The following is a 56744-nucleotide window of genomic DNA, read 5'->3' as shown; positions in this document are numbered from 1 at the left end:
CATCTGGCGGTATTCAGCCGTACGCTGCTGGACGCGGCGGGCGCGTATGAGTCGAAGGAGTTTGACGGTGCGCAGGACCATGATTTGATCCTGCGCCTGACAGAAAAAGCACAGCGCATCGAGCATATCAAGAAGGTGCTCTACATCTGGCGTGCCGCGGCCGGCTCCACCGCTGCGGGCATGGAGGCCAAGCCCTACGCCGTCGCGGCGGGGGAGCGCGCCATCGACGCGCAGCTCAAGCGTCTCGGTCTGCCGGGCCACGCCATGGCCGTGCCCGACGCGCCCGGCGCATTTCAGGTGCGGTACGAGCTGACCGGCCACCCGAAAATCAGCGTACTGATCCCCAGTAAAGACCACATTGACGACCTGGACCGCTGCCTGACGAGCCTGTACAAAAACGCGGGCTACGACAATTTTGAGGTCATCGTCATCGAGAACAACTCCACCGACCCGGCAACGTTTGCCTATTACGAAACACTGCCCAGCCGCTTTGCCGACTGCCGCGTCGTCTACTACAAGGGCGCGTTCAACTTCTCGGCCATCAACAACTTTGGCGCGACGTTTGCCGAGGGCGAGCACCTGCTGCTGCTCAACAACGACATTGAGGTGTTGTCGTCCGACTTCCTGCGCGAGCTGCTCAGCTACAGCCAGCGGCCCGACGTAGGCGCGGTGGGCGCGAAGCTCTACTACCCCGATGACACGATCCAGCACGCGGGCGTGCTGATGGGCATCAACGGCAGCGCGGGCCACAGCCACAAGAGCTACCCCCGCACCGCCGTAGGTGACATGTACCGCTTGGTCACGACGCAGAATTATATGGCCGTGACGGGTGCCTGCCTGATGACAAAAGCATCGCTCTACCGCGCATTTGGCGGGCTGGACGAGGAAAAGTTTGCCGTCGCCTACAACGATGTGGATTATTGCTTAAAGCTGTGGCAGAAGGGGCTGTTGAACGTTTACACCCCGCGCGCCGAGGCCTATCACTATGAGAGCAAGAGCCGCGGTCTGGACACCTTAAGCGAGAACGCCAAGCGGTATGAGCGCGAAAAGGCGAATTTCTACGCGAAATATCAGCAGTATATCGACAATTACGACCCTTATTACAACCCCCATTTCAACAATCTGTTTGAGAATTTCGGGTTGAAGTGATGGAGCCGAAGCGAAAAATCAACCGCCTGACGGAGTATGATTACGCCCAAAGCGGCGCGTATTTCATCACAATCTGCACGCATGGACGGCAGAAGATTTTGTGGGATAGCAATACGTTCACGGAAGTCGAGGATGTAGGGGCGAGCATTGCTCGCCCGCAGCACCCGCCCGCCTTATCCGAAGCGGGAAAAATCGTAGAGCAGTGTATTTTTGAAATTCCGACCCATTATCCGCACATTTCGGTAGAGAAATATGCGGTCATGCCGAACCACGTTCATTTGTTGCTGCTAGTCCAAAACGGGCAGGGCGGGCGACCAATGGTCGCCCCTACAGTCTCTACCGTTATACAGCAGTTTAAAGGTGTAGTTTCCAAACGGCTTTCCCACCCTATCTGGCAAAAATCCTTCCATGACCATATTGTGCGCACGGAGCAAGGGTACTCGCAAATTTGGCAATACATCGATACCAACCCCCAACTTTGGCACAAAGACTGCTTTTATGAGGAGCCATCCCATGAGCCTTGAAACGAAACGCATCAAAGAACTGTTCGGCTATGCGCGGACGCTGACGAAAGAACAGGGCGTCGGCGTCATGGCCGGGCGGGCCGTCGGCTTTTTTAAGCGGCGGTTCTTCGGCAAAAAAGCGCGGTATCTGCCGTCGAAGCAAACGCTGGAGGCCCAGCGTGCCGACGCAGCCGCCCGCGCCGACGGCTGGCCGACCATCAGCATTCTGACGCCGCTGTACAACACACCGCCGCAGTTTTTGCAGCAATTCCTGGACAGCGTGCAGGCCCAGACCGCGCCGAACTGGCAGCTGGTTCTGGTGGACGCCAGCGACGGTGCCCACCCCGACGTGGGCGAGACCGTCCGCGCCCGCGCCGCGCAGGACAAGCGCATCGTCTACGCCAAAATCGAGAACAAGGGCATTGCCGCCAATACGAACGAGGCCGCGAAGCTCGCAACGGGTGAGTATCTGGCCCTTGCCGACCACGACGACATGCTCGCGCCTCATGCCGTCTATTGCATGAGCAAAGCGCTGGCCGAGAGCGGCGCGGCGTTTGCCTACAGCGACGAGGCCCTGTTTGAGAAAACGCCCGAGCACCCGCGCGTCGGCCACTTCAAGCCCGACTATGCGCCCGAGTACCTGATGGCCGTCAACTACATCTGCCATCTGGCCGTGTTCAAAAAATCGCTGTTCGACGCCGTCGGCGGTGAGCGCCCGGCCTGCGACGGCGCGCAGGATCACGACTTATTCCTGCGTCTCATCGACGAAATGCAGCGCCGTGACCCCGCAGCCAAGCCGCTGCACATCCCGCAGGTGCTGTATTACTGGCGCGTGCACGCGGCGTCCACCAGCGGCGGCACGGCGGCCAAGCCCTATGTGGAAAAGGCTGCGCAAAAGGCCGTGGCCGACCATCTGGCCGCCACAGGGCGGCAGGGCAGGGTGGAGCCGGGCAAATTCCCGGGCACCTGCCATGTGGTGTGGGACATTCCCGAGCCGCAGCCGCTCGTGTCAATTTTGATTCCCAACAAGGACCACACCGACGATTTGGAAAAATGCCTGCACAGCATCTACGCCAAAACGACTTACGAGAATTTCGAGGTCATCGTCATTGAGAACAATTCCACCGACCCGGCCACAGCGGCCTACTACAAAAATCTGCCGGAGCGGTATGACCGCGCGCGGGTCGTGACTTACAAGGGCGGCTTCAACTTCAGCCGCATCAACAATTTTGGCCGCAGGTACGCGGCGGGCAAGTACCTGCTGTTGCTCAACAATGACGTCGAGGTCATCAACGGCGACTGGCTCACCCAGATGGTGGGCGAGTGCAGCCAGCCCGGCGTCGGCCTCTGCGGGGCAATGCTCTACTATCCAGACGACACGATCCAGCACGCCGGCATCATCACGGGGCTGGGCGGCTACGCCGGGCACAGCCACAAGTACCACAAGCGCGGCGGCAGCGGGTATATGTTCCGGCTGGCCACGGTGCAGGATTTCTCCGCCGTGACAGCGGCCTGCCTGCTGGTGCGCACCGCCGTTTACGACGAGCTGCACGGCCTGGATGAGGAGTTCACGGTTGCCTACAACGATGTGGACTTCTGCCTGCGTGTGCGCGACGCGGGCTGGCGCATTGTCTGGACGCCCTACGCCGAGCTCTACCACTACGAAAGCAAGTCCCGCGGCTCCGATGAGAACGATCCCGCCAAAAAAGCACGCTTTGACGCCGAGCATGAACGTCTCTACGCCGTGCACGGGCGGGAGAATATTCTGCACGACCCCTATTACAGCCCGTCGCTGTCGCTGGATTATGAGGATTTCCGCGAGAGCGGGGATTTGCGGAATCTGAAATGAGTTGATTGCCTTCCCCCGTCGGGGAAGGTGCCCGAGGCCCCGACCGAGGGCGGATGAGGGGCGGGTTTGCCCTATTGCCCGTCAGTGGGAAATTCCCGGTAAGTTTGCCCCTCATCAGTCAGCGGGCGGGGCCGCTGACAGCTTCCCCAGAGGGGGAAGCCATACTGACAAAAAATGCACGCCGTAAATTTCACAGCGTGCGTTTTTATTATTCTTTTTTATCCGGCGGGAACTCACCCTGCTTTTCGGCTTCCAGGCGGCTCAGGCGGGCTTCAAGCTCGGAGATGCGCTGGTTGACAATATCCGGCAGATCCTGCTGGTCCAGATCGTCCGCCGGGCAGCACTTGATATTGCCGACGCGGACGATCTCCGCGGGTACGCCGACGGCAGTGGCGTTGGCGGGCAGGTTCTTCAGCACAACGCTGCCCGCGCCGACGCGGACGTTATCACCGATGTAGACCGGGCCCAGCACCTTCGCGCCCGCGCCGATCAACACATTGTCGCCCAGCGTCGGATGGCGCTTGCCGGTGTCCTTGCCGGTACCGCCCAGGGTGACGCCGTGGTAGATCGTACAGTTGTCGCCGATCTCCGTCGTCTCACCAAAGACGATGCCCATACCGTGGTCGATAAAGAGCTTGCGCCCGATCTTGGCGCCGGGGTGGATCTCGATGCCGGTCAGGTGGCGCGCCAGCTGGCTGACAAAACGGGCCAGGAAGAAACACCGGTGATTGTACAGAAAATGTGCGATCTTGTGCGTGACCAGCACATGAAAGCCGGGGTACAGGATGATGACCTCCGCCACATTGCGCGCGGCGGGGTCCTTATCGCGGATATTTTTTGCATCTTCCCAAAGACCCATAGTTCGTTCCTCTTCCTATTTGCCATACTTATTATAAATATACCACAAAGCCGGACAAAGTGCAATGCTGTACGCGCCGCGCACGGATTTTTGCGGATTTTGTCAAATCCTCCAAAAGTCAGCGCAAAAATCTATAAAATCCTTACTTTTGCAAAAAGCCCGTTTGCATTGACACCGCCGTCCCTGCATGGTACAATAAGTAAAACGTAGGTAAAGTCATAGGAAGGAGTGTGCCGGGATGATGCGTTTTATTTCTGTCTTTAAAAATCACGGCACAGTGTTCTTTCCCGTTGCTGCTTTGTGTATGACTTTTTGACTTTTCCCTTTTGGGAAAAGTTTTTTTTTGCAAAAATATCCCTGCGGGATGTTTTTGCATGGGGCTTTGTAGGGGCGAGCATTGCTCGCCCGCAGGCCGTTTGCCTCATGCGCGGCTTTCCCGCAGAAGCTCAACCACGCAAAGTTGACGGGCGAACAATGTTCGCCCCTACACTCTCAGCTATGACAAAGTTTCCTATTTTTAAGGAGGTTCCCACCATGCTGATCCGCAACGCAAAGGACAGCGCGGGCAAGGCCATTGAGGTCTGGCTGCGCGACGGAAAAATTGCCGCTGTCGGTCTGGGGCTGCTCGTCCCGGAAGGGGAGGAGGTGCTCGACGCGAAAGGCCGCACGGTCCTGCCCGCCTTCATCGACACCCACTGCCACTGGCGCACCCCCGGCTTTGAGTACAAGGAGGACATCTCCACCGGCTCCGCCGCGGCTGCCGCGGGCGGGTACACCTTCGTCAACCTGATGCCCAACACGAAGCCGGTCTGCTCCAGTGCCGAGATCGCCCACGCCGTCGAGGCCGAGGCCGCTCGCGTCGGCCTGTGCGACGCAAACCAGACCGTCTCCATCACGAAGGATTTCGACGGCAAAACGCTGGATCATCTGCTGACCCTGCCCGAGGACATCAAGTTCATCACCGAGGACGGCAACGGCGTCATGAACAACGCCGTCATGGCCCGTGCGTTCGCGATTGCCACCGAGCGCGGCCTGACCATCATGTCCCACGCCGAGGACCGAGAGATCAGCCCCTGGGACTACCGCCTGGCCGAGAACATCGAGACCGTGCGCAACTGCCATCTGGCCGAGTACTACGGCACCCGGCTGCACATGTGCCACGTCTCCACCAGGGAATCCGTCGATGCCGTCCGCATGAGCCGGATGCGCGGTGCGCGGGTCAGCTGCGAGGTCACGCCGCACCACCTGTGGTTTGACGACAGCCGCCTGACCTACCGCGTCAACCCGCCCATCCGCAAGGCGGACGACGTGACCGCGCTGATCGACGCCATCAAGGACGGCACCGTGACCTGCATCGGCACCGACCACGCCCCCCACACCGCCGAGGAGAAGGAGAAGGGCGCTGCCGGTATGGTGGGTCTGGAAACGGCCTTCGGCGTCTGCTACACCAAGCTCTGCCGTGAGCAGCGTCTGCCGCTGGAAATGCTCAGCTTCCTGATGAGCGCCGGTCCCGCCGCCGTGCTGGGCCTGGCCGACCGCAAGGGCATGCTGGAGCCGGGCTACGACGCCGACATCGTGCTGGTGGACCTTGACCACATGTACGAGGTCCACGCCGACGAGCTGCACAGCAAGAGCAAGAACTGCCCCTACGACGGTGCACTGCTGTACGGAAAAGTGGTAACCACGATCAAAGGCGGGAAGGTTACGTTCCAGATTGAAGAATAACACCCCTTCACGCACAAAACACCCGTAGGGGCACACTCTATATGCGCCCGTGCAGGCTGCCGCTGGCACAGTCCTGCAGGCGGATATGGAATCCGCCCCTACGATTCCCAACATTATATAATAGATAATAGAGCCGCAATTTATATACATCAAACGGAGGAATCAGCATGCTTACCAACATGGACAAGCTCTACGAGAGCGTCGCAGCAAACGGCCCGGTCTGCGTGGGCCTGGACACCGAGATCAGCTACCTGCCCACCACCGACACCGCCAAGACGGCGGGGGAGAACGTCGTCGCGTTCAACCGTGCGCTGATCGACGCCACCAAGGGCGTCGCGGGCTGCTACAAGGTGCAGATCGCCTATTATGAGTCCCTGGGCCTGGACGGCATGCGCGCCTACGCCGAAACGCTGAAGCTGGCCCGCGCCACCGGCCTGCCCGTCATTGCCGACATCAAGCGCGGCGACATTGCCAAGACCGCCGAAATGTACGCCAAGGCGCACTTTACCGGTGATTTCGAGGCCGACATCATCACGCTGGCCCCCTACATGGGCCTTGACTCCATCAGCCCGTATCTGCCGTACTGCGCCGAGCAGGGCAAGGGCGTGTTCGTGCTCTGCCGCACCTCCAACCCGGGCGCGAAGGACTTTGAGTACAAAAAGCTCGACGATGGCCGCCATGTGTACGACCTCGTCGGCGACAGCCTGACCGCCCTTGGCAAGGACTATATGGGCGAGCACGGCTATTCCAGCATCGGCCTGGTCATCGGCGGCACCCACACCGAGGAGGCCACCGCCATCCGCGCGGCCTACAAGGACACCTTCTTCCTGATCCCCGGCTACGGCGCACAGGGCGGCAAGGCGGCGGACATCGCGCAGTACCTGACCAAGGGCAACGGCGGCGTTGTCAACTCCAGCCGCGGCATCCTGCTGGCCTACAAGAAGCAGCCCGGCGTTGCCTTTGACGAGGCTGCCTACAACGAGTGCGTGCGTATGCGGGAGGATATTCAGGGTGAATGCAACAAGCTGTAATCTGACGGTCCTGCGTCAGGAAACCGTCGCAGAGGATATTATGCGCCTTACGGTCCAGTGGCAGGACCGCAGCCGTGAGCCCCACGCCGGGCAGTTTTACATGCTGCGCGCCTGGGCCGCGGACGCCACGCCGATTCTTTCCCGCCCCATCAGCGTTGACGACTTTGACAACCAGACCGGCGCACTGACCTTCCTGTATCAGGTCAAGGGCGAGGGCACCCACAAGCTGGCCGCGCTGAAAAAGGACGACACGCTGACCGTGACCGGTCCCTGCGGCAACGGCTTTGACACTGCCGCACTGGCCGGGCAGTACAAGCGCATTGCCGTGGTCGGCGGCGGCATCGGCACCGCGCCGTTGCTGCTGCTCTGCAAGGAGCTCTGCCGCGCGGGCGTGCGCCCCGATCTGTTCGTGGGCTTCCGTGACACGACCTACGGCATGGACCGCTTTGTGCCCTGGTGCCGTGACATCTACGCCGCAACCGACTCCGGCAAGGAGGGACACCACGGCCTGGTCACCGACCTGCTGGACGTGAGCAAGTACGACATTGTGCTGACCTGCGGCCCCATGGTCATGATGCGCGGCGTGGCTAAGCTCTGCGCCGCCGCTGGCGTGCCCTGCCTGGCCAGCCTTGAAAAGAAGATGGCCTGCGGTCTGGGCGCGTGCCTGGGCTGCACCTGCCATACGAAAATCGGCCCGGTCACCGTCTGCAAGGACGGCCCGGTCTTTAACGCACAGGAGGTGTTTGACTGATGGCAGACCTGCATGTTGATTTTCTCGGCAAGCGGCTGGCCGGGCCGGTCATCGCGGCCAGCGGCACCTTCGGCTTCGGCCCCGAGTACGCGGGCATTGAGGATCTGCGCGTGCTGGGCGGCATCTCCGGCAAGGGACTGACCCTGAACGGCCAGCCCGGCAACGAGGGTGAGCGCCTCTACGAGACGCCGTCGGGCCTGATGAACTCCATCGGCCTGCAGAACCCCGGTGTGCAGCACTTTATCGACCACGAGCTGCCTGCCATGCGCCGGTGCGGCACCACCGTCTGGGCGAACCTCGGCGGCCACACGATTGAAGAAAACGTCGAGGGCGTGCAGATGCTCTGCGCCGCGGGCGTGGATTTTATTGAGCTGAACATCAGCTGCCCCAACGTCAAGCAGGGCGGTCTCGCGTTCGGTATCCGCGCGGCAGACGCCGGCGAGGTCGTCAGCGCGGTGCGCAAGGTCTGCACCGTGCCGCTCATCGTTAAATTGAGCCCGCAGGCCGAAAGCATCCCCGAGATGTGCAAGGCCGTTGAGGCTGCCGGCGCGGACGCCATCAGCCTGTGCAACACCTTCCAGGCATGCGCGATCGATCTGGAAAAGCGCCGTCCCGTGTTCAACAACACGTTTGCGGGCCTGTCCGGCCCGGCGGTGCGCCCCATTGCCCTGCGCATGGTCTGGCAGGCCGTGGGGGCCGTCAGCATCCCCGTTGTGGGACTGGGCGGCATTCTGACGGGTAAGGACGCCTTGGAGTTCATCATGGCCGGTGCAGCGGCGGTACAAGTCGGCACCGCGAACTTCCTGGACCCGAAGGCCTGCACCCGCATCACGAACGAGATCGGCCAGTGGATGGACGCCCACGGCGTCAAGACGCTGGATGAGATCAGAGGGTGCGCACGGTAAATCACCGGCTGCCTTCCCCTCATCCGCCCGTTCACGGGCTATAACGGCAAGCCCGGCCCTCATCAGTCGGCGGGCGGGCCGCCGACAGCTTCCCCCGCGGGGGAAGCCGCCCCACCATATACGTTTTGCTTGCATTTTTATACAAAATATGCTACTATAAGTTGAATAACATACAGGAGGAACAAATTATGGCACGCGAAGCACTTGAAGTTTTAAAGGAATGTGAAGCATTTTTAGAGGGGCACTTCCTGCTTTCCTCCGGGCGCCACTCCGGCGCTTACTGCCAGATGGCATTTCTGCAGCAGTACCCCGACAAGGCCGCCGAGGTCATGGCTCCGGTTGCCGAGAAGCTCAAGGAGCTGAACATCGACGTCGTGGTCGGCCCCGCCATGGGCGGCATCGTCTACGCCTACGAGCTGGGCCGCCAGATGGGCAAGCGCGCCATCTTCACCGAGCGCGTCGACAACGTCATGACCCTCAAGCGCTTCAGGATCAACCCGGGTGAGCGCTGCATCATTGCCGAGGACGTCGTCACCACCGGTGTTTCCAGCCTCGAGACCAAGCGCGTCATCGAGGAAAACGGCGGCATCTGCGTGGGCATTGCCTGCGTCGTGGACCGCACCCGCGCCGAGGCCCCGTCCCCGATCCCCATCGTCGCCAGCGCCCTCAAGCTCGACCTGCCCAACTACGCCCCTGAGGAATGCCCCATCTGCAAGGAGGGCAAGCTCCCGCTGGTGCACCTGGGCAGCCGCAAAATGAAGGAAGCTGCGAAGCAAACCCTGTAAGCGCTGCTTGTGCAAATAATAAAGAATAAATAATAAATAATAAATGCGGTGAATCGCGTCGCTGCGCTCCGCTCAAAAAAGTCCGTGCAGCTCTGCCCGTGGCACAGCTGCACGGGCGGATATAGAATCCGCCCCTACGGATTTTGTTTTCGACCATAGGGAGAAAACTCCACATTCTTTATTATTTATTATTTCTTATTTCTTATTTTTATTAGGAGATAATTATGCAGGCATATCTGATATTGGCCAATGGCCGGGTGTTCCGCGGCGTCAGCGTAGGCTGCCCCGGTACCACCATCGGTGAGGTCGTCTTTGCAACCGGTATGGTCGGCTTTGAGGAAACCCTGACCGACCCCAGCTACTACGGCCAGATCATCACCCAGACCTATCCGCTCATCGGCAACTACGGCATGAACAGTGAGGATGTCGAGAGCACGAAGATTTGGGCCAGGGGCTACATTGTGCGCGAGGCGTGCAAGACCCCGTCCAACTTCCGCAGTGAGGAAACGCTGGATGCCTTCCTGAAAAAGAACGGCATCATCGGCATTGAGGGCATCGACACCCGCAGCCTGACCCGCACCCTGCGGGAGAGCGGTGTTATGAACGGCGCGATCACCACCGAGTTCGACCCCGACGCCGAGCCCGAGAAGAAGGCCGCGCTGCTGCCCGAGATCGCCGCCTACGCCGTTGTCGACGCCGTCAAGACCGTCACCTGCCGCGAGGCCGTGACCTATGAGCCGACGGCTGCCGGTGCATGGGGTGACACGCCGCTGCACGTGGCGCTGCTCGACCTGGGCTGCAAGAACAACATTGTGCGCTGTCTGCAGAAGCGCGGCTGCCGCGTGACCGTGCTGCCCGGCACGACCACCGCCGCCGAGCTGGCCACCCTCAACCCCGACGGCCTCATGCTCTCCAACGGCCCCGGCGACCCGGCAGAGAACGTGGAAATCATCGCGAACATCCGTGAAATGCTGAGCACCGGCATCCCGACCTTCGGCATCTGCCTGGGCCACCAGCTGACCGCCCTGGCCGCCGGTGCCAAGACCTGCAAACTGAAATACGGCCACCGCGGCGCCAACCAGCCCGTCACCAGCCCGGCCAAGCAGCGCACCTTTATCACCAGCCAGAACCACGGCTACGCCGTTATGGCGGACACCCTGCCCGAATCCGTCGGCCAGATGAGCTACTTCAACGCCAACGACGGCACCTGTGAGGGCGTCGACTACTTGAAATGGAACTGCTTCACCGTGCAGTTCCACCCCGAGGCCAACGGCGGCCCCAAGGACACCGAATTTCTGTTTGACCAGTTCGTCAGCCGTATGCTGGCCGCGAAAGGAGTAATCAACAATGCCTAAAGACCCGCGTATCAAAAAGGTACTGGTCATCGGCTCCGGCCCCATCATTATCGGTCAGGCGGCAGAGTTTGACTACTCCGGCACGCAGGCCTGCCGTGCGCTGAAATCCGAGGGCGTCGAGACCGTCCTCGTCAACTCCAACCCCGCCACCATCATGACCGACCCCGACATTGCCGATCATGTTTACATTGAGCCGCTGACCGCCGAGGTCATCGAGCGCATCATCGAGAAGGAGAAGCCCGACGCCATCCTGCCGAACCTGGGCGGCCAGATGGGCCTGAACCTGTCGATGGAGCTGGCCCGCAACGGATTTTTGGACCGCAGCGGCGTCCGCCTGCTGGCCTGCAAGCCCGACACGATTGACCGCGCCGAGGACCGCCAGCTGTTCAAGGACACGATGGAAAAGCTGCACCAGCCCATCATCCCTTCTAAGGTTGTGGAAGATCTGGACGACGCGCTGGACTTTGCCGAGGTCATCGGCTACCCCGTCATCGTCCGCCCCGCCTTCACGATGGGCGGCACCGGCGGCGGCATCTGCGAGGACCGCGAGAAGCTGCACGAAATTGCCACGAACGGTCTGCGCCTGTCCCCGATCCATCAGATCCTCGTTGAGAAGTGCATTTCCGGCTGGAAGGAAATCGAGTACGAGGTCATGCGTGACTCCAAAGGCAACGTCATCACGGTCTGCAACATGGAGAACCTTGACCCCGTCGGCATCCACACCGGCGACTCCATCGTCGTCGCGCCCAGCCAGACCCTGTCTGATAAAGAGTACCAGATGCTCCGCACCGCCGCGCTGGACATCATCACCGAGCTGGGCATCGAGGGCGGCTGCAACTGCCAGTTTGCCCTGAAGCCCGACAGCTTTGAGTACGCGGTCATTGAGGTCAACCCCCGTGTGTCCCGTTCCTCCGCGCTGGCCTCCAAGGCGACAGGCTACCCGATTGCCAAGGTCGCGACCAAGATCGCACTCGGCTACACGCTGGACGAGATCACGAACGATGTCACGGGCGAGACCTGCGCCTGCTTTGAGCCGGCCCTCGACTATGTCGTCGTCAAATACCCGAAGTGGCCGTTCGATAAGTTCGTCTACGCCGACAAGTCTCTGGGCACCCAGATGATGGCCACCGGCGAGGTCATGGCCATCGGCAACAACTTTGAGCACGCCATGATGAAGGCCGTTTCCTCCACCGAGCTCGGCCTGGACACGATGACGCTGCCCGATTTCGAGAAGCTGACGACAGAAGAAGTCATCGAGCACCTGCATGTGCAGGACTCCGAGCGCGCGTTCTGCGTCTACGAGGCCCTCAAGCGCGGCGTGGCGCACGACGTCATTTACGACATCACCAAGATCGACTGGTGGTTCCTCGACAAGCTGCAGCATCTGGCCGACATTGAGATGGGCCTGAAAAACGGCGAGCTGACGACGGAAAAGTACCTGAATGCCAAGAGGTTCGGTTTCCTCGACAAAACGATCAAGCGTCTGGCGGGCGTGGACACCCTGCCCGAGGCCCCGAAGGCCGCGTTCAAGATGGTCGATACCTGCGCCGCAGAATTTGCCGCCAAGACGCCGTATTTCTACTCCACCTACGACGAGGACAACGAAGCGAAGCCGTTCATTGCCGAGCGCAGCGACCCCGACAAGAAGAAGGTCCTTGTTTTCGGCTCCGGCCCCATCCGCATCGGTCAGGGCATTGAGTTTGACTATTGCTCGGTCCACGCAGTCTGGACGCTGAAGCAGCACGGCTGCGAGGCCATCCTTGTCAACAACAACCCCGAGACGGTCTCCACCGACTTTGATACCGGTGACCGCCTGTACTTTGACCCGCTGAACCCCGAGAGCGTCGACCACATCATCGAGACCGAAAAACCGGACGGCTGCCTTGTGCAGTTCGGCGGCCAGACCGCCATCAAGCTGGCCAAGCACATGGACGACATCGGCCTGCCGATTTTGGGCACGCCCGCCGACGCCATCGACGAGGCCGAGGACCGCGAGCGCTTTGACGAGCTGCTGGAGCGCTGCGGCATCCCCCGCCCGGAGGGCCGCACCGTCTTTACGCTGGACGAGGCCCTGCAGGCCGCGCAGGAGGTCGGCTATCCCGTCCTGATGCGCCCGTCCTACGTTCTGGGCGGCCAGAACATGATCGTCGCCTACAACTCCGCCGATGTCATCGAGTACATGGGCGTTATCACGAAGCACGTTGACATGAGCCATCCCGTGCTGATGGACAAGTATATTCTGGGTACCGAGTGCGAGGTCGACGCCATCTGCGACGGCACCGATTATCTGGTGCCCGGCATCATGCAGCAGGTCGAGCGCACGGGCGTGCACTCCGGCGACTCCATCTGCGTCTACCCGCCGTACACCTTCAGCCAGAAGGTCATTGACACGCTGGTCGATTACACGGGCCGCTTTGCCCGCGAGCTGAAGGTCGTGGGCCTGGTCAACGTGCAGTATGCCGTCCAGAATGATCGTGTCTACGTCATCGAGGTCAACCCCCGCTCGTCCCGTACCGTGCCGTACATCTCCAAGGTCACCGGTGTGCCGATGGTCGACCTGGCCGTGCGCTGCACGCTGGGCGAAAAGCTCAAGGACATGGGCTACGGCACCGGTCTGTGGCGCAACGGCAAGAGCCCGTACTACGCCGTCAAGGTGCCCGTCTACAGCTTCTTAAAGCTGCACGGCGTTGACACGATGCTCGGCCCCGAGATGAAGTCCACCGGCGAGGTCCTGGGCATTGCGCCCTCCTTCCACGAGGCGATGATGAAGGGTCTGGTCGCGGCTGGCTACCAGTTCAAGACGCCCGGCCCCGGCTCCTGCGTCATCATCTCGGTCAAGGACAGCGACAAGGCCGAGGCCGCCGAGCTTGCTTGGAAGCTGCACGACTACGGCTACAAGATCTACGGCACGCCCGGCACCGCCAAGTTCCTGAACAGCGAGATGGTGCCCTGCAGCGTTGTGCGCCAGATGAGCGGCGCGCGCCCCAACGTCATCGACCTGCTGGAGAGCGGTCTGGTGGATTACATCATCTCGACGAGTCCGCATGGCCGCGACCCGCACCGTGACTCCGTCAAGTTCCGCCGCAAGGCAACGGAGCTGTCCATCCCGACCATCACGGCCATGGACACTGCCCGCGTCCTCGTCGACGCCCTGCGCGGTGACCATGACATCAGCCAGATGGAGCTGGTGAACATTGCGAACCTGCACCGCGAAGCGGCAAAAGGGGAATAAGTAAGCAGCAAACAAACCGCGTCCGCAAGGATGCGGTTTTTGTTTTTTCTTGCCCCCTTCTGCGAGGGGGCTCCGCCCGCAGGCGGTAGGGGAGAGAACCTTTTCCCCGGTGACTACGACTACATCAGGCAGGGCCGCGGGCACAACGTCTGCCTGGCCGTCAGCCGCGACGGCGCAGAGCAGGCCGTGGACGTCTGCTTTGACCTGACTGCCGCCCCGGCGGGCGACTTCTCACTGGCCTTTGACGGCGGGCTGACGCTGGCTTATGCCGATGCGGACCGTACCTGCTGCCTGACCTTCACCGACGACGCCATGTCCGAGGGCCGCACCAGCCGGTACGTCAAGCTGGATGCGCCCTGCCGCCGCCTGCGCGTGATGGGCGACGCGCCCGCATGGGGCTGTAAGACTTTGCCCGTCCAGAATATTTTTGCATGGAACGTGCATTTTTTGCCAAATGTCACTTTTTGACGAGATGATCGCGAAAATTTTATAGTTTTTGCCGAAAAACGTTTGATTTCCGAAAAAACTCTTGATTCTGCGCACTATTTTCTCTATAATAATAGCGTAATAATACCGGGCAATTGTGTGCCTATAAGAATAGGAGTTAAAAATATCATGACGAGATCTCAGTTGATTACCAAGGTTGCCAACGACACCAACATGACCGCTGCTGAAGTTGAGAAGGTTATGGACGGCATCTTCGGCACCATCGGCGATGTCCTCAAGAGCGGCGACAAGGTCACCATCGCAGGCTTTGGCCGCTTCGAGATGCGTGAGCGCCAGACCAAGAACTTCACCAACCCCAAGACCAAGGTCACCAGCAAGCTGGAGCCGACGGCCATCCCCGGCTTCAAGGCCAGCGGCCGCCTGAAGGAAAAGGTCTCCGGCTGATTTCGTCTGTATTGATATGATTTGGAAGGACCCGCGGAAATGCGGGTCCTTTTTGCGTCTAAGCCTCCCTTGTCAAAGACAGGCTCCCCCGCTCCGGGGGAGATGGCGCGTAGCGCCAGAAGGGGATCTGGTGGCCCGCAGGGCCGGAGGAATTCCGACGGGCTTTTCGGGTAACCTCAACACCCCCGCGGCGGCATGAGGGCATGCCGTCCTACGTCTGTCTGCGGAGTATACGCAGGGTGGGGTGCCCTCACCCCGCCGGGTCGTGTGCGGCCACCGCAAGCCTCCCGGGTCGTTGAGGACGCCGACCCCTACAGCAGCAAAAAACGGAGCACCGCATTTTCATACGGTGCTCCGTTTTTATTTTTTCAAAATTACAGATGAATATGCCGCGGCACGCCGTTGATGTAGATCGGCGACAGCTCGGCCTGAATGAGCGGGCGGGCGTAGCGCTCGAACTTCTCGTTGACGTGCATCCCGTCCTCGGTGATCCAGTCGGCGGGGACCTTCTTCTCAAAGTTCGCGACCTTCGTCACATCGACCATCTCGGTCTCTACGCGGTAGGGCTGGTCGCTCAGGCGCTTGATGGCGGCCATCTTGGCGGTCTCGCCGCGCATGGCGGCCTCCACCGCTGCGCCGCCGACCTGATAGGCCTCGGTCACGTCGGTGCGGCTGGCCAGATGGCTGGCACAGCGCTGCAGCGTAGAAAACTCGATAGCGCGGGTCTTGCAGCCCAGTCGGACGCGGATCAGGTCCGCCAGATAGCGGCTCGTGCCGCTCAAGATGGCCTTGTGGCCGAAGGCATCCAGCTGACCTGCCGTGGAGACCAGGTCGCACAGGAAAACGCCGTCCTTGTTCTTGACGCCCTCGCTGACCGCGATAATAACATTGTGGCGCTCTTTTTCCAGCTCGGCCACGCGCTTGAGGAACGCCTCCTCGTCAAAGGGGCACTCGGGCAGCAGGATCAGGTCTGGGCCGTTGCAGTCCGGACCGGCAGCCAGACTAGCGGCAGCAGCCAGCCAGCCGGTGTGGCGGCCCATGATCTCTGCCACCGTCACGCTGCGCAGGTCGTAGACGCTGGAATCGCAGATGACCTCCTTCAGGATCGTGGCGATGTACTTCGCCGCGCTGCCGTAGCCGGGGGTGTGGTCGGTCAGCATCAGGTCATTGTCAATGGTCTTGGGCACGCCGATAAATCGGATCTCGCTGTTGACGGTCTTGCCGTAGGCGCTCAGCTTGGAGATCGTGTCCATCGAGTCGTTGCCGCCGATGTAAAACACCGCGCCGATGTCGTTCTGCCGGAACAGCTCAAACAGCTGCACAAACGGCTTCTCGTCAACGGTGGGGTCGGGCAGCTTGTGGCGGCAGCTGCCCAGAAAGCTGGACGGCGTGCGCTTGAGCAGCTCAATGTCCATCTTGTCGCCCAGCACGGTGTCCAGATCGATGAGCTTGCCCTCAAGCACGCCCTCGATGCCGTACTGCATCCCGTAGACATGGGGTGCGCCGCAAGCCTTGGCGGTCTCATAGACGCCCGCCAGACTGGAGTTGATGACGGCAGTCGGGCCGCCCGACTGACCAACCAGAACATTTTTCATAAATTTACCTCTCGTATATTTTATTGTAATTTTACAATACGTATTTTTCTATAGCCGCTGCCACACCGTCATGATTGTTGTCATCCGTCGTGACATCGGCAATTTTCCTGATGTCGTCGGTGGCGTTGCCCATGGCCACACCCAGACCCGCCGCTTCGATCATCGCGTGGTCATTGCCGGAGTCGCCCACGGCCATCGTCTGCGCGCGGGTCAGGCCCAGGTGTGCCGCCAGCGCCAGCAGACCGCTGCCCTTCGTCACGCCGGGGGCGTTGACCTCCATGTTGCGGGGCAGGCTGGACGTCAGCTCCACGCCGGGGCAGGCGGCCTCGATGGCACGCCAGGCGGCGTCGCGCTCGGCCTCGTCGTGGTAGATCATGCTGTACTTTTCGATCTCGTGCGCGTGGGTGCGCAGCGTCGCGTGCATGTCGTCTACCTCAATGCGGGTCGTGCGGAAGTAGCTTTTCAGGTTTTCGGGGACCACGTCCATGTGGTTCTCGGCGTTTGCGCGGGTCGTGTAGCTTTTGCCGCCGATGAAAATGCTCATCATGCCGCCGCCCTGCTCAAGAAGATCGTAAATTTTCAATGCCTGCTCGGTCCCGAACGGCTGGTTCACCAGCTGCTCGCCCGTTGTCAGGTCAACGACGCTGGCTCCGTTGGAGGTCAGCGCGTACCGCACGCCGGGGATGGACGTGAACGCCGCGGGGATGCCGCTGGCTGTACGCCCGGTGGCGGGCAGCACCGCCACGCCGCGTGCACAGGCTGCGCGGATAGCCGCCAGCGTGCGCGGGGTGATCTCTTTTTTATCGTTGAAAACTGTCCCGTCGAGGTCCAACGCCACAAGGCGGATGTCCTTCATACCTTCACACTCCCTTATCTGATTTATTGTACCGCAAAACCCGCGCGATTGCAAGCCGCGCGCGGGTGTGCTAGAATAGTGTTACAGTAAATCTTTGGGAAAGAGGCGGTAAAATGCCCGTACTGCGCACCAAAACCAGCCGTATGTGGCTGCCCGACGCCCTGCGCGGGCTGGCGCTGCTGAATATGCTGGCCTACCACGCTATGTACGACTGGGTGTATGTGTTCGGCCACGAAAGCAGCTGGTACAACATCTGGGCCCCCGGCTGCCATGTGTGGCAGCAATATATTTGTTGGAGCTTTATTCTGCTGTCGGGGTTCAGCTTCCCGCTGGCAAAGCGGCCCGCAAAGAACGGGCTGATCGTGGCGGGCTGCGCGGCTGTGCTGACCTTTGTGACCGCGGTGTTCATGCCGTCGGAGGCGATCTGGTTCGGCGTTCTGCACTTGAACGCTGCCGCCGTGCTGCTGACCTGCCTGGTCTATCCGCTTTTGCAGCGCCTGCCCGCGGGCGCGGGCCTGGCGGCGTCTGCGGCGCTGTTTGCGCTGACGAACCAGCTGCCCTACGGGTATCTCGGCTTTGAGGATTGGCGGCTCTGTGCGGTGCCTGCGGGGCTGTACCGGGCCAATCTGTTCTGGCTGGGTCTCCCGGATCTGACGCAGTTCGCATCGGCGGATTACTTCCCGATCCTTCCGTGGGTGTTCCTGTTCTGGTGCGGTGTGTTTCTGGCGCGGCTGTGGCGCCCCGGCAGGGGAGAGCCGCCCGCCGCGCTGCGTCCTCTGTGTGCCATCGGGCGCAATACGCTGCTGGTCTACATGCTGCATCAGCCCGTAATCTACGGTGCGCTGTGGGTGTGGCACACGGTGCTGGGGTAAAGGTTCCTAAATATGAACAATATAAAAATTTTCATTTTAGCGAAAATTGTTGTTGACAGACAGGGGGTCAATATAGTATAATCTTTTTTACTGGTTAATAGTATTTGACCGGCAAACTCCTGTCTCAGGTCAAGGGAGGGAAGAAGATGTCGGAGATCCGTGTCAAAGAGGGCGAGTCCCTCGAGAGCGCTCTGCGCCGTTTTAAGCGCAGCACTGCTCGCAGCGGCGTGTTAGCTGAGGTCCGCAAGCGCGAGGCTTATGAGAAGCCTTCCGTTAAGCGCAAGAAGAAGTCCGAGGCTGCCCGCAAGCGCAAGTTTAAGTAAGGTATCTTACAACGAACGACTGTGCAGGTTCGCGTTACGCGCGGGCCTGCACTTTTATTTTACGTGCAGGCGTCGGTGCGGCGGGGTGAGGGCACCCCGCCCTACGTCCTGCGGAATTGTGCATCGTAGGGCGGCATGCCCTCATGCCGCCGCTGGCCGCTGCCGTAACCACTCATTACCCTTATAAAGGTCACCACCATGATTCTAACCCCTGAATACATCTTCAAAACCATCGAGTGCATCCACCCGGATTTTCTCGCGGCACACGGCATCAAAGCCCTCGTGCTCGACGTGGATAACACCCTGACCGCTGACAACAGTCAGGTGCTGGAGCACACCGTGCAGGCGTGGCTGGACGAGATGCGCGCAGCCGGCATACGCCTGACCATCGTGTCCAACAATACGGCCAAGCGCGTGCGCCCCTTTGCCGAGCGCATCGGGCTGGACTGGGTGCCGCTGGCCTGCAAGCCGTTCACCATCGGCCTGCGGGTGGCGCGCCGCCGTTTGGGCTGCAAAAAGAGCGAAATGGCCATGGTCGGCGACCAGATCTTTGCGGACCGGATGGCCGCCGGGCTGTACGGCTGCCCGTGCCTCTACCTGATGCCCCGCACGAACCACGACAAGAACAAATTTGTGCTGTTAAAGCGCAAGTTTGAGCCGTACTGGATCGACAAATACTATCAGAAGGGCGGCAAGCTGTATGAATGATACCCCGCGCTTCGGCACAGCCGGTCTGGCCGACAGCTACACAGTCAAAAAGTTTGACCCCGCCGCCATCGCCGCCTACACGGCAGGCTTTGGCTTGACGGCATTTGAGTACCAGTGCGGGCGCGGCGTGCGGCTGGCCCACGACAAGGCCGCTGCGCTCGGTGCCGCCTGTGCCGAGCGGGACATTGCCCTGTCCGTCCACGCGCCGTACTACATCAGTATGTCGAGTCTCGAGGAGGACAAGCGGCTGCACAGCATCGACTACCTGCTGCAAAGCTGCGCCCTCGTCAAGGCGCTGGGCGGGCGGCGCGTCATCTTCCATTCCGGCTCCTGCGGCAAGCAGAGCCGGGAGGAGGCGCTGGAAAAGGCGCTGGATACGATGGCCCGCGCTGTCAAAGCCTGCGACGAGGCCGGGTTTGAGGACTGCATCCTCTGCCCCGAGACGATGGGCAAGGTCAACCAGCTCGGCACGCTGGACGAGGTGCTGGCTCTATGCGAGGTCGACCCGCGCATTACGCCCTGCATCGACTTTGGGCACCTGTACGCCCGCAGCTGCGGCGTGCAGTTTGCCGACGCCACCGCCGCCGCGGACTACGCCGCCCTGCTGGACACGCTGGCCGCGCGGCTGGGGGATGACCGCGCCGTGCATTTCCACGCGCATTTTTCCCGCATTGCCTACACCAAGGGCGGCGAGAAGTGCCATCTGACCTTTGCGGATACAGCGTTCGGCCCGCCCCACGCACCGCTGCTGGCGCTGCTCAAGGAGCGTCATTTGGCCCCGACGATCATCTGTGAATCCGCCGGGACCCAGGCCGAGGACGCCGCCGCGCTGGCCCAGGGGTACGCAGCGCTGTAAATTGGACAAAAAATATCAATTTTCCCGCAAAAAAGTCCGAACAGGACTTGCAAAATTGCTTTTCATCCTGTAAAATATAAACAGGTATGTATAATTTATTTATGGAGGAATTTCTATATGATTTCTGCAGGCGAATTCCGTAACGGTGTCACCTTCGAGCAGGACGGCCAGGTCCTTCAGGTCGTTGAGTTCCAGCACGTCAAGCCGGGCAAGGGCGCTGCCTTCGTCCGTACCAAGACCAAGAACGTCATCACCGGCTCTGTTGTTGAGACCAGCTACAACCCGACCGCCAAGTTCCCGCAGGCTTTCATCGAGCGCCGTGAGGTCACCTACTCCTACGAGGATGGCGATTTGTACCACTTCATGGATGTTGAGACCTACGACGACATTCCTGTCGGCGCGGCTGACGTGCCCGATAACTTCAAGTTCTGCAAGGAGAACGACACCTGCAAGCTGCTGAGCTACAAGGGCAAGGTTTTCAGCGTTGAGATCCCCAACTTCGTTGAGCTGGAGGTCACCGCTACCGAGCCTGGTGTCAAGGGCAACACCGCCACCAACACCCTGAAGCCCGCCACCGTTGAGACCGGTGCCGAGATTCGCGTCCCCCTGTTCATCAACGAGGGCGACAAGATCCGCATCGATACCCGCACCGGCGAGTATATGGAGCGCGTGAACTGATTAGGTTCTCTTTGCCGGGCATGGCCGTACCGCCGCGCCCGGCATTTTTTAACATTAGGGAGGATTTTGACTATGGCTATGGATCTGAATGCAAAGGCCGCCTATATCCGCGGCCTGATGACCGGCATGGATTTTGACGCAGACTCCAAGAACGGCAAGGTCATTGCCGCCATGATGGACCTGCTGGAGGAGATGGCCGCCCAGGTCACCGAGCACGACAACGCCCTGGATCAGGTGTACGACGAGCTGGAGACCCTCGACCAGGATCTGGACGACGTCGTCAGCGACATCTACGCCGATGAGGACGAGGATGACGAGGAGGACGCCGAGGACGACAGCACCATGTATGAGGTGACCTGCCCGAACTGCGGCCAGATCTCCACGCTGGACGAGGAGACCCTGATGGACCCCGAGGGCGATCTGGTCTGCCCGCACTGCGGCGCGACCTTCGACATCGAGCTTGAAGGCACCGAGGACGACTCTGCCGAGGAGACCGACAAGCAGGACCACTAAGCAGTAAATCTCCGTTCTGCAGGGGCGGATGCTCGTCATCCGCCCGCCCCGTTTTGACATTAAGTGCAAAAGCCCCGCAGCCGTTTGGCTGCGGGGCTTTGTGTTTTGTGCGGGGCAGGGGAGACGCTTACTTCTTCCGCAGCGCGCCCTGCAGCATGATGTCGCCGAAGGACAGCGCGTTGTACAGGCCGACTTTGTTGGCCTGGCGGGCAATGCGCTCTGGCAGGGGCTTGCTCTCGTCGGTGGAAAGCAGCACGATGTGGACCTTGTCGGCCACGTCGACGCCGTTTTCCTTCTTGGTCGAGAGCACCTGCAGGTAGACAACGAACGGGTCCTTCATCGAGCCGTAGTAAATATCGTTGCCGCAGCGCACCAGCGGGCGGCCCTTATAGGTCAGTTTCGGGGTATAAGCCATATCTGAAACCTTCTTTCTCTTTAGTCAATACTTTATTATACCATAGTTTTGGGGGGAATACAAATTTTAATTTTGCGCACCCCCAAAGGCTTCCCCCAAGGGGGGGAAGCCTTTTTCACAGGTCCAGCTTATCCCGCTCCGCCTTTTCCTCGTTCAGGGCGACCTGCTCGGTCAGGATACGGACCTTGCTGTCGAGCTGGCTCAATTTGATGGACATAAAGAACTGCTTGGCCAGCAGCAAAAAGATGATGACAACATAGACAAAGTTGATGGGACTCATGAAGCCCAGCAGGTTTGCGGCCCAATAGGCGATGCCGGGGAAGATGGCCAGGATCAGCAGCGCCGCACTGAACATCAGCCAGAAGATCGTATCCTCGATCTGGACCTTTGCGTGCCGCACGCGCCGCAGGATGTACCCCGCCGTGATGAAGCTGCCCAGGATCAGGCAGACACGAATCAGTGTTTGATCGAACATTTCACAGGCTCCTTTCGGGGTAGGGCGTCTCGGTGTCGCGCTTGCGGAACCACTGGATCAACAGAATCGAGATGGACATTTTGACCATATACTGCACGCTGCGCCAGAAGGTCAGGTAGCTCTGGCCCGCCAGACGTTCGCCCATTTCGACCTGCACCTCCTTGACCGTCGCGCCGTTTTTGATCAGGTAGCTGATCGTGTCGGGCTCGGGGCCGTAGTTCAGGTTCTGGGCAAACTCCTCGACCATGGCGCGGTTGAACATCCGCATGCCGCTGGTCGGGTCGCAGATGGCGCGGCCCGTCGTCAGGCGGATAGACCAGCTGATGATGTAGCTGCCCAGCATCCGCAGCGTCTTGGGCTTCTTCACGGTCAGGAAGCGGCTGCCGATGACAATGTCGTTGCCCTCCTCCAGCGCGGCCAGCATCGGGGCGATATACTCCGGCTTGTGCTGACCGTCGGCGTCCATCTGCATGGCGCAGTCGTAGCCGTTCTCCGCGGCAAAGCGCAGCCCGGTCTGGAACGCGCCCGCCAGCCCCAGGTTGACCGGCAGGTCAATGAGCCGATAGCCGTGGGCACGGCAAAGCGCCGCGGTTTTGTCGCGGCTGCCGTCGTTGACGACCACGTAATCATACTGTGGATAACTGCGGGTCAGCTCCTCGACGACCTGCACGATGTTGGCTTCCTCGTTGTGCGCGGGGATGACGATGAGTAATTTTGACATCTTAGCTCCTTTTGGCAGACGTTACGGCTTCCATCATTGTAGCAAAGACAGCCTGCCATGTAAAGTGGCTGCAAAGGTTTTGGCGGGCGTTTTCGGCGCGGGTGCGGGCCGCAGCGGGGTCCGCCAGCAGCGTTTCCAGCCCTGCGCGGATGGTCTCGGGCGCAGCGTTTGCCAAAAACACCGCGTAGTCGTCCCCGGGCAGCAGCTCGTCGGTGCCCGCCGTGCGGGTCGTCACGATGGGGCAGCGGCAGGCCGCCGCCTCGAGCAGCGTCGTGGGGAAGCCCTCGGCGTACTCGGTGGGCAGACAGTAGGCGTCCGCCTGTGTCAGCAGCTGGACGATCTGCTCATGCGGCAGCGCCCCCAGCGCATGGATACCGCCGCCCAGCGCGGCCAGAGCGGCCTCCTCGGGGCCGGTGCCCGCCACGGCCAGCGTACAGCCCGGAATGTCCTGCACAGCCTGAGCCAGCCGCAGCGCCCCCTTCTCCGGGATGAGCCGCCCGGCAAAGGCAACGAGCCTGCCGTCCGCGGGCACGTTTAGCCTCCGGCGCCAGTCAACCGCGTTGTCTGCGTGGGCCAGCCGTTCCAGCTCGGCAGGGTCCACGGCGTTGGGCAGTCGGCCCGCCGCCTGGATGCCGAACGTTTCCAGCCAGCGGCAGACATCCCCGGAGACACCGTAGAACGGGAACCCGCAGCGGCGGATGCTGCCGCAGGCCGCGTGCTCATACGCCTTGCCCAGCGCCCCGGCCAGCCCGCCGTGCAGCATATAGCCGGTGGAGTGGTCGATGACCAGCGCCGGGATGCCGCGCCGTTTACACTGCCGTGCGGCCCAGACGCTTTGCGTGTACATCCGGGTCTGGATGACCGCAAAGTCGATGCCCTGTGCCCAGAGGTCGTCTGCATCGGCAAGGGGCTTTAACACGGGGAACCGCCCGCCCATGACAGGCCAGGACGGCAGACGGTAGATTTCGATGCCGTCGGCATCACGCTCCCGCGCGGGCAGGCCCGGCAGCGATGCCGTGACGACAAGGGCGCGATGCCCTGCCGCCACACACCGCCGCGCCAGATTCCAGGTATACCGCTCGACCCCGCCGGGGGTGGGGAGGTATTGCGTTGAGAAGAAACAGATAACCATTATAGTTGGCCTTTTCAAAATAATAGATAATAAATAATAAATAATAAATAATGTGGTGTTTTCGCCTGAAGGCGAAAACAAAATTTTGAGCGCCGTCCCGCGGCGCGGTCCACCAAATTTATTATTTCTTATTTTTTATTTGCAAAGCAGTCACCTTGCAATAATCGCCAGCATAATATTCACGACCATCCCCGCCTGTACCAGTGCAAGCGCGGCCACAAGGCGGGTCTGGGCGGTGTCCTCGTCGGGCACGGCGGCCAGACGGCGGGGCAGGCAGGTCAGCAGAAGCAGCGGCAGCACGGGCAGGAAGTACCGCCCCTGCAGGCCGTACAGCGTGTCGTAATGGGTGGGTGTCCACAAGAGGCACCCGGCCACGGCCAGCAGGCAGCAGAGCGCCGCCGCCGCGCAGCACCAGCCGCGCGCCTTACCGGCGGGCTTCATCACCGCGCCCTGCACGGGCAGCGCCGCGTAGGCCAGCAGCAGGTACAGCACCGCGACCCAGCCCCAGGCCAGATCAACGGTGTAGTAGCTCAGGCTGCCGCCCACCAGCGTGCGGATGTAATGGTCGCCGTTTTCCACGGCGCTGCGCACAAACAGCAGCACCGTGTCCACGGGATGGCGCAGGATGTAGCCCGGCGTGTAGGTGGCTTTGTCGGCCTCGTCCGCCGTGCTCTGGGTGCTGCGGGTCGCGCGGGCGGCCTCGACCTCCTGCGCCAGCACCGTGCGGTCCAGCGGGATGCGGTCATCCATCGTGCCGACGTCCACACCCAGCGCGGCGAAGCTCTCGACACAGCTGGTCAGGTTGAACAGTTGCTTGTAGGCCTGCACCGCGCCGCCCTCGGCAAAATAGGGCAGGTAGGCGTCCGCGTTGCCGTCGGTCACGTCGGTGCCCAGCAGCGCATAGGAGGCCATCGTGTAAAATGCCTGGCCGTCGGTGTAGCTGTTGGCCCTGTCGGGCGAAAAGAGGAAACTCTGCCCCAGCACTGCCGGGCTGACGTCGCCCTCCTGCATGGCCTGCACCCAGAATGCGACCTCGCGGGCCGCGGGGCTGCGGTTGTCGTCCACGTAATAATACAGCCGCTTGACGTAGTTTTCCAGCGTACTCTCGCCGCAGATCTCGGCCTCGTAGGCTTCGTCCGACTCTGCGGGGCGGCTCTTGACCACGCGGCCTGCGTCCTCCGCCGCCGTGGTCTGCACCGCGGTCTGCCCGCTGCGCAGCGTATCGGTCAGAAGGCCCGTATTCAGCAGCAGCGCCAGCGCCAGACAGGCGGCCAGATAGGCGCACTTCTTTGCCCTGGCGTGGTGCCCCAACCGCGCGGCGGGCACCAGCAGCAGCAGTGCCGCCAGCGGCAGATAGACGAGTTTGCCCGGGGCCAGCAGCACGCCGCAGAACAGCAGCGCCGTCAGCCGGGCGGGGGAGAGTGCCTTTTTCTGATTCGGGCCGAACGCCGCGTCCATCAGCAGCGCCGTGAACACAAAGCACAGCCCCAGCAGCGGCGCGTCCCGGCTGAAGCTGGCCGCCAGGTGCAGCGTCATGGGCAGCAGCGCGGCCACGGTAAAGACCCGCTTGCCGAACGGCGCGGTCTTGACCGCCAGCGCCGCCAGCGCCGCAAAGAGCAGCAGATTTGCAAGCCGCCCCAAAAACAGCGCGGGCGCAAAGCCAAAATGCAGCACATAGGCCAGAAATACCGCCGCCGCACTGACGACGTACAGAAGCGGGTTCTGGTCGGTCTGCAATTCATTATATTCCTGATGGCTGTCAAAGGGCTGGTCTGTGGTGGTGAACAGCTGGGAGGTGAACGCCTCCCACGTAAAGACCGTCGTGTTCTCGTTTTGCAGGTCGGCGTCCTCGTCACCGACGCGGCGGAAGCTCGTCGTCGTGGGCACCTTACCCATCCGCCACTCGTCGTGGGACAGGTCGTTGGCCCAGCGGCAGGCCAGCGTAAAGCTCTGGTTGATGTGGTATTTCTCGTCGGGCGCAGCATAAGGCGGCAGCACAAAGCTGTACAGCAGTCCAAAGCCGAGCACCAGCACAAAAACAAGACGGTGCAGTGCCAGTTTTTTGCTAAGCACCGCCCACACGGCCAGCGCGGCCAGCACGGCGGCCAGCCCGCCCACAAGCAGGAAGAACCGCGTCAGGTAGCCGCCGATGCGCTGGTAGGTGATCTGCATCGCCATCGTGCCGTCGATCACACGGTCATCCACGGCCATCTGCTCCTTCCAGAGCGCGACACCGTCGCTGTGGCCGATGGCCAAAATCGCGTCCGTCGCGTAATGCGGCGTGACGGCCAACTTGTAACGGCGGCCCTCCTGCCCGGTCACGGCGGGGTCCATCCCCAGGGTCGTGTACTGGTCGGGCACGATGTAGTCCATCGTACCGACGGAGCGGGACAACTCCTCGCCGGTGTCGGCGTCGTAGAGCACAACATCCAGCGCACCGCAGGGCTGGTCACCCGGCAGGTAAAATTCAAGACCTATCGTCAAAATATCCTTGTCGTAGGTAAAGACCTGCGTTGCGGTCTGGCCGTCCTGCAAAAGCTCGGCCCGCAGGAAGTCGGTGACGATCTCACTGCGGCCCTTGCCCACATCGGGCCGGACCTTCGCCAGCCAGATCAGCACCACGCCCGCCAGCAGCACGACAAGCGTTGCCAGTGCCGCCAGCAAGGGGGTATGTTTTTTGTTTTTCATGAAATCTCCTTCCGTTAGGCCGTAGGGGCGGATGCCCGCATCCGCCCGCGGGTCGATGCAAGCATCGACCCCTACAGCCGCCCGCAAGTTTAGCGTTACAATTCCACCTGAAACGCCTTTTTCACAGCGTCGTTCCAGCGTCCGTCCCCGCGCAGGATCTTCTCCACCGCTCCGCGGACGGCACCCTCGCCGCCGCGCTGGGGGCAGATATAGTCGGCACGCGCCCGCACCTCCGGCGCGGCATCCGCCGGGCAGGCCACAAAGCCACACAGCGCCATGGCCGCCAGATCGTTCAGGTCGTCGCCACAGTAGGCGACATCGTCCCGCGCGTAGCCGTTTTCAGCCATGAAATCCCGCAGGAACGCGGCTTTTTTGCCAACATTCTGGTAGATGTCGGTGATTTTCAAATCTGCGGCGCGGCGGCGCACGGCCTCGCACTCGCGCCCGGTGCAGATCATCACGCGGATGCCCGCCGTGCGCGCCAGCACCAGCCCGGCGCCGTCCTTGATGGCAAATTTCTTCAGCTCATTGCCGGTGGCGTCGTAGTAGACGCCGCCGTCGGTCATCGTGCCGTCCACGTCCAGCACCAGCAGTCGTATCATCGTCAGGCCCTCTCGTACTCGCTGGGGGTGATGAATTCCACGGGCAGGCCCGCCGCGCGGATGGCCCCCGCCATCTGGGCATTGTAGGCCGCGCCGCGCCCGGTGTGGGTGTGCAGGCCCTCGTCCGCGTAGGCGGCAGTGCCCGGCCTGTAGCCGTCGGCACCGGCCAGCAGCACCCGCGCCGCGCCGCACTGGCGCAGCAGACGCAGCAGCATCAGCACGCTGTTGCCGCCCTGCGCGTCGGTGGCGGACAGCCGGTCATAGTTGACCACCGCCGCGTCCTTGTCGGCGCGCAGGTTGCTGGTCAGGATCAGCGGGCAGGGGTAGGCGGCATCCACGTCAAAGCGTTTTGCGTTCGTGAAAAACGCATAGTCGGGCGTCACAAAATCCGGCACAAAGTTGGCCGAGACTGTCACGTCGGCCTGCGCGGCTGCTACAGCGGCACGGCCAGCCTCGGCAGCCAGGCTGCCGCCGGGGGCCAGCACCAGCACGGTCTTGCCCGCAAAGGCCCTCTGCAGGGCGGCCAGTGCGCCTGCGTCGTCGATGCGGCGGTTCTTGTACTCGGTGTAGAGCGTGTCGGCGTAGGCGGCATCAAACACAGTCTTTTTGTTTGGCGCGATGGCCGCCAGAATATGGTTGATGTCGCGGTTCGTCAGATCGCCCTTGCCAAGGTAATGCTCGGCATAGTTGCGGTGCAGATTGAACCTGGCCGACAGGAAGTACGCCGGGGTGTAGCCCCACGCGCAGTTGCCCTTGATGGGCGCAATGTGGTCCTGAATGGCATCCATGAGGTCGTCAATGTTGTAGTGGCCGCCGAAGTACTCGTTCATATAGTCGGCGATCAGCTCAATCGGCAGGTTGCCGGGGATGCGGCCCATGCCCATCAGGCTGCCGTCCACAGCCAGGTCGCGGCGCAGATGCTTGTCGAGAAATTCCTGCGCCAGGCAGAAGCTAAGCGCCATGTTCTCATGCAGGTGCAGCGCCAGGCGGATGTCCGGAGCTAAATTATGGTCAGCCATGCTGACGATGCGCTCCAGATCGCGGCGGCGCATGCTGCCGAAGGTATCCACAATGGAGAACTGCCACGGATGAATTTCGTTGACCTGCTCAAAGATCCAGAGCAGGTCCTTGTCGCTGTAGCCCATGATGTTGATGGGATTGATGGAGACCTTGTAGCCCAATTCTTTGATACGGCGGGCAAAGTCCATGCCGTCCTTAATGTCGTAATCATGGGCGGTGATACGGATGATTTCAATGCCGTGGCCGTCGTAGGGGGACAGCTTGGCAATGTCGTAGTTGGAGCGCATCGCCATGCCGGAGTACATCGTGTGGCCGCGCTGGCCCTCGTCGGGCAGCAGACGGTTCAGCTCCTCAATCGTGTTGCAGACCGTCACGTCGGGGTCGTAGCCGTCCACATTGCGCAGAAAGCCGACCTCGACGACGTCCACGCCCGCGCGGGTCAGCGTCTGGATGATGCGGCGTGCCGAGCCGAAGCCCCACTGCCAGTTGTTCACATAGCCGCCGTCGCGCAGGGTGCAGTCCAGCAGTTTAATATCAGCCATGCTGCTTCTCCTTCAAAATTTCATTGACCAGCGCCAGATCCTTCGGCGTGTCCACGCTGACCGTCTTGTACGGGCTGACGATGGCGTGTACCTTGTGGCCATTCTCGATAAAGCGCATCATGTCGTTTTCCTCGGCCTTTTCAAGGATGGATTTCGGCGTATCATGGTAGAATTTCAGTGCCTGCTTGCTGTACAGCTGAATGCCGGTGACCTTCTCGTACTCGAAATCCAGCGTGCCTTTGGGGTAGGGGATGGGGCTGCGGGAAATCAGCAAAATCTCCCGTGCGGCGTTCGTCACGACCTTTTGGTTCGAGAAGTCGATAACGTCGGCGGGGTGCTCCATAACGTTCGTCAGCACCGCGACGTAATAGGGGTCATCGGGCAGCGTTTCAGGCAGGATCAGGTCGAACGCCGCGGGGTTGACCAGCGGCTCGTCGCCCATGAGCTGCAGGTAGAGGTCGGCGTCCTCGACGGTGCTGACCTCCCAGATGCGCCCGGTGGGGGTGTCGTGGTCGGGGCTGGTCATAATATACCGCATATCGTAGGTTTTGCAGGCGTCGGCAATGCGCTCGTCGTCGGTGGCGATGAGCACATCGTCCAGCTTCGGGCAGGCCCTGGCGGCCCTGTAGACCCAGTAGATCATCGGTTTGCCCAGCACATCGGCCAGCGGCTTGCCCGGCATCCGGGTACTGGCGTAACGCGCCGGGATCACAGCGATTGTTTTCATGAGTGTACCTCGCTTACACGGCGGCCTGAACAGCCGCCTCTATCGTTTGGCATACGCCGTCAAAGCGGCGGTCTATGTCCAAATTGGTGAACCGCAGAACCCTGATATGGTTCTGTGCGAAAAACTCTGTGCGCAGACTGTCGGTCTGCTGTTGCTCGGGCGTGTAATGCTGTGCCCCGTCCAGCTCGATGACAAGCCTTGTTTTTGCGCAGTAGAAATCAGCGATATAGCCGCCGATGGGCTTTTGGCGCTGGAAGCGCGGGGTGAAGGTGCGGAGAAACTGATACCACAGCTTATTTTCCCACGGTGTCATATTCTTGCGGAGCTGCCGCGCCAACGGGACATTCTTTTTGTCATAGTAGAGCATAGTGGCTTTTCCTTTTTACATTGTGGCTGCGGAAGGTTCTCTCCCCCACCGCCTGCGGGCGGAGCCCCCTCGCAGAGGGGGCTAAAGGACCTCCCTCTGCGAGGGAGGTGGCGCGAAGCGCCGGAGGGAGAGAACCTCCCGGCCGGATGCCGTTTTCCCCGCGCATCAGACCAGTTTCCTCGCCTCCTCCAGCGTCAGCAGGATCTTCTCACCCGCCGCGGTGAAGCCGCGCAGGACGAAGCTCTGCACGGTGACGGCACGGGCGAAATGGAAGGGGAGGCAGAAGTTCAGCACCTCGCTGGGCATCGTGCGCTCCAAAATGACTGCATCGGGGAACAGGGCGGCGTAATCCGTCGTGTCCCGCGGGTGGGTCTTGATAAAGAGCGGCCCAACGGCGTATTTTTCCGCCACCGCTTTGAACATCGCGTCCTGCTCCGCTTGGGTCATCAGCCCGTCGGCCACAAAGCTGCGGGGCAGCAAAAGCGTCGCGCCGTCTGCCTTCTCGGGCAGGGGCTGCGTCAAAAATACGCGGCGCACCATCGCTTTTTCGTCGTCGGTCAGGCTCTCTAACAGTTTGGCCTTGCTGTCCGTCGCCATGCGGTCCGCCGAAAACAGCGTACACCGCGCGGCATCCTCACTCTCGACGCGGACGCACCACGGGCTGTCGCCCCAGTACAGGTAGCCTTTTCCGCGCTGCTTCGCGGCAAAATCCGCTGCGGTGCGCTGGTCGGTCACAAGATGCTGGTCAGGGCCGAGCGTGCTGCCGAACGTGTCCTCGCACAGAATATACCCGGCGCGGCAATCCTGCAAATAGCGGCCCAGCACACTCCAATCGTTGTGGATATAGACATTTCCAAACGCTGCACGGTTCAATTTCCAGCCGCACAGCTTCTCAAAGGCGCGGGCCGCGCGCCGGTGGGCAAACAGCCCCGTCACGGTCCCGGGCCAGCGCGTCTCGTCCACAAGGACAGTCTTGACCACGCCCGTCGCGTCCAGACGTGCCGCCAGCGCGGCGGTGTCGGGCACGGAGGCGGAGAGCACCATCGTGTGGGGCTTGCCGGCGCAGCGCCCGGCCCGCAGCAGATCGACCAAGACCTGATACGCGGTGTGGCAAATGTACAAATTCGGTTTCATGCGTTACTCCTGCACGAGCTTGACGGGCGGGAAGTGGATGCGGCCCCAGCCGGACGCCCACTCGGGCATCGTCAGGTCGCTGTTCGTCACCTCAAAGGCGAACTCGGTCACGGGCTTGTCCAGGCAGACCGCGTGGGCCAGCGCGCCGTCAAAAATGTCGAGATAGAAGAAATACTGTCCCTCGCCCAGCAGACTCGGGTCAAATTCAAACACAGAGGTGTAGATTTTGCCCGGCTCGGCGGGGCCGAGGTCGACGGGATGGGTGATGCCGACGGGCGTCGAATCCCGCGCGTGGAGGTTCATCTTCATGTGGATGCCTGCGAACGGCTCCGAAACGCGCCAGGTGATTTTCACCCGCATCTTTTCGGTATCGGCAAACACGCTCGACTCCTTGCCGACGAAATCCAGCGTTTCCAGCCGGAACCGCTTGCCCGCGCTGCCCGTCATGCGGGCGACGTCGGCCAGGTCGTAGTGGACAACGTTGACGTCGGTGGTGTCCATGTAGACCGCGATGGCCTGCTCCACGTCGCCGTCAAAGATGACCCTGCCCTTGTCCAGCACGACGCAGCGGGTGCAAAGCTGACGAATGGTCGACATATTATGGCTGACATACAGCACCGTGCGCCCGTCCTGATTGGCGACGTCGCTCATTTTCCCTAAGCATTTCTGCTGGAATTTCATATCGCCGACGGCCAGAACTTCATCCATGACCATGATCTCGCTGTCGAGATGCGCGGCCACGGCGAAGGCCAGCTTGACGAACATGCCGCTGGAATAGCGCTTGACAGGTGTGTCGATGAAGTCGCCGCACTCGGAAAATTCAATGATCTGCGGCAGCTTTGCGTCGATCTCGGCGCGGGTCATGCCCAGAATCGCGCCGTTCATATAAATGTTCTCGCGGCCCGTCATCTCGTTGTTGAAGCCGGTGCCGACCTCGAGCATCGAGGCCACGCGGCCACGGATCTTGATTTCGCCCTCGGTGGGGGCGGTGATGCGGGAGAGCAGCTTGAGCAGCGTGGATTTGCCCGCGCCGTTGCGGCCAATGATGCCCAGTGCCTCACCCTGATAGACGGTCAGGTCAACGCCGTTCAACGCCATAAACGTCTGGCCGAACAGCCGCTGGTCGGTGCCGATGACGGTGTTCGGGTCCTCCTTGCCGCGCACACGGGCCCACCAGCTTTGCAGGTCGTGGGTCAGCGTGCCGCCGCCGATCTGGCCGAGCTTGTATTGTTTTTTCAGCCCCGTGACCTCGATGACAGGGCGTTTTTCATTTGCAGACATAGTTACGCGCCCCTTTCTTACACGGTATCCATGAAGGTCTTTTCAATGCGGCTGAACAGCACAACGCCCAAAACCAGCGCCGCAGCGGTAAAAATCAGGCTGTACACGATGCCGAACGTCGTGACCGTGCCGGTGCCCAAGGTAGCCATGCGGAAAATCTCGATCGGCGACGTCATAGGGTTGAGCTGAACGAGCACCCGCAGGCGCGGGGAGTTGTCCAGCATCGACAGCGGATAGACGACGGGGGAGGCGTACATCCAGAGCTGCACGCCGAAGCCGACGGCAATCGCCAGATCGCGGTACTTCGTCGTTAAGGACGACACGATGATGCCGACGCCGAGGCCCAGCAGCATGACCTCCAGCACGACGAACGGCACAGCCAGCACCCACAGCGTAAAGGTGACGCCGCTGCCCGTGGCAAAGAAGTACACCCAGAAGATCAGGTACATGACCGCCTGAATGCCGAAGTTGATGAGGCTTGTCAGCACCTGGCTGACCGGCATCGTCAGGCGCGGGAAGTACACCTTGCCAAAAATCTGTGAGTTTGTCACAAACGTATTGGCTGTATTGTTGACGCAGTTGGCAAAGAAGGTCCACACCGTATTGCCGGCCATGTAGAACAAAAAGCCGGGCACGCCGTCGGTGGGCATGTTGGCCATGCCGCCGAACACAACGTTGAAAATCACGGTGGTGATGAGCGGGTTCAGAATGATCCACGCAGGGCCCAGGATCGTCTGCTTGTACAGCACAGTAAAGTTGCGCTTGACGAACATTATAATTAAGTCGCGATAGCGCCAGAGCTCCTGCAGGTCGATGTCGAACCAGCCGGTCTTGGGCCGGATGACCGTAGTCCAGCCCTCGTCAGCCGGGCGGGTGGTTTGCAGATTTTCAGCCATAAAAATACCTGTTCCTTATGTGTAAAATCGTGGTTGCATAGTTATCCATAGTAATAGTGCTATTTTACCACATTTTGCGCAAAGAATCAACTTGCCGGGGCGTATATAATAGCAGCAGAATATCGTGCGCGGTGAAAGCGTAGGGGCGGATCCCATATCCGCCCGGGGGGCGTCCCCGCAGGCAAAAAAGCGGTCTGCCGAAAATCCATCGGCAGACCGCTTTCTATACAAATTTACAGCACCTTTGACAAAAATGCCTTCAAGCGCTCATTTTCGGGGTTGGCGAAGAACTCCTTCGGCGGCTTATCGACCTTGACGATGCCCTCATCAATGAAGATGATGCGGTTTGCGACCTCGCGGGCAAAGCCCATCTCGTGGGTGACGCAGACCATCGTCATGCCGCCGCGGGCCAGCTCCTTCATCAGCTCCAAAACCTCTCCGACCATCTCGGGGTCAAGGGCGGAGGTCGGCTCGTCAAACAGCAGCACGTCGGGGTTCATGGCCAGCGCGCGCACAATCGCAATGCGCTGCTTCTGCCCGCCGGACAGCATGTTGGGGTAGGTGTCGGCCTTGTCGGCCAGACCGATGCGCTCCAGCAGCTCCATGGCTTTCTTGTCGGCCTCGGGCTGCTTCATCAGGCCCAGACGCACGGGGGCCAGCGTGATGTTCTTCTTCACCGTCAGGTGGGGGAACAGGTTGAAATGCTGGAACACCATACCCATCTTCTGGCGCACATGGTCAATGTCGTGGTCGGTGACTTCCTTGCCGTTGAAGATGACATGGCCGCCGTCCGGCTCCTCCAGACGGTTCAGGCAGCGCAGGAACGTGGATTTTCCGCAGCCCGAGGGGCCGACCAGCACAACGCAGTCGCCCTTGTTGATGGTCAGGTCCACGCCCTTGAGCACCTGCAGGCCGCCGTAGTTCTTCTGCAGTCCTTTAACGTCTATCACTTTGCGCCAGCCTCCTCTCAAATTTTGCAAGCAGCGCGCTGAACAGCATGACCAGCACCAGATAGGTCGCGGCCACGCCGAGCAGCGGGAACATCGGCTCATAGGTACGGTTCATGATGCCCTGCGCGGCATACAGCAGTTCCTTGCCGCCGATGACCGTGATCAGCGAGGAGTCCTTCAGCAGCATGATGAACTCATTGCCCAGCGCAGGCAGGATGGAGCGAATGGCCTGCGGGATGATGATCTCGAACATCGTGGTCATGTAGTTGAGTCCGAGGCTGCGTCCCGCCTCCATCTGGCCCGGGTCGACGGCCATGAGGCCGCCGCGGATGATCTCCGACACATAGGCGCCCGAGTTGATGCCCAGCGCCAGCGCACCGACCATCGTGAAGTTGCGGCTGCTGGCGAAGATGACCATGCTCATGATGAGCAGCTGGACCATCATAGGCGTGCCGCGGATGACTGTGACATACACCTGCGCCACTGCGTTGAAAATCCCCAGAATCGGGTTGCGGTGGTGGGGCTTCTGCTGGGCATAGCCCACGCGGATCATGGCAACGATGGCACCCAGCACAACGCCCAGCACCAGTGCAATGGCCGTGACCAGCAGGGTCGTACCCACGCCCTTGATGTACTGCTGCCAGCGGTCCGAGTAGAGAAATGCCTGGTAAAATTTTACGAAGAAGTCCTGCCCGAAGTTCAGCTTCTGGCCGTTCTTGACCAGCTCCGAAAGCGCTTCAAACTGTGCTTCCATCCGCAACACAACCTTTCTTTCTGTTTGAATTCAGCACACCTGTAGGGGCCGGGCCTGCCCGGCCCGCGGCTTTCCGGCAAACTCTTGCCTGCGGGAAGGTTGCGGGCCGCATATATGCGGCCCCTACAGCGCGATATTTGTATTATACCATATTTCCGGGAAAAATCACACTAAATAAAAGAAAAGCGCGCCGGGATACCGGCGTGCCTTTCCGCTTGCTGCAAAGCGCTTATTCAGCGGTGATGTACTTGTCCACGATGGCCTGCAGGGTGCCGTCAGCCTGCAACTCCTCCAGAGCGCCGTTGATGGCGTCCAGCAGCTGGGTGTTGCCCTTGGCAACGCCGATGGCGTAATCTTCCTGGGCGTAAGCGGTGTCAAGGATCTTCAGGCCGGGGTTGGCCGCAACGAACTCCTGGGCGGGGGCATTGTCGATGACGACGGCATCGACCTGGCCGTTGTTCAGGGCCTGCACAGCGGTCAGACCGTCATCATAGGCGATGACATTTTCCTCACCGAAGTCATCGGTGCAGTAGAGGTAGCCGGTGGTGCCGCGCTGGGTGCCGATGGCCTTGCCGGACAGGTCGTCAGCAGTGGCAATGTCGGAGCCCTCAGGCACGATGATGGACTGGATGCCCTCGGCGTAGGTGTCGGAGAAGTCCATGACCTTCAGGCGCTCGTCGGTGACGGTGACACCGGCCATGACCATGTCGCTCTTGCCGTTCTGGGCGGCCAGCAGGGCGGCGTCAAAGTCCATGTCGTCGACCTGCAGCTCCAGGCCGAGCTTCTTGGCAATGGCACCCGCAACCTCAATGTCGATGCCCTCGAAATCACCGTTGTCGGTGGTCATCTCATACGGGGGGAAGGCGGCATTGGTGGACATCGTCAGCTTGCCGGCGTTGACGGTGGTCACCGCGGCAGCGTCGGCAGAAGCGGCCTCCTCGGTGGAAACGGCCTCGGAGGATGCAGCCTCGGAAGAAGCAGCCTCGCTGGAAACAGTCTCGGTGGAAGCGGAACCGCCGCAGGCGGCCAGGCTCAGCATCATAGCGGAGCTGAGCATCAGAGCAGTGATTTTTTTCATGATGATCTCCTCGATTCAATATATCTCAAATGTTTGTACCTTCCCAAGCCCTCACTTGGTTGATGTATACAGTATAACTGCATAAATATGTAAAGTCAATGTATATTTAATAACTTCGGCGTTTTACATGGGCAGAGCAGGGGAGTGGAAAGTTTTTTGTGCAAACTGGCGGAGGTATAAATGTAGGGGCCGGGCATGCCCGGCCCGCAGCTTTACGACAGACACCTGCTTGCCTTTACGTTGTGGGCCGCACATGTGCGGCCCCTACAACCTCAATATTCCAAATTTTTCTACTTGACTTAAAGCCGCACTTGTGCTATAAATAACTTAACTTCATCCTGTACAAAGCCATGAGGCAGACAAACGGGATGCGAGGTCCTGCACAAGAGAGAACCGCCGCGGTACGCCGCGTGGTGCAAGCGGTTTTGCAGCGGCCCGCAGCCTTACCACTGCCGAGCGCGGGGGCGAACCTCCGCCGGGTACGGCCCGTTACAGCCGGTACGAGCGGCGCTTACCTTTTATATAAGACATAAGCGCAATTTGGGTGGAACCGTGGAGCTATATGCTTCATCCCTTTTGTAAGCGAGGGATGGAGCATTTTTTATTTGCATTTTTGTGCAATTGCAAAAGGAGCGTACAATTATGAAGATCATCTACAAGGACGGTACCGTCGCCGAGTGCCCGCAGGAGGAAGAACTGCACGTTCTGCGCCACACGGCTGCCCATATCATGGCGCAGGCCATCAAGCGCCTCTACCCGCAGGCGGACTTTGCCTTCGGCCCTGCCACCGAGAACGGCTTCTACTATGACGTCGACCTCGGCGACACCAAGCTGACCGACGAGGACCTGGCCGCCATCGAAAAAGAGATGAAGAAGATCTGCAAGGAGAATCTTCCCATCAAGCCGTTCATCCTGCCCCGTGACGAGGCTGTCAAGCTGATGGAGGAGCGTCAGGAGCACTACAAGATCGAGCATATCGCCGACCTGGCCGACGAGACCGAGTTCAGCTTCTACCAGCAGGGCGAGTACGTCGATATGTGCATCGGACCCCACCTGTGCTACACCAAGGCGCTGAAGGCGTTCAAGATCACCCAGCAGTCCGGCGCTTACTGGAAGAACGACAAAGAGAACAAGATGCTGACCCGCATCAACGGCGTGGCTTTCCGCAATCAGGAGGAGCTGGACGCCTGGGAGAAGCAGCAGCAGGAGGCCCGTGAGCGCGACCACCGCAAGATCGGCAAGGAGATGCGCCTGTTCATGACCGACGACCTCGTCGGCCGCGGCCTGCCGATGTTCCTGCCCAACGGCTACACCGTCTGGCAGCAGCTGGAGGATTACATCAAGGGCAAGGAGCGTGAGCGCGGCTACCTGCACGTCATGACCCCCTGCATCGGCACCGTGAACCTGTACAAGACCTCCGGCCACTGGGACCACTACCGCGAGAACATGTTCCCCGCTATGGAGATGGAGGGCGAGAGCTACGTCCTGCGCCCGATGAACTGCCCCCACCACATGATGATCTACGCCAACCAGCCCCACAGCTATCGTCAGCTGCCCATCCGCATCGGCGAGATTGCCCACGACTTCCGCTATGAGTCCTCCGGCACACTGAAGGGCATCGAGCGTGGCCGCCACTTCTGCCAGAACGACGCGCACCTGTTCTGCACGCCCGAGCAGATCAAGAGCGAAGTTGCCAACGTCTGCGCGCTGATTTTCGACGTCTACAAGGACTTCAACATCACGGATTATCGCTGCGTGCTGTCCCTGCGCGACCCCGCCGACAAGAAGAAGTACCATGACGACGACGCCATGTGGAACCATGCCGAGAACGCCCTGCGCGAGGTTCTGACCGAGCTGGGCATCCACTTCACCGAGGAGATCGGCGAGGCTGCCTTCTACGGCCCGAAGCTGGACGTCAACGTCAAGCCCGCCGTCGGCGCCGAGTACACGCTGTCCACCTGCCAGCTGGACTTCTGCCTGCCCGCCAAGTTCCACCTGACCTACGTGGACAAGGACGGCAGCGAAAAGACCCCCGTCGTGCTGCATCGCGCGATCCTTGGCTCTCTGGACCGCTTCATGGCTTACCTGATCGAGGAGACGAAGGGCCGTTTCCCGACCTGGCTGGCCCCGACGCAGGTCAAGGTCCTGCCCGTCAGCGAAAAGACGCTGGACTACGCGAAGGACGTCACCGCCAAGCTGCAGGCCGCCGGTGTCCGCGTTGTGCTGGATGAGTCCAACGAGAAGATCGGCTACAAGATCCGCCAGGCCCAGCAGGTTGACCGCGTGCCCTATATGCTGGTTCTGGGCGCAAAAGAGGTCGAGTCCAACAACATCAGCGTCCGTGACCGCAAGGGCGAGACCACCACGATGGATCTGGATGCTTTCATCAACCAGGTCGTGGACGAAATCAAGACCCGCAAGAATAACGGTTAATCCCGATAAAATAACTACCGCCGTCAGGGAACTGACGGCGGTAGTTTTATTTTTCCCTTCATGCTTTTCTGCGATACTCCGTCGGGCCGCAGCCGTAGACCTGACGGAAGGCGCGGGCAAAGTAGCTCGCGTCCTGAAAACCGCACTGCATCGCGATTTCCGTCACCCGCAGTCCCGTGCCGCACAGCAGCTCCGCCGCGCGCTGGGCGCGTTGGTCGCGCAGATACTGATTCGGTGTCGTGCCGATCATATCGTGGAAGCACCGCAGACACTCGCTGGGGCTGATGGACGCACTGGACGCGACCTGTTCGACCGAGATGTCCTCGGCGTAATGCTCTTGGATAAATTGCAGCATCGTCTTGATGCGGTCGGCGTTGCGCAGTGCCTTTTTCGGCATGGCCTGCACCGCCGGAGCGTGGCTGACCAGCTGGAAGATCATCTCCGACAGCGCCGCGCGGGTCTTGAACTCGTAGCCGGGGATTTCGTTCACCACCGCGCGGAACGCCCGCTCCATGTCCTCGATGGCCTCGTGCTGCCAGTCCACCGTGGGGCGCAGCACGGCGCAGGGACGGCTGGGGTCGGTCAGCAGCGGCTGCAGATATTTCTGCCAGAACACACTGTCCGGGTTGCCGCCCACCAGCCGTGGGTGGAACACCATGCTGTGCAGGCGGCAGCTGCCCGCATTCAGCGGCCAGTCGCCGTGCAGCACCCCTGCGTTGATGAACAGCCCCTCGCCCTTTTCCAAGCGGAATTTCTCGCCGCCTGCCGTCGCCAAGATCATGCCCTCGCTGACGACCAGTACCTCCAATTCCTCGTGCCAGTGCCACGGCACGGGCTCGGCCTGCAAATCGTCGTGATAACAGGCGATGGGGAAGGCGGCGGTGCCATGCTCCATCAGCTCCCGCGCCGAATCGTCCACGGTCGTTCTGCACAGCGACAGTGCCATTTCTTGCTTGCCTCCGTTTTTGGTGAAATTGTACCGAGATTTTGCGGAATTAGTGCCTGTATATTCCGCAATTTGATGATATAATCATAATATCACAACTACAGAAAGTCAAGAGGTTTTTCGTATGGTATCTTTGCTTTTGCCGGTCATCTATCTGGCGTTCATCAGCCTGGGCCTGCCGGACGCGCTGCTGGGCGCGGCGTGGCCCAGCATGTATCCGCAGCTCGGCGCGGGCGTGTCCTGGGCGGGCGGCGTGTCCATGATCATCTCCGTCGGGACCATCGTGTCCAGCCTGGCCAGCGACTGGCTCAACAATAAGCTCGGCACCGGCAGGGTCACAGCGCTCAGCGTCGCCACCACCGCCGTGGCGCTGTTTGGGTTTTCGACCTGCACGCAGTTCTGGCAGCTTTGCCTGTGGGCTATACCGTATGGCCTGGGTGCCGGCAGTGTGGACGCCGCGCTGAACAATTATGTGGCCCTGCACTATGAAAGCCGCCACATGAGCTGGCTGCACTGCATGTGGGGCATCGGCGCGGCGGGCGGCCCGGTCATCATGGGCTGGGCGCTGGCGGGCAGCACCTGGCAGAACGGCTACCGCATAGTGTCCGTTCTGCAGTTTGTGCTGACGGCGTTGCTGCTGTTCAGCCTGCCGCTGTGGCAGACCCCCGCCGACGCCGGAGCGGGGGAGGAGTTTACCCCGGAACACCGCACGATTTCCGAACTGCTGAAAGTTCCCGGTGTGCCGGAGGTAATGCTCTGTTTTGCGTTTTACAGCGGTGTCGAGGGGATCGCCGGTATGTGGGCCGCCAGTTACTGCACCCTGACCCGCGGTCTGGACGCAATGACCGCCGCCAGCTGGGCGAGCCTGTTTTACGTAGGCATCACAGTCGGACGGTTTTTCAGCGGCTTTTTGACGATGAAATTCAACGATCAGCAGATGATCCGCATGGGACAGCTTCTGAATGCCGTGGGTATTGTGCTGATCCTGCTGCCCTTCGGCAATGCGCTGCTGCCGGTTGGCCTTGTGGTCGCCGGACTGGGCTGCGCACCGATCTACCCCAGCATCATTCACGAGACGCCGTCCAACTTCGGCAAGAATCTCAGCATGTCAATGACCGGCCTGCAGATGGCTGCCGCCTACACCGGCAGCACGCTCCTTTCACCGCTTTTCGGCGTTCTGGCGCAGAATATCACGATGAAGCTCTATCCCTTTGTCCTGCTGCTGATGCTGGTATTGATGACGGTTTTTTCCGAGCAGCTGCACAGAAAGACGGCTGCAAAACGGGCAGCGAATGCCTGAAGCTGAGCCTCCCTTTGACAAGGGAGGCTTTTTTATTTTCCCGCCCCTCTAGCTATTTCCTACGCTATCCTGTATAATAGAGGCAAAAGAGGAGGTGTCCCTATGCAAAAATGCAGCCTGTGCGGCGGACGGGTCGTCAATGGCCGGTGTGAGGACTGTGGTCTGCCCATCCCGCCGGAGCACAGCTATACCCTGCGGGGCGAGAGTGCCCACTATCACCGCGTCAACGGCGAGGATGTTCTCCACCGCGTGCGGCCCGCGGGCAACCGCCCCAAGGTGGAAGGCTACGACGACGAGGAACGCACCGCCCATGTACATGAGAGCGGCACAGATCGCCACAATGCACCGCGCCCCGCGGTGCGCACGGCCCGGGTGGAGCACCACATCGAGGCACCCTCCAGACGCAGCCGCAGTGCCAATGTCGCGTGGCTTATCATCGTTGTGGCGCTGTTTTTGATTTTGCCCATGCTGCAGCTCCTGCTGCAGCGTAAAATCGGTTCCTCGGTTTCCGAACCCGTTCCCGAATTTTCCGAAGAACAGGCCATAGAGGCCGACAGCAATGCCTACGACGACCTGCGCCCGCTCGTATCCGCCGGGGGCACCGACTGGGACGGCGACCTGCCCGCCGGGCTGTACGTCGTGGGGCAGGACCTGCCCGCGGGCACCTACACGATCAAGTGCGCCGAGAACGGCACATCCATGGAGATGCACCTTGTCAACGATGCCTGCGGTGTGGAAATATATGAGGATCTGTCCGCCTACGACGCTGCGGATTCGGGGCTGGACGACGTCCCGCTGCCCGCGGGTACGGTGCTGTTCCTGACCGGGAACAATGCGCTCTATTTCCACAGCAGCAACGCGCAGGTCGATGACCTATCCACCGATACTGCCCCCAACCCGGTGACCGGCGATATTTCGTATACCCTCAGCGACAGCGAGGACAGCCTGTATCTGCTTGTGGGCGAGGACATCGAACCCGGCGTCTACGACGTGACCTGCACGGCGGGCAGCGGCTACTTTGCCTTTGACCTGCCGATGGAAAACACCCGCACGATGTATTGCAGCGCCTGGCTCTACGGCGACGACACCTATCAGGACACCCTGCACCACATCGTTCTGGCCGAGGGCACCGAGCTCACCCTCTCCAGTTATAACGATATGGGGTATACCGTGATGTTCCAACCGAGCAAGACGGTGTATACTCATGAATGACAAAGAGGCAGCCTGCAAAAGCTGCCTCTTTTTGTTGGTTTATAGGGGATGAATCTATCCCTCCCGGGGTCCTTGCGGATGCGGAAACGCGCACGGAGGGGTCAAGACCCCTCCCTACAGACTGACATTCACGGGTGCTTTGTAGGGAGCGGTCTTGACCGCTCCGCTGCGGCCATGGTACAGATCCCGGGAGGGATAAATTCCTCCCCTTACATTACTTTACGTTCTGCAGCCGCTCCACTTCCTCCGCTGTCAGCTCACGCCACTGGCCGGGCGCTAACGCGGGGTCCAGCGCCACGCCGCCGATGCTCTCACGGTGCAGGGCGTTCACGCCCGCGGCATACACGCCGAACATCCGCTTGATCTGATGATAGACGCCCTGCCGCAGCGTGACCTGCACGGTCAGGCCGTCGTCGGTCAGCGGCTCGACGCCCGCGGGAGCCATCGTCTCGCCGTCGGTCAGCGTGACGCCCGCGGCAAAGCCCCGGCGCATCGCGTCGGTCAGCGGCGTGTCCAGCGTGACTACGTACTGCTTCTCGACGTGGTGGGCAGGGGAGAGGATGTCATGCGCCAGCGCGCCGTCGTCAGTCAGCAGCACAAAGCCGGTGCTCGTCTTGTCCAGCCGCCCCGCGGGGAACAGTTCCCGCCGCGGAAAGTCCGCCGCGACCAGATCGACCACCGTCGTGTCCTTTTTGTCGCGGCTGGCACTGACGACGCCCTCGGGCTTGTTGAGCATGATATACACAAATTTCCGGTACGCGCCCGCCAGCGGCACGCCGTCCAGCGCCACGGCGGCGGTGTGCTCGTCCAGCTGGGTGTCGGCCTTGCGGCACACTGCGCCGTCGATGCTGACGCGGCCCTTCGTTACGGCCTTGCGGCTCTCGCTGCGGGTCATGCCGGTGCGCTCGGCCAGGTATTTATCCAGCCGCATCATGCCTCGTGCTCCTGTGTGATGGCCGCCGTCCTGCCGCGCGTGACCTTGATGAGGTCCGCCGGGGCGCATTCGATCTGCGTGCCGATGCGCCCACCCGAGACGAGCATCGTTTGCTGCGCAAGGCAGCTCTCATCGTAGACGGTCACGAACTGCTTTTTCATGCCCACAGGGCTGCACCCGCCGCGGATGTAGCCCGTGACCTTGTTGATGTCGGCAACGTGGATCATGGCCACGCTCTTGACGCCCGCAGCCTTAGCGGCCTTTTTCAGGTCCAGCTCGGCCAGCACCGGCACGACAAACACATAGTAGTTTCGGTCCGCGCCCTGCGTGACGAGCGTCTTGAACACCCGCGCCGGGTCCTGCCCGGTCAGCCGCGCCACGTTTGCGCCGTCCACGGCCTGGCCCTCCTCGTGGGGGTATTCGTGGGACGTGTAGGCGACCTTTGCACGCTCCAGCATCCGCATTGCGTTGGTTTTTGCTTCTTTTGCCATATTGTTACCCTTCTCAATTGTTAATAGCGCTGTAGGGGCCGGGCATGCCCGGCCCGGCCTCCCCGCAGGGCCGGATGAGGGGCAGAGCTTCCGTGATTGCCCGTGAACGGGTTGCATTGGCAAGGCCGCCCCTCATCAGTCCGCTTCGCGGACAGCTTCCCCCAAGGGGGAAGCCTTTTTTCTATTATAAATCCCCCCAACAATTTTCGCAAGGGGGCTTGACTTTAGCGCTTTAAAGTGTTAGAATACCGTCATTGAGAAAAATTCACGGTTGTAATAGATAGGAGAACACATCATGATCATCGTTTTAAAACAGCACGCCCCCGCTGACAAGGTGCAGGCCTTCTGCAATGAGCTGAACAGCATGGGCTTCCAGATCAACGATTCCGTCGGCAGCGACACCCACATTCTCGGCCTGATCGGCGACACCAAGGCCCTGGCCGAGAGCTGGGTGCTGGCAAATCCCGTCGTCGAGACCTGCCGCCGCGTGTCCGAGCCGTACAAAAAGGCCAACCGCAAGTTCCACCCCGACGACACCATCGTCGACGTGGGCGGCCACAAGATCGGCGGCGGTTACTTTGCCGTCATGAGCGGTCCCTGCAGCGTCGAGAGCAAGGAGCAGATCACCTACGTGGCCCAGCGCGTGCAGGCCGCCGGGGCCAGCATCCTGCGCGGCGGCGCGTTCAAGCCCCGCACCAGCCCGTACAGCTTCCAGGGTCTGCGTGCTGAGGGTCTGGAGCTTTTGCAGGAGGCCCGCAAGGTCACGGGCCAGCCCATCGTGACCGAGCTGATGAACAACGAGCACATCCCGCTGTTCCTTGACGCCAAGGTCGATATGATCCAGATCGGTGCGCGCAACATGCAGAACTTTGAGCTGCTCAAGGCTGTCGGCAAGCTGAACGTGCCGGTGCTGCTCAAGCGCGGCCTGTCCTCGACGCTGGAGGAGCTCGTCATGAGCGCCGAGTACATCATGGCAGAGGGCAACCCCAACGTCGTTTTGTGCGAGCGCGGCATCCGTACCTTTGAGACGAGCATGCGCAACACACTGGACATTTCCGCCGTTCCTATGTTGAAAAAGATGACCCATCTGCCCGTTGTCATCGACCCGAGCCACGCAGCAGGCATTGCCTTCATGGTGCCCGCGCTGGCCCAGGCGGCAGTGGCCGTCGGTGCCGACGGTCTGATGATCGAGACCCACAATGACCCGGCCAAGGCCAAGAGCGACGGTGCCCAGAGCCTGACCCCCGACCAGTTCGACTCCCTGATGAATACCATCAAGCCGGAGCTGGAGTTCTTCGGGAAAACGCTGAACTAACTGTAAAGTGCCTTCCCCCAAGGGGGAAGGTGGCCGAGGCCCCGCCCGAGGCCGGATGAGGGGCCAGGTTACCGTGATTAGCCGCAAACGGGTTGCCATGGCAAGCTCTGCCCTCATCAGTCGCCTGGCGGCGACAGCTTCTCCCGATGGAGAAGCCTTCCCGGGCGGATTCCATATCCGCCCGGGAAGGCTTGCGGCTGCCGCACACAACCATGGGTGGGCAACACCCGCCCCCTACAAAGAATCCCGCTGTCTGGTACAGACAGCGGGCATTTTTTATCTCTTATACAGCTTTTTCCGCTGCTGGTGCGCAGCGATTTTGATATACACGGGCCGCGGCAGGAAGCGCCCCAGCGTCATGCCGGCGGCAACCACGGGGTTCGGCACAATGACCGTTTTGCGGCGGGCCATGCCGTCCAGCGCGCAGCGCACGCAGTATTCCGGCGTAATGCCCCGCAGCGCAAACTCCACGTTCGCCACAGCGTTGAACTCGGTGTTGACCGGACCGGGGCAGAGGCAGCCGACATACACGGGGCTGCGGGCCTCGCGCAGCTCCTGCGCCAGCGCACTCGTCAGGCTGACAACGTAGGCCTTGGTGGCGTAGTAGGTTGCCATGTAGGGGCCTGCGGGCATCAGCCCTGCGCAGGAGCCGACGTTCAGCAGCGCGCCGAAGCCCTGCTTATAGAGCTGCTGCCCGATTTTCTTCGTCAGGATGTGCAGCGCCCGGATGTTGACCGACAGCATATCGAGGTCCTTATCCAGTTCCGTCTGCAAAAACGGCCCGCAGTCGCCAAAGCCCGCGTTGTTGATGAAGAGATCCACGCGGCGGCCTTCCAACGCCTTGACCAGGCGAAGGCACTCACTCTTTTTGGACAGATCCGCAGTGAAGATCTCGCAGACCGTCGTCAGCTGGTCGGACAGCTTTTCCAGCCGGTCCGCGCGGCGGGCCACCAGCAGCAGGTTATATCCGCGGGCGGAAAGCTGGCGCGCGAACTCGGCCCCGATCCCGGAGCTTGCACCGGTGATAACTGCAAATTTTGGCATAGCTGCCTCCTTTTCTGCTATAAAAAAGTACAAAAAAGGCTTCCCCCGGGGGGCTGCGCCCGCAGGCGCGTGTCGAAGCGCAACCGCCGGAGGCGGCTCTTGGCGCGGAGACTGAAGCTGTCGCCGATAGGCGACTGATGAGGGCAAAGCTTCCCATTATTGCCCGTCAGTGGGTTACTGCGGAAAGCTCGCCCCTCATCCGGCCCTGCGGGCCACCTTCCCCCGAGGGGGAAGGCTTTTTGCTTTAGTGGTGCCGCCCTACGCCGCCGCCGCGGGTGGAGCCGCCGCCGGAACGGAAGCCGCCGGAGGGGCGCGCCCCGCCAAAGCCGCCGGACGGACGGCTGCGGCCTGCACCGCCGCCGCTGCTAAAGCCGCCACCGGGACGGAACCCACCGCCGGGACGCGGACCACCGCCGGGTCTGGGGCCGCCGCCAAAGCCGGGGCCGGGACCAAAGCCGGGGCCGCCGAAACCGGGGCCGCGCGGCGGGGGAGGGGGCGGCGGGCGGCGCGGGCGCCGGGAGGCACGGCCCATGCTGTACCAGAACATATTGTTGCCGAAGCTGCTGCCGCCGCCACCGCCGCGCGGGGGACGCGGGCCGCGGGGGCGCATCAGGTAGGTGATGAGCCAGATGACCAGCAGCACCGCCACAACCAGCAGAACAAAGCGCATAACATTGGGCCCTCCTCTATCGGGGGCGCTGGTATCGGTATAGCTGCTGTTCAGCGTTACGCCGTAGATGCTGCACAGCCGGTTGGCCAGCGCCTGCACGGTCTTTTGGGTGCCGGTGTCGTAATCACCGTTGACCCAATAGGGTTCCATGTACTCGTCCAGCAGCGAGCCCAGCGTGCTGAACGACAGCTGGCTTTCCAGCCCGTCGCCGCGCATGATGTAGTAGTCGCCGCCGTCGGCCTCGTTGGGGGCCAGCAACAGAAGCACGCCGTTGTCCAGATCGTCTGAGCCCAGCCCCCAGGCGTTAAAAACGTCGTAGGCAAAGCCCTCCATCGTCGTGCTGCCCAGCAGTTCATCCAGCGTGTAGACGCCGATCTGCGCACCGCAGGCATCGGACAGCTTGATTGAAACGTCATTGACATACTGTTCTGTCTCGTCGGACAGGATGTCCGCATGGTCGGCCACAGCGTTTGTCGTGCTGACCTGCACCTTGGGCGCGGCCAGCGCGGGTAGCGCCGCCAGCGTCAGTGCGGCCAGCACCGCACCGGCAGCCGCCGCGCGTCTGGCAAATGTTTTCAGTTTCATAATTTCCCCTTGTTATCGTGGTTTATTTGGTAGCAAAGCGTTCCGGTGCCTGCGCACCCCACAAACCGGAGATTAGATTGGCCGGGAACTGCGAGATAGTTTTCTCGTAGTCCTCCACCCAGAGGTTGTATACATTGGCGGCGCGTTCTATCGTCGCCTGCGCCGAAACAAACGCATTGTACTGGTCATCCAGCGCCCGCTGGGTGCTGTCATCGACCTTGTTGTTCAACGACGCATACAGCGTATCCACCGCATTGTACAGCCGACGGTTGGCCGCGTACTGCACCGCAGGGGAATCGTCCGTATCATTCCACGTGGCCAGCGCGTCCTCGGCTTCCTGTAAAGCAGCCGCCGGGGTGCTGTCCACATAGCCCGCCTGTTTGATGAGGTTCGCCGCCGCGTCAGCCTGCGCCTCAAAATCTCCCTGAATGCTGTGGCCGTACTCGTCCTGCGCGGAGGTGTAAATTTCCGCCGTTTCCCTGTACACGCCCTTCAGCTTTGCCCCGCCGATGCCCAGCACCGACACCAGCGCCAGTGCGACGAGTACAATCGACGCTGTGCCGCGCTTTTTGGCAGGTATGGGCAGCTTTGTCTCGACCTCGCCGAGGATTTCCAGCTGCGGGCCATGAATGGTAAAGTTTTCCTGTTGTTCAAGCTGCATAGCAAATACCTATATTGTGCTGCAGGGGCGGATGCAAGCATCGACCCCTGCAACGGCAATCAGTTGTTGATCTCCAGCATCTTCTGGCGGAGCTCACCCTCGATGCGGCCCAGCTCCTGCTCGGCGTTGGCGCGCTTGGCCTTGCCGTCGGCGCGGATCTTATTCAGCTCATCCAGCGTCTCGATCAGCTGCTTGTTCGTCTGCTGCAGCGTCTCGATGTCCACAATGCCGCGCTCGGACTCCTTTGCAATTTCAATCGTGCCCTGCTTGAGCGTAGCAGCGTTCTTTTTCAGCAGCTCGTTCGTGGCGTCGGTCACGGCACGTTCGGCCTGCATAGCCTGCTGGCTGTGGGCGATGCCCAGCGCCAGCACCATCTGGTTCTTCCACAGCGGGATCGTGTTCACGATGGTCGTCTGGATCTTCTCGGCCATCATCGTGTCGTTGGACTGGATCAGGCGGATCTGCGGGCCCATCTGGATGGACACATTGCGGGTCAGCTCCAGATCGTAGAGCTTCTTCTCAAAGCGGTCACACAGGTCGGCCAGGTCGCGGGCTGCCTGAGCATCCTCGGGCAGCTGGGTGCGCTGGGCCTTCTCCTGCGCGGCCTTCAGGTCGTTGGCGCGGACCTCGGCCAGCTTCTTCTTGCCGGCCAGGATGTACATCGTCAGCTCCTTGAAGTAGACAAGGTTCAGCTCATACATCTTATCCAGCATCGTGATGTCCTTCATCAGGGTGACCTGGTGGTCCTCCAGCTGGGCCTTGATGCGCTCGACGTTCTTGTCGGCGCTGTCGTAGCGGGTCTTGAGCTGCTCAATGCTGTTGGACGTCTTTTTGAAGAAGCCGAAGATGCCCTTTGGCTGCTCGGTGGTGGCGTCAAAGCCCTGCAATTCAGAAATCAGGTTCGTGATGAGCTCGCCTGTCTCGCCCATGTCCTTGGTCTTGACGCGGGAGAGCGCGGTCTCGGAGAAGTCGCTCAGCTTCTTCTGGCTGGCAGCGCCGTACTGCAAGACCATCTGGGAGTTCGTGATGTCGATTTTCTCGGCAAAGTCGTTGACCATCTTCTGCTCCTCGGGGGAGAGGGGCGTGTCCTCGACCTGCACGGGGGTCGCTTTTTTGCTTTCCGCGATGACTTTCTCATCGGCGGCGGGGTCCAGGGTCAGCGTCGGGGCCGCGGGGGCGGCATCCAGCGTCAGAGAGGGTGCGGCGGGTACGTTCAGGTCCAGTTCGTTGCTCAGGTCAGCCATAGTGATCTTCCTTTCTTGTATCCTCTATTTACTTGGCAAGGTTCTGGCTTTTCAGGATACTGTCCAGCACCTCAATATCGGTAGAAATATCCATTGCCTCGGCGCTGTAGAGCGCATCCAGCTGGTTTTCAAAGGCTGTCGCCGTCGTCTCGGCGTTGCGGCGCAGCTCGGCCTCGATCTGGGCGGCGTTCTCGCCCCTGACGCCGTTCTGCTCCAGCGCCGCGTAGGTGCCCATCAGCTTGACGACCTCGGGCAGGTAGTAGCGGGCAAAGCGGTCCACGCTGCGCGCCTTGTCGGGGGTTTTCTCCACAACGGCGGCAATGCTGCGGCCTGCCTTCTCCATGCGGTCCATGGCCCGGGAAAGCTGCGGGTCGGGGATTGCCTCGTTCAGTTTATGCAGTGCATCGAGGTTTGCGGCAATGCCGTTCAGCATGGCGTCCACGTCCTCACTGCCTGTGGCGTAGGGCACGTAGGTGCGCACAACGCGGGTAGGGCAGAGCTTTGTGCCCGCAAAGTAGGCGCCCGCGCTGACCGCGGCGGTCAGCACCAGCCCGCCCAGCGTGTAGATGGGCACCAGCAGGGCCATAATAGGCCACACCAGCGCCGCCATATAGACCGGCAGCACCGGGCGTTTGGTTTTTTCCTGCCATTTGCTCATGCAGGCACCTCCCGTATCATCATTCCGTAGGGGCGGATTCCATATCCGCCCGTTCCGTGCCGGGCTGCCTGCGGGCGGATATGGAATCCGCCCCTACGGGAGTCTGGCACAAATTTATTATAGAACAAAATCCGTTCACTTGCAACCATCCGCGCGCAAAAACGGTGCCAAAGCAGCGCCCCATGCCGCCTGCAGCCGCGCGGGGGACCAGGCGGCGTTGGCGGGGCTGGTGCTGGGCAGCACGGCGGCGGGCAGGTGGGTCAGGGGCTCTGCATATTTCGCGTAGATACGCCCCGACGCCGCGCCGTTGCAGAACACGGCCCGCACGCCCAGCTTTTGTATCAGCGCGGCCACATCGTTCGGCACGGCGTTGCGGATCGACGCATCCGACGCGCCTTTGATGTCGCACGCGCCGATCGTGTCCCACACGGCCAGCCCGTGCTTTAAAATTATGGCCTTTTTCGCCTCGATGTCGGCCCAATCGGGTACCGGCTCACCAGTCACGGCGGCGATCATCGGCCAGAATCGGTTCTGCTTGTGGCCGTAGAAAAAGCCCTGCTCCCGGCTCTTGGGGCTGGGAAAGCTGCCTAAGATCAGCGCGTTGGCCCGCGCACCGTGCAGCGGCGGCAGACCGGGGCCGACATGGGTGTACTCGGCCATTTAAAACGCCTCCGGCCAGAGCGCACGGCAGAGTTCGGCAATGCCGTGGGGCTCGGCGTCGGGGCCGATGCGGTCAGCGGCAGCCTTGGCGGCAGCGCTGCCGCTGCCCATGGCAATGCCGAGACCTGCCGCCTTCAGCATCGCAACGTCGTTATCGCCGTCACCCACGGCCACGCAGTCCGCCGGGTCGATGCCCGCCAGCTTCGCCAGTTCCCGCAGACCTGCGCCCTTGTCAATGCCCTGCTGCAAAATATCGCAGCCGTCGCTGCCGGGGTAGGAGAACAGGAAATTCAGCCCCAGATAGCCGTATTTTTCCTGAAATCTGTCGGCCATCTCCTGCGAGAGAAAGCCGAACGCGCCGAAGGGCATCTCCTCCAGATGCTTGTCCTGATCCTCGCCGTCCACGATGTTCAGCGCCAAATTTTTCTCCCGCTCGCGGCGGGCGAACTCCTCATAGCCGAGGTAGGCGTAGTTCGCGTCGTGGTAAGTAAAGCGCAGCGGCAGGTCGTAATCCTCAAAAAAGTCCACCAGCGCGTACATTTCCTCGGTGGTCAGGCGGTGCAGGGCCAGGTCTGCGCCCTTGTAGTCCACCAGCTGCGCACCGCCCGCGCAAACCCAGTAGTCGGGCCGGATGCTGCGCAGCAGGCCCTTGCCCACGCCGATGCGCCCGCGGCCCGTGGCAATCGCGATCTTGACGCCGGCCTTCTGCACGGCGCAGACGGCCTCAGCGTTTTCCTTCGGCACACGCTCACAGCTGCCGGGCCGCAGCGTGCCGTCTATATCGAGTAACAGGAGCTTGTATTTCATAAAGTTGGCCTTTCTTAATTTGTAGGGGCGAACATGGTTCGCACGCGGTCGTGTGCGGCAGCGGAAAATGTCCGGGCGGATCGGGAATCCGCCCCCACGCTGTAGGGGTCGATGCTCGTCATCGACCCGGGAACTTTGCGGCTGCCACTGCGTTCCGCGGGTGAGCAATGCTCGCCCCTACATGCGCTGTATTCTTTCTGTATTATACCAAAGTCTAACCCCGTCCCGCAAGGCATATTCTGCCTTGGGGTGATGTTTGTGCAGCTGGATCTTTCTTGCCGCCGCAGGCGGCGTTGGCGTTGGGCCGTGCCGCTGGTGCTGGCCGCGCTTTTGCTGGCCCTGCCGCAGCTGGCGGCACTCCGGCCCGCCGCGCTGGCTCGGGTAGACCGCGTTGTCGGCAGGCACTACATGACCCGGCTGGACGCCCTGCAGCAGGAAAATTTCACGCTGCATCAACAGCTGGCGCAGTCTGCCGACGCGCTGGCCGAGAATGCCGCCCTGCGGCAGCTTGTCGGCTGCGGGCGGGGCATCACCGGCGTCACCCCGGCGCGGGTCGTGGCCCGGGGCGTCGGCGGTTTCACGCTGGCCTGCCCGGACGCCGCGCCGGGAAATGCCGTCCTCGACGCGGGCGGGCGGTACGCGGGGGTCGTTACCCGCACGGACGGCGACACCTGCACTGTGGAATTTTCCGCCGCTGCCGGGCTTTGCGGCAGCTATGCCGGGTTAGTCACGCCGGGGCAGTGGGTCCTGACCGGCCTGCCCGCCGACTGCGCACTGACGGCAGGGGACATCGTGACCACCGCGGGCGGGGACTGGCTGGGCACACTGGCCGCCGCGCCCGCCCCCGACGCCGACGGCCTGACCGCGCAGGTCCCGCTGACCGACACCGCCGATTTGTGGGGCACGGTCTATTTCGTGAAAAAGTAATTGCTTTTTCGTCGAATTTTGGGTACAATAAATAGGCAGCGCGGTTTGTAGGGGTCGATGCCCGCCATCGGCCCGCGCAGTGAATGGCTGCCGCAAGCCTCTACATGTCCCATTTCCTAACAAACAAATCCATTTTATTTTTTACCGAGGTGATCCCATGGCCAACCGCAAAAACTCCCACCACCGCCGCGTCCGCGTGGCGGTGCTGATGGTGCTGTGCGGCGCGGTGTTTGCGGCGTTCTTCGCGCGGCTGGCCTGGATGCAGTTCGTCCGCGCCGACTACTACGCCGACAAGGCCGCCGAGGCCAGCTCCGCCAGCTACACCGTGACCCAGCATGCCGCGCGCGGGGCCATCGTGGACAGCGCCGGGGTCGTTCTGGCCCGCGACACCACCGTGTATGACGTCTACCTGCGCATCCCGGCGCCGCCGGGCACCGACCTGCGCGAGACCGTAAAAGCCATAGAGAGCCTGACAGGCAGCAAGGATGTGGAAACACAGCTTGCTGCCTTTTTTGCTGCCGCGTCGGCGGGGGAACTGCCCGTGATGCAGGGCGTCGACAGTGACGTTCTTACGTCGTTTTACAAGGCCGATCTTGTGCAGAGCGGCGCAGTGCGGGCTGCCGCCCGTGGCGTGCGCACCTGGCCGAACGGCACGCTGCTGCCCCATGCGCTGGGCTTCACCGGGCCGATCACGGCAGAGCAGTGGCCCACTGCCCGGCGGCGCGGCCTTGCGATGGATGCTGTCATCGGGCAGAGCGGGTTGGAGGCCGCCTATGACGACCTGCTCCGCGGGCAGGACGGGCGGGTGCTCGTGAACACCGGCTTTGACGGCGCTGTGCGCCGCACCGTGCCCCTGCGGGAGGCTGCACCCGGGGCCACGCTGGTGCTAACCGTGGACAGCGCTCTGCAAAAAGAACTGCAAAACGCGCTTTTATCCCAAATCGAGGTTCTGCGCACCACCAAGGCTGCCGGGGCCGGGCGGGAGTGCCGTGCCGGGGCGGCGGTGGTCGTGGATGTGCAGACCGGCGGCATCCTGGCCACCGCCAGCGTACCGGGCTTCGATCTGAACCGCTACCGCGCAGACTACGCGGCGCTCTCCGCCGATGCTGCCGCGCCGCTGCTGGACCGCGTCTGCCAGGGGTTGTACGCGCCGGGGTCGGCCTTCAAGCCCGCCGTGGCCGCGGCGGCGCTGACCGCGGGCATCGACCCCGCCGCCACGGTCAACTGCACCGGGCGGTACGGGTTTTACAGCGGCTACCAGCCGGGCTGCCTGCAATACGGCCACGGCGGGCCGGTAGACCTGCGCACGGCGCTGGAGTACAGCTGCAACATCTTCTTTTACGATGTCGGGCGGCGGCTGGGCGTGGATGTGTTTTCCGCGATGGCACGCCAGTTAGGACTGGCCACGCCCACCGGCGTTGAAATCACCGAGGCACAGGGCCGCCTGACGTGGAGCAGCGACGAAAACTACCAGGCCGGGCTGACTCTGATGGCCGCCATCGGGCAGGGCAACACCGCTGTGACGCCGCTGCAGCTGGCGGCCTACGCGGCCACGCTGGCCAACTGCGGGCAGCGGCCCGCCCTGCATTTTGCGGACCGCGCCGTGAACGCCGCCACCGGCGAGACCGTCTGGCAGTACGCCCCGACGTTCACCACGGTTTCGGGTGGCGAGGGCGTGTTCGGCCCCATCCGCGACGGTATGAAGCGGATGGCCCGGACGACCCGCGTCCTGCGCGAGGGCCCCGTGGCCTGCGCAGCCAAGACCGGCAGTCCCCAGCTGGCGGACACCCTACCCGGCGGCGGGCACTATGTCAACTCGGTACTGATCGGCTATGCGCCCGCGGACGACCCGCAAATCGCCATGGCCGTCGTGCTGGAATACGGCGGTGGCGGGTCCAACGCCGCGCCCATCCTGCGCGCTGTGCTGGATGCCGTCTTTGGCGTGTGATTGCGGAGCGCCGCTCAACCCCCATCGGGTGCGCTTGGGCATTCTGCCGATTTAGTGCATCAAAAAGTTTCCCTTATCGTGATTTTCTTCAAAAAGAACATGTCACATTTTGACAAAAAGCCAGTTGCAGTCCAGCCGGAAGTGTGATAGAATATATGCGAGATAGTGTTAATGCAACTGTGGAGAGGAGCCGACATGAACGCACAGTGTATCATGGTCTGCTCCGGCAAGGGCGGTACCGGAAAAAGTACCGTCTCGGTACTGCTGGGGGCCTGTCTGGCACGGCTGGGCCGCAAGACCCTGCTGGTGGAGCTGGACTCCGGTCTGCGCAGCGTGGACATTATCGCAGGCGTCTATGGCCGCACTGTTTACGACATTGAGGATGTTTTGTGCGGCAGATGCGAGGGGGCCAAGGCTGTTGTGCCCAGCCCGCTGTACCCCGGGCTGTCCGTCATCAGCGCCCCGTATGAGGGCGGCGCGGTGGAGGCGGCACCGCTGGGACGTCTGCTGACCGCTATGCGGCCCTATTTTGATTTTATCCTGCTGGACACCGCTGCCGGCATGGGTGCGCCGTTCACAGCGGCCTCCACCGTGGCGGACAAGGCCCTGCTGGTGCTGACGCCCGACCCCGTGGCCCTGCGCGACGGCAAGATCGTGGCGGACCGGCTGCTGGCGGGTGGCCGCCCGCAGAGCGCCGTGCGCCTGGTGATGAACCGCGTCCGGCGCGAGAGCTTCGGCAAAAACGCTGCCGTGGCTGATCTGGACGAGTGCATCGACACCGTCGGCGTGCAGCTTTTGGCGGTCATCCCCGAAAGCCGCGTTCTGCAGCTGGCCGGGGCCAACGGCACGGTACCGCCCGCTGCGGATCCCGCCGTTGTGGCCGGACAGGCCATGGCAAAGCGTTTGTGCGGACAGCGCGTCCCGCTTACCTTTTAATATATTGTACTCTGCTGCGAAGGATGGTGGCATTTACCTATGACGATTGCATTGATAGCCCATGACTCCAAAAAGGAGTTGATGGTGCAGTTTTGTATGGCGTATCGCCATATTTTGGAGCAGCACCGCCTGCTGGCAACCGGCACGACCGGCCGCCTGGTGGAGGAAAACGCCGGGCTGAAGGTCACAAAGTTCCTGCCCGGCGGCCACGGCGGTGCCGAGCAGATCGTGGCGCGCATCGCCTGTGAGGAAGTGGACATGCTGCTCTTCTTCCGCGACCCCATCAGCGCCAAGCCCAGCGAGCCGAACGAGATGAACCTGCTGCGCATCTGTGACGTGCACAACGTTCCCGTTGCCACAAACATCGCCACCGCCGAGGTCCTCATCCACGGCCTGGAGCACGGCGACCTCGATTGGCGCACGATCATCAATCCGCAGCGGTGAGAATTGTACAGTTTGTATAAATTTACAGCAAATATATAACCCCCGATTTCAGGCAATCGGGGGTTGTTTTTATTGCGGCCAGTCTGCGCTCCGGCTCGTGGTCTCGTCAGGGTGCATCCAGAGGACGGCATAGTGGTTTTGCGCGGCCAGAGCCTGGCCGGTCTCCTCGGGCAGACAGAACAGCCCGGTGGAAAGCGCGTCGGCCAGACCTCCGGTGTCGGCGCGGGCCAGCACGGCCACGCTGCTGACGTAGCGGGCAGGGTAGCCTGTCGTCAGATCAATCAGGTGGGCGTACCGCACGCCGTCGTACTCAAAGTAGCGCTGGTAGTCGCCGCTGATGACCAAGCTGTCGCCGTCGGCCAGCTCGACGGCCTGTATGTACGCGGGGTCATCGCCCCAGGGATTCTCGACACCCGCGGTCCAGGGCTTGCCGCCGGGCTTTGTGCCGATGGCGCGCACGTTGCCGCCGATGTTCAGCAGGGCACTGGTCAGCCCGCGGGCCTGTGCGGCCCGGGCGGTCTGCTCCACGGCGTAGCCCTTGCCCACCGCACCGACGTCGAGCGCCATCTCCGGATCAGCAAAATAGACGGTTTGTGCTGCATCGTCCAGAACCAGATCCTCTATGTCGATATGCGCCAGCGCCGCCGCAATGGCGTCCGCGTCGGGCGGGGCAGGGGAGTCGCTCTCCCGCGCGTCGTGCCACAGGCGCAGCACCGCACCTGCGGCGATGTTCGTCGCGCCGTTGGCGGCAGGGTAAGCGGTGTCTTTGCACCAGCGCAAAAATGCGTACAGCTCGTCGCTGACCTGCACCGGCGCAGCGGCGGCCCGGGCGTTGACATCATACAGGTTGATGACGCCATCATAGTGGTGGTAGATGTCAAACAATTCGTTATAGCGCTGTAAATCGCTGTACACGGCCTGTGTCTGGGCGTTCCAGCTGTCCTGGCTGTCGGCATAGCCCTGCACGATGGCGACAGTATCGAACAGGTCGAACCAGGTGGCACTGTACAAATTTTGCTGCTTTTGGCAGGCGGTCAGCGGCAGACAAAGCAGTACCAGCAGCAGTGCGGTCAGGCGGCGCTTCATGCGTTGCCGCCCTGCACGGTCTCGTGCTCAGTGTTTAATTCCAGCAGCAGGTTTGCCAGCGTCCAGCCCTTGCTGGTGGGCGTGACCATGCTGCGCACCGGAATGGACGCGCCGCCCATTTTGATAAGGTCAAGGAACGCGCCCAACTCGCCGTTGTCATGGCGCAGTCCGCTGACGATGATGGCCGGGCGGTCCGGCACCGCGATAAGCGGCGCAAACGCCGGG

56 protein-coding genes (2 of these 56 running past the window's edge) are annotated in these 56744 nt (G+C 61.5%); 26 read left to right on the top strand and 30 right to left on the bottom strand.

Annotation, left to right across the window (positions count from 1 at the left end):
• The 3 genes in view from B5D32_RS00835 to B5D32_RS00825 are tightly spaced (each overlapping or abutting the next) and all read left to right on the top strand, a layout consistent with a single transcriptional unit that may run on beyond the window.
• On the top strand, positions 1-1149 hold the 3' portion of the coding sequence (locus B5D32_RS00835; protein WP_078783181.1) for a glycosyltransferase family 2 protein. 720 nt of this gene lie to the left of the window's left edge; 1149 of the gene's 1869 nt are visible here — the last part of the coding sequence; its start codon lies off the left edge, out of view; it ends in the stop codon at positions 1147-1149.
• Positions 1149-1673, top strand: a complete 525-nt coding sequence (locus B5D32_RS00830; protein WP_078783180.1) for a transposase — start codon at positions 1149-1151, stop codon at positions 1671-1673. Before B5D32_RS00835 ends, B5D32_RS00830 begins: the two co-directional genes overlap by 1 nt.
• Entirely contained in the window at positions 1663-3501 is a 1839-nt protein-coding gene (locus B5D32_RS00825; RefSeq protein ID WP_078783179.1) for a glycosyltransferase family 2 protein, read from the top strand. The genes B5D32_RS00830 and B5D32_RS00825 overlap by 11 nt, the downstream gene beginning before the upstream one ends.
• Before the next feature lie 208 nt (positions 3502-3709).
• On the opposite strand, the gene epsC is transcribed toward B5D32_RS00825, so the two are convergent.
• Positions 3710-4360, bottom strand: coding sequence for a serine O-acetyltransferase EpsC (gene epsC, locus B5D32_RS00820; protein ID WP_078783178.1), 651 nt, complete (start codon positions 4358-4360; stop codon positions 3710-3712).
• A 534-nt stretch (positions 4361-4894) separates the two neighbouring features.
• Here epsC and B5D32_RS00815 point away from each other — a divergent pair.
• The 9 genes from B5D32_RS00815 (at position 4895) to B5D32_RS00775 (ending at position 15035) form a co-directional block, all read left to right on the top strand.
• Complete coding sequence (locus B5D32_RS00815) at positions 4895-6085, top strand: dihydroorotase (protein ID WP_078783177.1); 1191 nt, start codon at positions 4895-4897, stop codon at positions 6083-6085.
• Between the two features lie 167 nt (positions 6086-6252).
• A complete protein-coding gene (gene pyrF / locus B5D32_RS00810) occupies positions 6253-7116 on the top strand; it encodes an orotidine-5'-phosphate decarboxylase (protein WP_078783176.1) in 864 nt (287 codons plus the stop codon).
• Positions 7097-7867, top strand: a complete 771-nt coding sequence (locus B5D32_RS00805; RefSeq protein WP_078783175.1) for a dihydroorotate dehydrogenase electron transfer subunit — start codon at positions 7097-7099, stop codon at positions 7865-7867. The genes pyrF and B5D32_RS00805 overlap by 20 nt, the downstream gene beginning before the upstream one ends.
• Complete coding sequence (locus B5D32_RS00800; RefSeq protein WP_078783174.1) at positions 7867-8772, top strand: dihydroorotate dehydrogenase; 906 nt, start codon at positions 7867-7869, stop codon at positions 8770-8772. Before B5D32_RS00805 ends, B5D32_RS00800 begins: the two co-directional genes overlap by 1 nt.
• A 188-nt stretch (positions 8773-8960) precedes the next feature.
• Complete coding sequence (gene pyrE / locus B5D32_RS00795) at positions 8961-9557, top strand: orotate phosphoribosyltransferase (RefSeq protein WP_078783173.1); 597 nt, start codon at positions 8961-8963, stop codon at positions 9555-9557.
• Between the two features lie 224 nt (positions 9558-9781).
• Entirely contained in the window at positions 9782-10912 is a 1131-nt protein-coding gene (locus B5D32_RS00790; protein ID WP_078783172.1) for a carbamoyl phosphate synthase small subunit, read from the top strand.
• Positions 10905-14144, top strand: coding sequence for a carbamoyl-phosphate synthase large subunit (gene carB, locus B5D32_RS00785; protein ID WP_078783171.1), 3240 nt, complete (start codon positions 10905-10907; stop codon positions 14142-14144). The genes B5D32_RS00790 and carB overlap by 8 nt, the downstream gene beginning before the upstream one ends.
• Positions 14145-14183: 39 nt before the next feature.
• Entirely contained in the window at positions 14184-14612 is a 429-nt protein-coding gene (locus tag B5D32_RS00780) for a hypothetical protein (protein ID WP_078783170.1), read from the top strand.
• Between the two features lie 117 nt (positions 14613-14729).
• Complete coding sequence (locus B5D32_RS00775) at positions 14730-15035, top strand: HU family DNA-binding protein (protein ID WP_227595201.1); 306 nt, start codon at positions 14730-14732, stop codon at positions 15033-15035.
• A 374-nt stretch (positions 15036-15409) separates the two neighbouring features.
• Here the strand turns inward: B5D32_RS00775 and B5D32_RS00770 are convergent, their stop codons facing one another.
• On the bottom strand, positions 15410-16630 hold the full coding sequence (locus B5D32_RS00770) for a 6-phosphofructokinase (protein ID WP_078783168.1): 1221 nt from the start codon (positions 16628-16630) through the stop codon (positions 15410-15412).
• Positions 16631-16661: 31 nt separating this feature from the next.
• On the bottom strand, positions 16662-17486 hold the full coding sequence (locus B5D32_RS00765; RefSeq protein WP_078783167.1) for a Cof-type HAD-IIB family hydrolase: 825 nt from the start codon (positions 17484-17486) through the stop codon (positions 16662-16664).
• 113 nt (positions 17487-17599) lie between these two features.
• Between B5D32_RS00765 and B5D32_RS00760 the strand changes: the two genes are divergently transcribed.
• From B5D32_RS00760 to B5D32_RS00735, 6 genes are all read left to right on the top strand, one after another.
• Complete coding sequence (locus tag B5D32_RS00760) at positions 17600-18358, top strand: heparan-alpha-glucosaminide N-acetyltransferase (RefSeq protein WP_078783166.1); 759 nt, start codon at positions 17600-17602, stop codon at positions 18356-18358.
• 146 nt (positions 18359-18504) lie between these two features.
• Entirely contained in the window at positions 18505-18681 is a 177-nt protein-coding gene (rpsU, locus tag B5D32_RS00755) for a 30S ribosomal protein S21 (protein WP_005928271.1), read from the top strand.
• Positions 18682-18879: 198 nt separating this feature from the next.
• Positions 18880-19389 carry a YqeG family HAD IIIA-type phosphatase gene (locus B5D32_RS00750; protein ID WP_078783165.1) on the top strand — a complete coding sequence of 170 codons (510 nt, stop codon included), beginning with the start codon at positions 18880-18882 and terminating at the stop codon, positions 19387-19389.
• Positions 19382-20245, top strand: a complete 864-nt coding sequence (locus B5D32_RS00745) for a TIM barrel protein (protein ID WP_078783164.1) — start codon at positions 19382-19384, stop codon at positions 20243-20245. The genes B5D32_RS00750 and B5D32_RS00745 overlap by 8 nt, the downstream gene beginning before the upstream one ends.
• A 117-nt stretch (positions 20246-20362) precedes the next feature.
• Positions 20363-20923, top strand: a complete 561-nt coding sequence (gene efp, locus B5D32_RS00740; RefSeq protein ID WP_078783163.1) for an elongation factor P — start codon at positions 20363-20365, stop codon at positions 20921-20923.
• 72 nt (positions 20924-20995) lie between these two features.
• Positions 20996-21436: a CD1247 N-terminal domain-containing protein gene (locus B5D32_RS00735; RefSeq protein ID WP_078783162.1), complete on the top strand. Its 441-nt coding sequence runs from the start codon at positions 20996-20998 to the stop codon at positions 21434-21436.
• A gap of 127 nt (positions 21437-21563) precedes the next feature.
• Here the strand turns inward: B5D32_RS00735 and B5D32_RS00730 are convergent, their stop codons facing one another.
• From B5D32_RS00730 to B5D32_RS00660, 15 genes are all read right to left on the bottom strand, one after another.
• On the bottom strand, positions 21564-21851 hold the full coding sequence (locus B5D32_RS00730) for a hypothetical protein (protein WP_078783161.1): 288 nt from the start codon (positions 21849-21851) through the stop codon (positions 21564-21566).
• 115 nt (positions 21852-21966) lie between these two features.
• Complete coding sequence (locus tag B5D32_RS00725) at positions 21967-22326, bottom strand: DUF2304 domain-containing protein (protein WP_078783160.1); 360 nt, start codon at positions 22324-22326, stop codon at positions 21967-21969.
• A gap of 1 nt (position 22327) precedes the next feature.
• Positions 22328-23047: a glycosyltransferase family 2 protein gene (locus B5D32_RS00720; RefSeq protein WP_078783159.1), complete on the bottom strand. Its 720-nt coding sequence runs from the start codon at positions 23045-23047 to the stop codon at positions 22328-22330.
• Position 23048: 1 nt separating this feature from the next.
• Positions 23049-24179, bottom strand: a complete 1131-nt coding sequence (locus B5D32_RS00715) for a glycosyltransferase family 4 protein (protein ID WP_078783158.1) — start codon at positions 24177-24179, stop codon at positions 23049-23051.
• Positions 24180-24329: 150 nt separating this feature from the next.
• Positions 24330-26867, bottom strand: coding sequence for a DUF2142 domain-containing protein (locus B5D32_RS00710; RefSeq protein ID WP_078783157.1), 2538 nt, complete (start codon positions 26865-26867; stop codon positions 24330-24332).
• A gap of 95 nt (positions 26868-26962) precedes the next feature.
• Entirely contained in the window at positions 26963-27469 is a 507-nt protein-coding gene (locus B5D32_RS00705; protein ID WP_078783156.1) for a KdsC family phosphatase, read from the bottom strand.
• A gap of 2 nt (positions 27470-27471) precedes the next feature.
• Entirely contained in the window at positions 27472-29031 is a 1560-nt protein-coding gene (locus B5D32_RS00700; protein ID WP_078783155.1) for an aldolase catalytic domain-containing protein, read from the bottom strand.
• Positions 29024-29758, bottom strand: a complete 735-nt coding sequence (locus B5D32_RS00695) for a 3-deoxy-manno-octulosonate cytidylyltransferase (RefSeq protein WP_078783154.1) — start codon at positions 29756-29758, stop codon at positions 29024-29026. Before B5D32_RS00695 ends, B5D32_RS00700 begins: the two co-directional genes overlap by 8 nt.
• A 13-nt stretch (positions 29759-29771) precedes the next feature.
• Positions 29772-30125 carry an endonuclease domain-containing protein gene (locus B5D32_RS00690; RefSeq protein ID WP_078783153.1) on the bottom strand — a complete coding sequence of 118 codons (354 nt, stop codon included), beginning with the start codon at positions 30123-30125 and terminating at the stop codon, positions 29772-29774.
• Positions 30126-30290: 165 nt separating this feature from the next.
• Positions 30291-31259: a glycosyltransferase family 52 gene (locus B5D32_RS00685; RefSeq protein ID WP_078783152.1), complete on the bottom strand. Its 969-nt coding sequence runs from the start codon at positions 31257-31259 to the stop codon at positions 30291-30293.
• Positions 31260-31262: 3 nt separating this feature from the next.
• Positions 31263-32540 carry an ABC transporter ATP-binding protein gene (locus tag B5D32_RS00680; RefSeq protein ID WP_078783151.1) on the bottom strand — a complete coding sequence of 426 codons (1278 nt, stop codon included), beginning with the start codon at positions 32538-32540 and terminating at the stop codon, positions 31263-31265.
• Between the two features lie 17 nt (positions 32541-32557).
• Positions 32558-33436, bottom strand: coding sequence for an ABC transporter permease (locus B5D32_RS00675; protein WP_078783150.1), 879 nt, complete (start codon positions 33434-33436; stop codon positions 32558-32560).
• Positions 33437-33669: 233 nt separating this feature from the next.
• Positions 33670-34386 (bottom strand): amino acid ABC transporter ATP-binding protein, encoded by a 717-nt coding sequence (locus B5D32_RS00670; RefSeq protein WP_078783149.1) that lies wholly within the window; start codon positions 34384-34386, stop codon positions 33670-33672.
• Positions 34373-35140: an amino acid ABC transporter permease gene (locus B5D32_RS00665; protein WP_078783148.1), complete on the bottom strand. Its 768-nt coding sequence runs from the start codon at positions 35138-35140 to the stop codon at positions 34373-34375. Before B5D32_RS00665 ends, B5D32_RS00670 begins: the two co-directional genes overlap by 14 nt.
• Positions 35141-35369: 229 nt before the next feature.
• Positions 35370-36218, bottom strand: a complete 849-nt coding sequence (locus tag B5D32_RS00660; RefSeq protein ID WP_078783147.1) for an ABC transporter substrate-binding protein — start codon at positions 36216-36218, stop codon at positions 35370-35372.
• Positions 36219-36860: 642 nt separating this feature from the next.
• On the opposite strand from B5D32_RS00660, the gene thrS reads away from it, so the two are divergent.
• On the top strand, positions 36861-38651 hold the full coding sequence (gene thrS / locus B5D32_RS00655) for a threonine--tRNA ligase (protein ID WP_078783146.1): 1791 nt from the start codon (positions 36861-36863) through the stop codon (positions 38649-38651).
• Between the two features lie 58 nt (positions 38652-38709).
• Here thrS and B5D32_RS00650 read toward each other — a convergent pair whose 3' ends face one another.
• Entirely contained in the window at positions 38710-39597 is an 888-nt protein-coding gene (locus B5D32_RS00650; RefSeq protein ID WP_078783145.1) for an AraC family transcriptional regulator, read from the bottom strand.
• A 124-nt stretch (positions 39598-39721) separates the two neighbouring features.
• On the opposite strand from B5D32_RS00650, the gene B5D32_RS00645 reads away from it, so the two are divergent.
• Both B5D32_RS00645 and B5D32_RS00640 read left to right on the top strand, forming a co-directional pair.
• Positions 39722-40897, top strand: coding sequence for an MFS transporter (locus tag B5D32_RS00645; RefSeq protein WP_078783144.1), 1176 nt, complete (start codon positions 39722-39724; stop codon positions 40895-40897).
• A gap of 102 nt (positions 40898-40999) precedes the next feature.
• The gene (locus B5D32_RS00640; RefSeq protein WP_078783143.1) at positions 41000-42109 is read left to right on the top strand and encodes a hypothetical protein; all 1110 of its coding nucleotides are present in this window, start codon (positions 41000-41002) and stop codon (positions 42107-42109) included.
• Positions 42110-42323: 214 nt separating this feature from the next.
• Here the strand turns inward: B5D32_RS00640 and B5D32_RS00635 are convergent, their stop codons facing one another.
• Both B5D32_RS00635 and ybaK read right to left on the bottom strand, forming a co-directional pair.
• The gene (locus tag B5D32_RS00635) at positions 42324-43040 is read right to left on the bottom strand and encodes a pseudouridine synthase (protein ID WP_078783354.1); all 717 of its coding nucleotides are present in this window, start codon (positions 43038-43040) and stop codon (positions 42324-42326) included.
• Positions 43040-43534, bottom strand: coding sequence for a Cys-tRNA(Pro) deacylase (ybaK, locus tag B5D32_RS00630; protein WP_078783142.1), 495 nt, complete (start codon positions 43532-43534; stop codon positions 43040-43042). Before ybaK ends, B5D32_RS00635 begins: the two co-directional genes overlap by 1 nt.
• A gap of 295 nt (positions 43535-43829) precedes the next feature.
• Here ybaK and aroF point away from each other — a divergent pair, with 295 nt between their 5' ends.
• Positions 43830-44849, top strand: a complete 1020-nt coding sequence (gene aroF / locus B5D32_RS00625; RefSeq protein ID WP_078783141.1) for a 3-deoxy-7-phosphoheptulonate synthase — start codon at positions 43830-43832, stop codon at positions 44847-44849.
• 276 nt (positions 44850-45125) lie between these two features.
• Here the strand turns inward: aroF and B5D32_RS00620 are convergent, their stop codons facing one another.
• From B5D32_RS00620 to B5D32_RS00590, 7 genes are all read right to left on the bottom strand, one after another.
• Entirely contained in the window at positions 45126-45893 is a 768-nt protein-coding gene (locus tag B5D32_RS00620) for an SDR family NAD(P)-dependent oxidoreductase (RefSeq protein WP_078783140.1), read from the bottom strand.
• A 244-nt stretch (positions 45894-46137) separates the two neighbouring features.
• Positions 46138-47148: a TPM domain-containing protein gene (locus B5D32_RS00615; RefSeq protein ID WP_078783139.1), complete on the bottom strand. Its 1011-nt coding sequence runs from the start codon at positions 47146-47148 to the stop codon at positions 46138-46140.
• Between the two features lie 22 nt (positions 47149-47170).
• Entirely contained in the window at positions 47171-47809 is a 639-nt protein-coding gene (locus B5D32_RS00610; protein WP_078783138.1) for a LemA family protein, read from the bottom strand.
• 59 nt (positions 47810-47868) lie between these two features.
• Positions 47869-49053: a toxic anion resistance protein gene (locus B5D32_RS00605; protein ID WP_078783137.1), complete on the bottom strand. Its 1185-nt coding sequence runs from the start codon at positions 49051-49053 to the stop codon at positions 47869-47871.
• A 28-nt stretch (positions 49054-49081) separates the two neighbouring features.
• On the bottom strand, positions 49082-49711 hold the full coding sequence (locus B5D32_RS00600; RefSeq protein WP_078783136.1) for a 5-bromo-4-chloroindolyl phosphate hydrolysis family protein: 630 nt from the start codon (positions 49709-49711) through the stop codon (positions 49082-49084).
• A gap of 135 nt (positions 49712-49846) precedes the next feature.
• Positions 49847-50371 (bottom strand): DNA-deoxyinosine glycosylase, encoded by a 525-nt coding sequence (locus B5D32_RS00595; protein WP_078783135.1) that lies wholly within the window; start codon positions 50369-50371, stop codon positions 49847-49849.
• Entirely contained in the window at positions 50372-51178 is an 807-nt protein-coding gene (locus tag B5D32_RS00590; RefSeq protein WP_078783134.1) for an HAD-IIB family hydrolase, read from the bottom strand.
• Positions 51179-51436: 258 nt separating this feature from the next.
• Between B5D32_RS00590 and B5D32_RS00585 the strand changes: the two genes are divergently transcribed.
• From B5D32_RS00585 to B5D32_RS00570, 4 genes are all read left to right on the top strand, one after another.
• Positions 51437-52105 (top strand): MreC domain-containing protein, encoded by a 669-nt coding sequence (locus tag B5D32_RS00585; protein WP_143402641.1) that lies wholly within the window; start codon positions 51437-51439, stop codon positions 52103-52105.
• 157 nt (positions 52106-52262) lie between these two features.
• Positions 52263-54053, top strand: coding sequence for a peptidoglycan D,D-transpeptidase FtsI family protein (locus B5D32_RS00580; protein WP_078783132.1), 1791 nt, complete (start codon positions 52263-52265; stop codon positions 54051-54053).
• A 195-nt stretch (positions 54054-54248) separates the two neighbouring features.
• Positions 54249-54989 (top strand): nucleotide-binding protein, encoded by a 741-nt coding sequence (locus B5D32_RS00575; protein ID WP_270460224.1) that lies wholly within the window; start codon positions 54249-54251, stop codon positions 54987-54989.
• A 39-nt stretch (positions 54990-55028) separates the two neighbouring features.
• Positions 55029-55433, top strand: a complete 405-nt coding sequence (locus B5D32_RS00570) for a methylglyoxal synthase (protein ID WP_078783131.1) — start codon at positions 55029-55031, stop codon at positions 55431-55433.
• A gap of 69 nt (positions 55434-55502) precedes the next feature.
• Here B5D32_RS00570 and B5D32_RS00565 read toward each other — a convergent pair whose 3' ends face one another.
• Together B5D32_RS00565 and B5D32_RS00560 are read right to left on the bottom strand one after the other, a co-directional pair.
• On the bottom strand, positions 55503-56519 hold the full coding sequence (locus tag B5D32_RS00565; RefSeq protein WP_078783130.1) for an FAD:protein FMN transferase: 1017 nt from the start codon (positions 56517-56519) through the stop codon (positions 55503-55505).
• On the bottom strand, positions 56516-56744 hold the 3' portion of the coding sequence (locus B5D32_RS00560) for a DUF3783 domain-containing protein (protein ID WP_078783129.1). 176 nt of this gene lie beyond the right edge of the window; 229 of the gene's 405 nt are visible here — the last part of the coding sequence; the start codon falls outside the window, past its right edge — the gene reads right to left on this strand; it ends in the stop codon at positions 56516-56518. The genes B5D32_RS00565 and B5D32_RS00560 overlap by 4 nt, the downstream gene beginning before the upstream one ends.

The organism is Gemmiger formicilis, from assembly GCF_900167555.1.
GTDB lineage: Bacteria > Bacillota > Clostridia > Oscillospirales > Ruminococcaceae > Gemmiger > Gemmiger formicilis.
The sequence above is the reverse complement of the archived record's forward strand: the minus strand, read 5'-3'. Positions and strand labels throughout refer to the sequence as shown.

Coding starts and splice junctions, on each gene's coding strand:
- B5D32_RS00645 (WP_078783144.1), top strand. CDS start 39,722: ATGGTATCTTTGCTTTTGCCGGTCATCTATCTGGCGTTCATCAGCCTG.
- B5D32_RS00570 (WP_078783131.1), top strand. CDS start 55,029: ATGACGATTGCATTGATAGCCCATGACTCCAAAAAGGAGTTGATGGTG.
- B5D32_RS00725 (WP_078783160.1), bottom strand. CDS start 22,326: ATGTTCGATCAAACACTGATTCGTGTCTGCCTGATCCTGGGCAGCTTC.
- B5D32_RS00665 (WP_078783148.1), bottom strand. CDS start 35,140: ATGGAAGCACAGTTTGAAGCGCTTTCGGAGCTGGTCAAGAACGGCCAG.
- B5D32_RS00620 (WP_078783140.1), bottom strand. CDS start 45,893: ATGCCAAAATTTGCAGTTATCACCGGTGCAAGCTCCGGGATCGGGGCC.
- efp (WP_078783163.1), top strand. CDS start 20,363: ATGATTTCTGCAGGCGAATTCCGTAACGGTGTCACCTTCGAGCAGGAC.
- B5D32_RS00680 (WP_078783151.1), bottom strand. CDS start 32,540: ATGTCTGCAAATGAAAAACGCCCTGTCATCGAGGTCACGGGGCTGAAA.
- B5D32_RS00650 (WP_078783145.1), bottom strand. CDS start 39,597: ATGGCACTGTCGCTGTGCAGAACGACCGTGGACGATTCGGCGCGGGAG.
- B5D32_RS00695 (WP_078783154.1), bottom strand. CDS start 29,758: ATGAAAACAATCGCTGTGATCCCGGCGCGTTACGCCAGTACCCGGATG.
- rpsU (WP_005928271.1), top strand. CDS start 18,505: ATGTCGGAGATCCGTGTCAAAGAGGGCGAGTCCCTCGAGAGCGCTCTG.
- B5D32_RS00615 (WP_078783139.1), bottom strand. CDS start 47,148: ATGAAACTGAAAACATTTGCCAGACGCGCGGCGGCTGCCGGTGCGGTG.
- B5D32_RS00800 (WP_078783174.1), top strand. CDS start 7,867: ATGGCAGACCTGCATGTTGATTTTCTCGGCAAGCGGCTGGCCGGGCCG.
- B5D32_RS00830 (WP_078783180.1), top strand. CDS start 1,149: ATGGAGCCGAAGCGAAAAATCAACCGCCTGACGGAGTATGATTACGCC.
- B5D32_RS00580 (WP_078783132.1), top strand. CDS start 52,263: ATGGCCAACCGCAAAAACTCCCACCACCGCCGCGTCCGCGTGGCGGTG.
- B5D32_RS00690 (WP_078783153.1), bottom strand. CDS start 30,125: ATGCTCTACTATGACAAAAAGAATGTCCCGTTGGCGCGGCAGCTCCGC.
- ybaK (WP_078783142.1), bottom strand. CDS start 43,534: ATGGCAAAAGAAGCAAAAACCAACGCAATGCGGATGCTGGAGCGTGCA.
- B5D32_RS00635 (WP_078783354.1), bottom strand. CDS start 43,040: ATGCGGCTGGATAAATACCTGGCCGAGCGCACCGGCATGACCCGCAGC.
- B5D32_RS00730 (WP_078783161.1), bottom strand. CDS start 21,851: ATGGCTTATACCCCGAAACTGACCTATAAGGGCCGCCCGCTGGTGCGC.
- B5D32_RS00710 (WP_078783157.1), bottom strand. CDS start 26,867: ATGAAAAACAAAAAACATACCCCCTTGCTGGCGGCACTGGCAACGCTT.
- pyrF (WP_078783176.1), top strand. CDS start 6,253: ATGCTTACCAACATGGACAAGCTCTACGAGAGCGTCGCAGCAAACGGC.
- B5D32_RS00605 (WP_078783137.1), bottom strand. CDS start 49,053: ATGGCTGACCTGAGCAACGAACTGGACCTGAACGTACCCGCCGCACCC.
- B5D32_RS00700 (WP_078783155.1), bottom strand. CDS start 29,031: ATGGCTGATATTAAACTGCTGGACTGCACCCTGCGCGACGGCGGCTAT.
- B5D32_RS00825 (WP_078783179.1), top strand. CDS start 1,663: ATGAGCCTTGAAACGAAACGCATCAAAGAACTGTTCGGCTATGCGCGG.
- B5D32_RS00595 (WP_078783135.1), bottom strand. CDS start 50,371: ATGGCCGAGTACACCCATGTCGGCCCCGGTCTGCCGCCGCTGCACGGT.
- B5D32_RS00735 (WP_078783162.1), top strand. CDS start 20,996: ATGGCTATGGATCTGAATGCAAAGGCCGCCTATATCCGCGGCCTGATG.
- B5D32_RS00770 (WP_078783168.1), bottom strand. CDS start 16,630: ATGAAAAATGTTCTGGTTGGTCAGTCGGGCGGCCCGACTGCCGTCATC.
- B5D32_RS00760 (WP_078783166.1), top strand. CDS start 17,600: ATGCCCGTACTGCGCACCAAAACCAGCCGTATGTGGCTGCCCGACGCC.
- B5D32_RS00600 (WP_078783136.1), bottom strand. CDS start 49,711: ATGAGCAAATGGCAGGAAAAAACCAAACGCCCGGTGCTGCCGGTCTAT.
- carB (WP_078783171.1), top strand. CDS start 10,905: ATGCCTAAAGACCCGCGTATCAAAAAGGTACTGGTCATCGGCTCCGGC.
- epsC (WP_078783178.1), bottom strand. CDS start 4,360: ATGGGTCTTTGGGAAGATGCAAAAAATATCCGCGATAAGGACCCCGCC.
- thrS (WP_078783146.1), top strand. CDS start 36,861: ATGAAGATCATCTACAAGGACGGTACCGTCGCCGAGTGCCCGCAGGAG.
- aroF (WP_078783141.1), top strand. CDS start 43,830: ATGATCATCGTTTTAAAACAGCACGCCCCCGCTGACAAGGTGCAGGCC.
- B5D32_RS00705 (WP_078783156.1), bottom strand. CDS start 27,469: ATGATACGACTGCTGGTGCTGGACGTGGACGGCACGATGACCGACGGC.
- B5D32_RS00590 (WP_078783134.1), bottom strand. CDS start 51,178: ATGAAATACAAGCTCCTGTTACTCGATATAGACGGCACGCTGCGGCCC.
- B5D32_RS00575 (WP_270460224.1), top strand. CDS start 54,249: ATGAACGCACAGTGTATCATGGTCTGCTCCGGCAAGGGCGGTACCGGA.
- B5D32_RS00765 (WP_078783167.1), bottom strand. CDS start 17,486: ATGAAGGACATCCGCCTTGTGGCGTTGGACCTCGACGGGACAGTTTTC.
- B5D32_RS00685 (WP_078783152.1), bottom strand. CDS start 31,259: ATGAAACCGAATTTGTACATTTGCCACACCGCGTATCAGGTCTTGGTC.
- B5D32_RS00675 (WP_078783150.1), bottom strand. CDS start 33,436: ATGGCTGAAAATCTGCAAACCACCCGCCCGGCTGACGAGGGCTGGACT.
- B5D32_RS00660 (WP_078783147.1), bottom strand. CDS start 36,218: ATGAAAAAAATCACTGCTCTGATGCTCAGCTCCGCTATGATGCTGAGC.
- B5D32_RS00750 (WP_078783165.1), top strand. CDS start 18,880: ATGATTCTAACCCCTGAATACATCTTCAAAACCATCGAGTGCATCCAC.
- pyrE (WP_078783173.1), top strand. CDS start 8,961: ATGGCACGCGAAGCACTTGAAGTTTTAAAGGAATGTGAAGCATTTTTA.
- B5D32_RS00610 (WP_078783138.1), bottom strand. CDS start 47,809: ATGCAGCTTGAACAACAGGAAAACTTTACCATTCATGGCCCGCAGCTG.
- B5D32_RS00720 (WP_078783159.1), bottom strand. CDS start 23,047: ATGTCAAAATTACTCATCGTCATCCCCGCGCACAACGAGGAAGCCAAC.
- B5D32_RS00640 (WP_078783143.1), top strand. CDS start 41,000: ATGCAAAAATGCAGCCTGTGCGGCGGACGGGTCGTCAATGGCCGGTGT.
- B5D32_RS00815 (WP_078783177.1), top strand. CDS start 4,895: ATGCTGATCCGCAACGCAAAGGACAGCGCGGGCAAGGCCATTGAGGTC.
- B5D32_RS00745 (WP_078783164.1), top strand. CDS start 19,382: ATGAATGATACCCCGCGCTTCGGCACAGCCGGTCTGGCCGACAGCTAC.
- B5D32_RS00715 (WP_078783158.1), bottom strand. CDS start 24,179: ATGGTTATCTGTTTCTTCTCAACGCAATACCTCCCCACCCCCGGCGGG.
- B5D32_RS00565 (WP_078783130.1), bottom strand. CDS start 56,519: ATGAAGCGCCGCCTGACCGCACTGCTGCTGGTACTGCTTTGTCTGCCG.
- B5D32_RS00790 (WP_078783172.1), top strand. CDS start 9,782: ATGCAGGCATATCTGATATTGGCCAATGGCCGGGTGTTCCGCGGCGTC.